Annotated in this window: 59 protein-coding genes, 1 tRNA gene and 1 rRNA gene (1 of these 61 cut by a window edge); 30 read left to right on the top strand and 31 right to left on the bottom strand. The window is 69.4% G+C overall.

The features are described 5' to 3' along the window. From rrf to der, 20 genes are all read left to right on the top strand, one after another. Positions 1–101, top strand: a 5S ribosomal RNA gene (gene rrf, locus J0I43_RS06115); the annotation flags it as partial. Between the two features lie 72 nt (positions 102–173). Next, the gene (locus tag J0I43_RS06120) at positions 174–1622 is read left to right on the top strand and encodes a primosomal protein (protein WP_292860643.1); all 1449 of its coding nucleotides are present in this window, start codon (positions 174–176) and stop codon (positions 1620–1622) included. Beyond that, the gene (locus J0I43_RS06125; RefSeq protein WP_292860646.1) at positions 1622–2662 is read left to right on the top strand and encodes an HAD-IIA family hydrolase; all 1041 of its coding nucleotides are present in this window, start codon (positions 1622–1624) and stop codon (positions 2660–2662) included. Before J0I43_RS06120 ends, J0I43_RS06125 begins: the two co-directional genes overlap by 1 nt. Positions 2663–2678: 16 nt before the next feature. Continuing rightward, positions 2679–2852 (top strand): hypothetical protein, encoded by a 174-nt coding sequence (locus J0I43_RS06130; RefSeq protein WP_292860649.1) that lies wholly within the window; start codon positions 2679–2681, stop codon positions 2850–2852. Then, the gene (locus J0I43_RS06135) at positions 2849–3673 is read left to right on the top strand and encodes a TlyA family RNA methyltransferase (RefSeq protein ID WP_292860652.1); all 825 of its coding nucleotides are present in this window, start codon (positions 2849–2851) and stop codon (positions 3671–3673) included. Before J0I43_RS06130 ends, J0I43_RS06135 begins: the two co-directional genes overlap by 4 nt. After that, entirely contained in the window at positions 3670–4644 is a 975-nt protein-coding gene (locus J0I43_RS06140; protein ID WP_292860655.1) for an NAD kinase, read from the top strand. Before J0I43_RS06135 ends, J0I43_RS06140 begins: the two co-directional genes overlap by 4 nt. Then, positions 4641–6344 carry a DNA repair protein RecN gene (recN, locus tag J0I43_RS06145; protein ID WP_292860658.1) on the top strand — a complete coding sequence of 568 codons (1704 nt, stop codon included), beginning with the start codon at positions 4641–4643 and terminating at the stop codon, positions 6342–6344. The genes J0I43_RS06140 and recN overlap by 4 nt, the downstream gene beginning before the upstream one ends. A 6-nt stretch (positions 6345–6350) precedes the next feature. Next, entirely contained in the window at positions 6351–8069 is a 1719-nt protein-coding gene (locus tag J0I43_RS06150) for a CTP synthase (protein WP_292860661.1), read from the top strand. Continuing rightward, positions 8062–8646, top strand: coding sequence for an NUDIX hydrolase (locus tag J0I43_RS06155; RefSeq protein WP_292860664.1), 585 nt, complete (start codon positions 8062–8064; stop codon positions 8644–8646). The genes J0I43_RS06150 and J0I43_RS06155 overlap by 8 nt, the downstream gene beginning before the upstream one ends. Positions 8647–8653: 7 nt before the next feature. Then, the gene (locus J0I43_RS06160) at positions 8654–9598 is read left to right on the top strand and encodes a site-specific tyrosine recombinase XerD (protein ID WP_292860667.1); all 945 of its coding nucleotides are present in this window, start codon (positions 8654–8656) and stop codon (positions 9596–9598) included. Between the two features lie 99 nt (positions 9599–9697). Further along, positions 9698–10351 (top strand): vitamin K epoxide reductase family protein, encoded by a 654-nt coding sequence (locus J0I43_RS06165; protein WP_292860670.1) that lies wholly within the window; start codon positions 9698–9700, stop codon positions 10349–10351. An 83-nt stretch (positions 10352–10434) separates the two neighbouring features. Then, complete coding sequence (locus J0I43_RS06170) at positions 10435–11613, top strand: aminotransferase class V-fold PLP-dependent enzyme (protein WP_292860673.1); 1179 nt, start codon at positions 10435–10437, stop codon at positions 11611–11613. 3 nt (positions 11614–11616) lie between these two features. Continuing rightward, positions 11617–12696: a hypothetical protein gene (locus tag J0I43_RS06175; RefSeq protein WP_292860676.1), complete on the top strand. Its 1080-nt coding sequence runs from the start codon at positions 11617–11619 to the stop codon at positions 12694–12696. 203 nt (positions 12697–12899) lie between these two features. Continuing rightward, on the top strand, positions 12900–13733 hold the full coding sequence (locus J0I43_RS06180) for a ParA family protein (RefSeq protein ID WP_292861923.1): 834 nt from the start codon (positions 12900–12902) through the stop codon (positions 13731–13733). Beyond that, on the top strand, positions 13717–14523 hold the full coding sequence (locus tag J0I43_RS06185; RefSeq protein ID WP_292860679.1) for a ScpA family protein: 807 nt from the start codon (positions 13717–13719) through the stop codon (positions 14521–14523). Before J0I43_RS06180 ends, J0I43_RS06185 begins: the two co-directional genes overlap by 17 nt. Then, positions 14513–15163: an SMC-Scp complex subunit ScpB gene (gene scpB, locus J0I43_RS06190; protein ID WP_292860682.1), complete on the top strand. Its 651-nt coding sequence runs from the start codon at positions 14513–14515 to the stop codon at positions 15161–15163. Before J0I43_RS06185 ends, scpB begins: the two co-directional genes overlap by 11 nt. Next, positions 15160–15942, top strand: a complete 783-nt coding sequence (locus J0I43_RS06195; protein WP_292860685.1) for a pseudouridine synthase — start codon at positions 15160–15162, stop codon at positions 15940–15942. Before scpB ends, J0I43_RS06195 begins: the two co-directional genes overlap by 4 nt. Positions 15943–15951: 9 nt before the next feature. Then, a complete protein-coding gene (locus J0I43_RS06200) occupies positions 15952–17082 on the top strand; it encodes a prephenate dehydrogenase (protein WP_292860688.1) in 1131 nt (376 codons plus the stop codon). After that, complete coding sequence (cmk, locus tag J0I43_RS06205; protein ID WP_292860692.1) at positions 17079–17795, top strand: (d)CMP kinase; 717 nt, start codon at positions 17079–17081, stop codon at positions 17793–17795. The genes J0I43_RS06200 and cmk overlap by 4 nt, the downstream gene beginning before the upstream one ends. Next, entirely contained in the window at positions 17785–19308 is a 1524-nt protein-coding gene (gene der, locus J0I43_RS06210) for a ribosome biogenesis GTPase Der (RefSeq protein ID WP_292860695.1), read from the top strand. The genes cmk and der overlap by 11 nt, the downstream gene beginning before the upstream one ends. A gap of 49 nt (positions 19309–19357) precedes the next feature. Here the strand turns inward: der and J0I43_RS06215 are convergent, their stop codons facing one another. Together J0I43_RS06215 and J0I43_RS06220 are read right to left on the bottom strand one after the other, a co-directional pair. After that, on the bottom strand, positions 19358–20092 hold the full coding sequence (locus J0I43_RS06215) for an anaerobic ribonucleoside-triphosphate reductase activating protein (RefSeq protein WP_292860698.1): 735 nt from the start codon (positions 20090–20092) through the stop codon (positions 19358–19360). Next, on the bottom strand, positions 20062–21900 hold the full coding sequence (locus J0I43_RS06220; protein WP_292860701.1) for a ribonucleoside triphosphate reductase: 1839 nt from the start codon (positions 21898–21900) through the stop codon (positions 20062–20064). Before J0I43_RS06220 ends, J0I43_RS06215 begins: the two co-directional genes overlap by 31 nt. A 147-nt stretch (positions 21901–22047) precedes the next feature. Between J0I43_RS06220 and J0I43_RS06225 the strand changes: the two genes are divergently transcribed. Beyond that, positions 22048–22944, top strand: a complete 897-nt coding sequence (locus J0I43_RS06225; protein WP_292860704.1) for an NUDIX hydrolase — start codon at positions 22048–22050, stop codon at positions 22942–22944. A gap of 15 nt (positions 22945–22959) precedes the next feature. Here J0I43_RS06225 and J0I43_RS06230 read toward each other — a convergent pair whose 3' ends face one another. The 3 genes from J0I43_RS06230 to J0I43_RS06240 form a co-directional block, all read right to left on the bottom strand. Continuing rightward, on the bottom strand, positions 22960–23328 hold the full coding sequence (locus tag J0I43_RS06230; protein ID WP_292860707.1) for a S4 domain-containing protein: 369 nt from the start codon (positions 23326–23328) through the stop codon (positions 22960–22962). Beyond that, positions 23325–24026, bottom strand: a complete 702-nt coding sequence (locus tag J0I43_RS06235) for a lysoplasmalogenase (RefSeq protein WP_292860710.1) — start codon at positions 24024–24026, stop codon at positions 23325–23327. The genes J0I43_RS06230 and J0I43_RS06235 overlap by 4 nt, the downstream gene beginning before the upstream one ends. Before the next feature lie 113 nt (positions 24027–24139). Further along, entirely contained in the window at positions 24140–24718 is a 579-nt protein-coding gene (locus J0I43_RS06240; RefSeq protein WP_292860713.1) for a GNAT family N-acetyltransferase, read from the bottom strand. A gap of 218 nt (positions 24719–24936) precedes the next feature. On the opposite strand from J0I43_RS06240, the gene J0I43_RS06245 reads away from it, so the two are divergent. Further along, a tRNA-Pro gene (locus J0I43_RS06245) sits at positions 24937–25010 on the top strand. A 233-nt stretch (positions 25011–25243) separates the two neighbouring features. Here the strand turns inward: J0I43_RS06245 and J0I43_RS06250 are convergent. The 11 genes from J0I43_RS06250 to J0I43_RS06300 are packed head-to-tail and all read right to left on the bottom strand — an operon-like array spanning position 25244 to position 36129. Next, positions 25244–26434, bottom strand: a complete 1191-nt coding sequence (locus J0I43_RS06250; protein ID WP_292860716.1) for a tyrosine-type recombinase/integrase — start codon at positions 26432–26434, stop codon at positions 25244–25246. After that, positions 26427–26642, bottom strand: a complete 216-nt coding sequence (locus J0I43_RS06255) for a helix-turn-helix domain-containing protein (RefSeq protein WP_292860719.1) — start codon at positions 26640–26642, stop codon at positions 26427–26429. Before J0I43_RS06255 ends, J0I43_RS06250 begins: the two co-directional genes overlap by 8 nt. Continuing rightward, positions 26623–27243, bottom strand: a complete 621-nt coding sequence (locus J0I43_RS06260) for a hypothetical protein (protein ID WP_292860722.1) — start codon at positions 27241–27243, stop codon at positions 26623–26625. The genes J0I43_RS06255 and J0I43_RS06260 overlap by 20 nt, the downstream gene beginning before the upstream one ends. Before the next feature lie 14 nt (positions 27244–27257). Further along, the gene (locus tag J0I43_RS06265) at positions 27258–27731 is read right to left on the bottom strand and encodes a single-stranded DNA-binding protein (RefSeq protein ID WP_292860725.1); all 474 of its coding nucleotides are present in this window, start codon (positions 27729–27731) and stop codon (positions 27258–27260) included. A gap of 50 nt (positions 27732–27781) precedes the next feature. Further along, a complete protein-coding gene (locus tag J0I43_RS06270) occupies positions 27782–29578 on the bottom strand; it encodes a type IV secretory system conjugative DNA transfer family protein (RefSeq protein WP_292860728.1) in 1797 nt (598 codons plus the stop codon). After that, positions 29575–30126 carry a hypothetical protein gene (locus tag J0I43_RS06275; RefSeq protein WP_292860731.1) on the bottom strand — a complete coding sequence of 184 codons (552 nt, stop codon included), beginning with the start codon at positions 30124–30126 and terminating at the stop codon, positions 29575–29577. Before J0I43_RS06275 ends, J0I43_RS06270 begins: the two co-directional genes overlap by 4 nt. Continuing rightward, positions 30126–31673: an ATP-binding protein gene (locus J0I43_RS06280; protein ID WP_292861926.1), complete on the bottom strand. Its 1548-nt coding sequence runs from the start codon at positions 31671–31673 to the stop codon at positions 30126–30128. The genes J0I43_RS06275 and J0I43_RS06280 overlap by 1 nt, the downstream gene beginning before the upstream one ends. Then, the gene (locus J0I43_RS16450; protein ID WP_367267544.1) at positions 31670–32836 is read right to left on the bottom strand and encodes a hypothetical protein; all 1167 of its coding nucleotides are present in this window, start codon (positions 32834–32836) and stop codon (positions 31670–31672) included. Before J0I43_RS16450 ends, J0I43_RS06280 begins: the two co-directional genes overlap by 4 nt. A 42-nt stretch (positions 32837–32878) precedes the next feature. Further along, positions 32879–34339, bottom strand: coding sequence for an SCO6880 family protein (locus tag J0I43_RS06290; RefSeq protein ID WP_292860734.1), 1461 nt, complete (start codon positions 34337–34339; stop codon positions 32879–32881). A 4-nt stretch (positions 34340–34343) separates the two neighbouring features. Beyond that, positions 34344–35819 (bottom strand): conjugal transfer protein TrbL, encoded by a 1476-nt coding sequence (locus tag J0I43_RS06295; protein ID WP_292860737.1) that lies wholly within the window; start codon positions 35817–35819, stop codon positions 34344–34346. Positions 35820–35859: 40 nt separating this feature from the next. After that, positions 35860–36129, bottom strand: a complete 270-nt coding sequence (locus J0I43_RS06300) for a DUF6112 family protein (RefSeq protein WP_022883069.1) — start codon at positions 36127–36129, stop codon at positions 35860–35862. Between the two features lie 117 nt (positions 36130–36246). Here J0I43_RS06300 and J0I43_RS06305 point away from each other — a divergent pair, with 117 nt between their 5' ends. Beyond that, positions 36247–36837 (top strand): class I SAM-dependent methyltransferase, encoded by a 591-nt coding sequence (locus J0I43_RS06305; RefSeq protein ID WP_292860739.1) that lies wholly within the window; start codon positions 36247–36249, stop codon positions 36835–36837. Between the two features lie 25 nt (positions 36838–36862). Here the strand turns inward: J0I43_RS06305 and J0I43_RS06310 are convergent, their stop codons facing one another. The 14 genes from J0I43_RS06310 to J0I43_RS06375 form a co-directional block, all read right to left on the bottom strand. Further along, positions 36863–37129, bottom strand: a complete 267-nt coding sequence (locus J0I43_RS06310) for a DUF6112 family protein (protein WP_292860741.1) — start codon at positions 37127–37129, stop codon at positions 36863–36865. Then, on the bottom strand, positions 37129–38310 hold the full coding sequence (locus J0I43_RS06315; protein ID WP_292860745.1) for a M23 family metallopeptidase: 1182 nt from the start codon (positions 38308–38310) through the stop codon (positions 37129–37131). The genes J0I43_RS06310 and J0I43_RS06315 overlap by 1 nt, the downstream gene beginning before the upstream one ends. Before the next feature lie 6 nt (positions 38311–38316). Continuing rightward, on the bottom strand, positions 38317–39015 hold the full coding sequence (locus J0I43_RS06320; RefSeq protein ID WP_292860748.1) for a hypothetical protein: 699 nt from the start codon (positions 39013–39015) through the stop codon (positions 38317–38319). A 71-nt stretch (positions 39016–39086) separates the two neighbouring features. Continuing rightward, positions 39087–40175, bottom strand: coding sequence for a ParB N-terminal domain-containing protein (locus J0I43_RS06325; RefSeq protein ID WP_292860751.1), 1089 nt, complete (start codon positions 40173–40175; stop codon positions 39087–39089). Beyond that, complete coding sequence (locus tag J0I43_RS06330; RefSeq protein WP_292860753.1) at positions 40172–41041, bottom strand: hypothetical protein; 870 nt, start codon at positions 41039–41041, stop codon at positions 40172–40174. Before J0I43_RS06330 ends, J0I43_RS06325 begins: the two co-directional genes overlap by 4 nt. A gap of 83 nt (positions 41042–41124) precedes the next feature. Further along, complete coding sequence (locus tag J0I43_RS06335) at positions 41125–41574, bottom strand: hypothetical protein (protein ID WP_292860756.1); 450 nt, start codon at positions 41572–41574, stop codon at positions 41125–41127. After that, positions 41571–42203, bottom strand: a complete 633-nt coding sequence (locus J0I43_RS06340; protein ID WP_292860759.1) for a DUF2637 domain-containing protein — start codon at positions 42201–42203, stop codon at positions 41571–41573. The genes J0I43_RS06335 and J0I43_RS06340 overlap by 4 nt, the downstream gene beginning before the upstream one ends. Further along, on the bottom strand, positions 42203–43123 hold the full coding sequence (locus J0I43_RS06345) for a bifunctional DNA primase/polymerase (RefSeq protein WP_292860764.1): 921 nt from the start codon (positions 43121–43123) through the stop codon (positions 42203–42205). Before J0I43_RS06345 ends, J0I43_RS06340 begins: the two co-directional genes overlap by 1 nt. Then, complete coding sequence (locus J0I43_RS06350) at positions 43123–44202, bottom strand: ArdC-like ssDNA-binding domain-containing protein (RefSeq protein ID WP_292860767.1); 1080 nt, start codon at positions 44200–44202, stop codon at positions 43123–43125. Before J0I43_RS06350 ends, J0I43_RS06345 begins: the two co-directional genes overlap by 1 nt. A gap of 359 nt (positions 44203–44561) precedes the next feature. Further along, positions 44562–45254, bottom strand: coding sequence for a helix-turn-helix transcriptional regulator (locus J0I43_RS06355; protein ID WP_367267545.1), 693 nt, complete (start codon positions 45252–45254; stop codon positions 44562–44564). A gap of 592 nt (positions 45255–45846) precedes the next feature. Further along, complete coding sequence (locus tag J0I43_RS06360) at positions 45847–46137, bottom strand: DUF1905 domain-containing protein (RefSeq protein WP_292860774.1); 291 nt, start codon at positions 46135–46137, stop codon at positions 45847–45849. A gap of 53 nt (positions 46138–46190) precedes the next feature. Beyond that, positions 46191–46556, bottom strand: coding sequence for a YciI family protein (locus J0I43_RS06365; RefSeq protein ID WP_292860777.1), 366 nt, complete (start codon positions 46554–46556; stop codon positions 46191–46193). A gap of 100 nt (positions 46557–46656) precedes the next feature. Next, on the bottom strand, positions 46657–47016 hold the full coding sequence (locus J0I43_RS06370) for a VOC family protein (RefSeq protein ID WP_292860780.1): 360 nt from the start codon (positions 47014–47016) through the stop codon (positions 46657–46659). 211 nt (positions 47017–47227) lie between these two features. Continuing rightward, positions 47228–48781 carry an MFS transporter gene (locus J0I43_RS06375; RefSeq protein ID WP_292860783.1) on the bottom strand — a complete coding sequence of 518 codons (1554 nt, stop codon included), beginning with the start codon at positions 48779–48781 and terminating at the stop codon, positions 47228–47230. A 153-nt stretch (positions 48782–48934) separates the two neighbouring features. Between J0I43_RS06375 and J0I43_RS06380 the strand changes: the two genes are divergently transcribed. After that, positions 48935–49969, top strand: a complete 1035-nt coding sequence (locus J0I43_RS06380) for a sigma-70 family RNA polymerase sigma factor (RefSeq protein ID WP_292860786.1) — start codon at positions 48935–48937, stop codon at positions 49967–49969. A 9-nt stretch (positions 49970–49978) separates the two neighbouring features. Here J0I43_RS06380 and J0I43_RS06385 read toward each other — a convergent pair whose 3' ends face one another. Further along, a complete protein-coding gene (locus J0I43_RS06385; protein ID WP_292860789.1) occupies positions 49979–50635 on the bottom strand; it encodes a class I SAM-dependent methyltransferase in 657 nt (218 codons plus the stop codon). A 268-nt stretch (positions 50636–50903) separates the two neighbouring features. Between J0I43_RS06385 and J0I43_RS06390 the strand changes: the two genes are divergently transcribed. The 6 genes from J0I43_RS06390 to J0I43_RS06415 all read left to right on the top strand — a co-directional run. Further along, positions 50904–51833: an ATP-binding cassette domain-containing protein gene (locus J0I43_RS06390; RefSeq protein WP_292861929.1), complete on the top strand. Its 930-nt coding sequence runs from the start codon at positions 50904–50906 to the stop codon at positions 51831–51833. After that, positions 51830–52666 carry an ABC transporter permease gene (locus J0I43_RS06395; RefSeq protein ID WP_292860792.1) on the top strand — a complete coding sequence of 279 codons (837 nt, stop codon included), beginning with the start codon at positions 51830–51832 and terminating at the stop codon, positions 52664–52666. Before J0I43_RS06390 ends, J0I43_RS06395 begins: the two co-directional genes overlap by 4 nt. A 23-nt stretch (positions 52667–52689) precedes the next feature. After that, a complete protein-coding gene (locus J0I43_RS06400; RefSeq protein ID WP_292860795.1) occupies positions 52690–53337 on the top strand; it encodes a LacI family DNA-binding transcriptional regulator in 648 nt (215 codons plus the stop codon). Then, positions 53334–54140, top strand: coding sequence for a metallophosphoesterase (locus J0I43_RS06405; RefSeq protein ID WP_292860797.1), 807 nt, complete (start codon positions 53334–53336; stop codon positions 54138–54140). The genes J0I43_RS06400 and J0I43_RS06405 overlap by 4 nt, the downstream gene beginning before the upstream one ends. A gap of 113 nt (positions 54141–54253) precedes the next feature. Then, positions 54254–55327, top strand: a complete 1074-nt coding sequence (locus J0I43_RS06410) for a DUF418 domain-containing protein (RefSeq protein ID WP_292860799.1) — start codon at positions 54254–54256, stop codon at positions 55325–55327. Between the two features lie 89 nt (positions 55328–55416). Then, a protein-coding gene (locus tag J0I43_RS06415; RefSeq protein ID WP_292860801.1) for a peptide deformylase crosses the window boundary here: on the top strand, positions 55417–55618 show its start. Its footprint extends 374 nt past the window's final position; the window shows 202 of its 576 coding nt (coding positions 1–202); the start codon lies at positions 55417–55419; the stop codon falls past the right edge of the window.

Genomic DNA, 55618 nt, shown 5'->3' on the forward strand with positions numbered 1-55618 from the left:
TGAGGGAAACGCCCGGTCACATTCCGAACCCGGAAGCTAAGCCTCACAGCGCCGATGGTACTGCAGGGGGGACCCTGTGGGAGAGTAGGACACCGCCGGACTCCTTTTCACGGAAAGGCCACCCCACACAGGGGTGGCCTTTCCGCGTTACACGCGCATGAAAGGATGCAGCCATGGCTGACGAACGACGACCGCAGAACGATGGTGCGCGACGGTCAGCGGGCGGACGTCCTCCAGCCCGTGATGGCGAGCGGAAGCCTTACGTCAAGCGCGATGGCGAACGGAAGCCGTACGAGAAGCGCGATGGTGAACGCAAGCCGTACGAGAAGCGTGACGGCGACCGTAAGCCGTATGAGAAGCGCGATGGTGAACGCAAGCCGTATGAGAAGCGCGATGGTGAACGCAAGCCGTACGAGAAGCGCGATGGCGAGCGCAAGCCGTATGAGAAGCGTGACGGCGACCGTAAGCCGTATGAGAAGCGTGACGGCGACCGTAAGCCGTATGAGAAGCGCGATGGCGAGCGGAAGCCGTACGAGAAGCGCGACGGCGAGCGGAAGCCCTACGTCAAGCGCGACGGCGAGCGGAAGCCGTACGAGAAGCGCGACGGCGAGCGGAAGCCGTACGAGAAGCGCGATGGCGAGCGGAAGCCGTACGAGAAGCGTGACGGCGAGCGGAAGCCCTACGTCAAGCGCGACGGCGAGCGGAAGCCGTACGAGAAGCGTGACGGCGACCGTCGCGCGTCCCGTCCGCCGCAGGGGTCGGAACGCCGTGTCTCGGCGCCCGCTGGGCCTGCACTGCCCGACGACATCACGCCCCATGACCTCAACGGCGCGGCGCGCAATGAGCTGAAGACCCTCAGCAAGGAGAACGCCGAGCAGGTCGCTCGTCACCTCGCGATGGCTGCGCGGCTGATCGATGTCGATCCCGCACTCGCTCACGAGCACGCGCTCGCGGCATCCCGCAGCGCGGGTCGTATCGCGATCGTTCGCGAGACGGTCGCGATCACCGCCTATGCGACAGGAGACTTCGCCTTGGCGGTGCGCGAAGTGCGCACGTTCCGCCGCATCTCCGGGCGCGACGACCAGATCGCGCTCCTCGTCGACAGCGAGCGGGGCCTCGGCCGCCCTGACCGTGCGCTCGAGGCCGGCCGCGCCGTAGACCGTGCGTCGCTTCCTGTCGACGTGCGCGTCGAGCTGGCGATCGCCATGTCCGGCGCACGCCTCGATCTCGGAGAGAACGAGCGCGCGCTCCAGGAACTCGACATTCCCGAACTCGACCCCGAGCGCGCGTTCCGTTGGAGCCCGGGGCTGTTCGCCGCGCGTGCGGCGGTGCTCGAGGAACTCGGACGCGTGGACGAAGCCGCCGAGTGGCAGCACCGCGCGGTCATCGCTGAAGAAGCGCTGGATGCCGTCGACGCCGACCTCGAGACGCTGGAGATCGACGAGATCGAAGAGCTCGACATCGACCTGGACGATGAGGACGACGACGCGCCTGTGTCCGATGCGACGGCGGTCGAGTCGGAGGATTCCGTCACTGCGCCGAGCGTGCAAGACGAGGTCGACGAGATTCTCGCGGATGCGGGTGTCGACGAAACGGACGCGAAGGCCGGAGCCGAGGACTGATGGCTCTGTTCTCGCGACGCCGGGCGGCATCCACGCCGCTCGACGGAGTCGACGCCGTGCTCGCGGATCTCGACGGCGTCGTGTACGCCGGAGCGGGAGCCCTGCCGTATGCCGTCGCGAGCCTCAACCACGCGGGCGAGACCCGACGGCTCGGCTACATCACCAACAACGCGTCCCGTCGGGACGAGACCGTCGCCGCGCATCTGAGGGAACTCGGTCTTGCCGCGACACGGGCGGAGGATGTCGTCACCAGCCCGCAGGCCGCCGTGCGACTGTTGCAGGAGCGGGTGCCGGAGGGCGCGACGGTGCTGGTCGTGGGCGGTGACGGACTCGTCTTCGAGTTGGAGAAGGCGGGCTACACCGTCACTCGCAGCGCCGACGATGCCCCCGCGGCCGTCGTGCAGGGCTTCGCGCCGGACGTCGGCTGGAGTCAGCTCGCCGAAGCGGCCTACGCGCTCGCGCTGCCGGAGGACGAGGGCGGGATCCCGTGGATCGCGACCAACACCGACTGGACCATCCCGCAGGCCCGCGGCATCGCGCCCGGCAACGGCACCCTGGTCTCGGCCGTGCACACGGCCGTGGGGCGGCTCGCGGTCGTCGCGGGAAAACCGGAACGGCCCATCTTCGACGAAGCCGTGAACCGTTTCGGTGCGCGCCATCCGCTCTTCATCGGTGACCGGCTCGACACCGACATCGCCGGCGCGCAGGCGGCGGGCATCGACTCCGTGCTGGTCCTGACCGGCGTCGATCGTCCGAAGCACGTCCTCGCCGCTCCGACGACGTCGCGGCCGACCTACATCGTCGGCGATCTGCGCGAGCTGCACGAGCCGTACCCGGAGACCCGCGTCGACGGCGACGTGACGACCGTCGGCGATGCGTCCGTGCGTATCGACGGCCCCGACGTACAGATCGTCAGCACGGGCGATCGTCCCATCGACCTCGTCCGCGCCGGCGCCGCCGCGATCTGGGCGACGGGTCGTGCGATCTACGGCTTCCGCGTGCCCGAACGCCTCTACGCAGACCCGTTCCACCGGCCCTGACGCGTATCGTGGACGCATGTCCTTCGATATTGCCGACGCCGCCGGCGCGGATGCCCGCCGGGAGGATCTCCTCTCCACGCTCGAGGTGATCGAGCAGCAGCCGCTCGCCGAACGCGCCGCCGCATACGCGGCGCTGCACGACGAGCTCGCGCGGCGCCTCGAAGCCGGCCCGCGGGACGGATCCGCGTGACGAAGCGCCTCGATGCCGTCGTCGCCGAACGGGGGCTCGCGCGCTCCCGCACGCACGCCGCCCAGCTGATCGATGCCGGCCTCGTGTCGGTCGACGGACGCCCCGTGGTCAAAGCGGCCACGCGCATCGGGGACGAGCAGGAGGTCGCCGTCGCGGCATCCGACCACTACGTCAGCCGTGCGGCGCACAAGCTCATCGCGGCGCTCGATGCCTTCGACGTCCGCGTGGCGGCTCGGCTGTGCCTCGACATGGGCGCCTCCACCGGCGGCTTCACCCAGGTGCTCCTCGAGCGCGGTGCGGCACGGGTGCTGGCCGTCGACGTCGGGCATGGACAGCTCGCACCGGAGCTCGCCGCCGCGGACGCCGTCTCCGCCGTCGAGGGCTTCAACGTGCGATACATGACGCCCGACTCGCTCGCCGCCGCGGTCGGGGGCGTCGCCGCGCCGCCGAGCCTCGTCACGGGTGACCTCTCCTTCATCTCCCTGACGCACGTGCTGCCTGCCGTCGCCGCCGTCGCGAGCACGGATGCGGACGTCGTCCTGCTCGTCAAGCCCCAGTTCGAGGTCGGGCGGTCCGGCGTGCGCGAAGGGCTGGTGACGGATGCCGCAGCACGTGCCGATGCCGTCATGGGCGTGCTGTGGGCGGCGTGGGATGCCGGGTTCGGCACCCGCGGCGTGATCGCTTCGCCGATCGCGGGAACGCACGGCAACCAAGAATTCCTCGTGCATCTGCGCCCTGCCGCGACCCTTCCTGCGGCGGGCGTCGACGGAAATCCGACAGAATACCTGGAAGCCGTGAACGAACTGGCGGGAGCGAAATGACCGACGGGAACACCTCCGCAGCAGGGGCGGAGCGGCGTGAGATCCTCGTCGTGGCGCATGCCCGCCGCGAGGACACCGTCGCTGCCGCTCGCCGAGTGATCTCGGCGGTGACCGCGGCCGGTGCGCAGCCCGTGCTCCCGGACGGAGACGACGAGTTGCGGACCGCGCTCGGCGACGTCGGCGCGATCGCGACGCTCGGGGTCGACGTGACCGTGGCGGCGATCGACCTCGCGATCGTCCTCGGCGGCGACGGCACGATCCTCCGCGCTGCGGAGCTCGTCCGAGAGGGCACGGCTCCGATCCTCGGCATCAACATGGGCCACGTCGGCTTCCTCGCCGAGATCGAAGCCGACGTCATCGACGAGGCAATGCGACGCGTCATCGCGCGTGAGTACGAAGTCGAGGAGCGCATGACCCTCGCCGTCGAGGTGATCGACGCCGCCGGTACGACGATCTACGACACCTGGGCGCTCAACGAAGCCACCGTCGAGAAGGCGTCGCGCGAGCGCATGATGGAGGTCGTCATCGAGATCGACGGCCGGCCGCTGTCCAGCTTCGGGTGCGACGGCGTCGTCATCTCCACACCGACCGGATCGACCGCGTACAACTTCTCCGCCGGCGGGCCCGTCATCTGGCCCACGGTGGAGGCGATCGCCGTCGTGCCGTTGTCGGCGCACGCCCTCTTCGCCCGCCCGCTCGTCGTGGGCCCCGAGGCCGCGGTCGCGATCGAGGTCCTCGCGCGCACCGACGGCATCGGCATCCTCTGGTGCGACGGTCGTCGTTCGCACGACCTGCCGCCGGGTGCGCGCGTCGTCGCGCGCCGCTCCCCGACGGCCGTGCGGCTCGCGCGCCTGCACCCCGCGCCGTTCACCGATCGGCTGGTGCGCAAGTTCCAGCTCCCGGTCGCCGGCTGGCGCGGCCCCGACACGCATCGTCTCGGCGTGCCGCCCGCCGGCGAGGGCACGGCATGATCGAGCAGATCACCCTGCGCGATCTCGGCGTCATCGCGCGCGCCACGCTGCCGATGGGCCCCGGATTCACGGCCATCACCGGCGAGACCGGAGCCGGCAAGACCATGGTCGTCACGGGCCTCGGGCTGCTCATGGGCGCGCGCTCCGACGCGGGCGCCGTCCGCGCAGGCGCCGACCAGGCCGCCGTCGAGGGCGTGTGGATCGTGCCGGAGACCGGTTCCGTCGCCGAACGCGTCGCGGATGCCGGGGGAGAGGTCGAGCCGATCGGAGACGGCCGCGCCGAACTGTATCTCGGTCGCACGGTCACGGGCGAGGGTCGCAGCCGCGCGAGTGTCGGCGGACGCGCCGCCCCGGCCGGTGTGCTCGCGGACCTCGCGGAGCAGCTCGTCGTCGTGCACGGCCAGTCCGATCAGCTGCGGCTGCGTTCGGCCGCCGCGCAGCGCGATGCGATCGACCGCTTCGGAGGAGACGAGATCGCGTCTCCGCTGGCCGAGTACCGCGCGGCGTACGAGCGGGCCCGGGCGATCGCCGCCGAGCTCGCCGACCTCACCGCGCGTCGGGAGGAACGGGCCCGCGAAGCGGAACAGCTACGCACCGACCTTGCCGAACTGGAACAGCTGGATCCGCAGCCCGGTGAGGACGCCGACCTCGCAGCCCGGGCCGAGCGTCTGGCGCACGCGGAGGACCTGCGGGTCGCTGCGACGCAGGCACACGCGGCCCTCTCGAGCGACGACGACGCGCCGGATGTCGTCAGCCTGCTCGCCGACGCCCGCCGCGCCCTCGAACGTGCCGCGGGCAGTGACGCCGCCCTGCAGGCGCATGCCGCGACGCTCGAGGACCTGGGCTACCGCGCCGCGGACCTCGCCACCGAACTCAGCGGCTACCTCGCCGACCTCGACGAGTCCGGACCGCACGAGCTCGCCGCCGTCGAGGAGCGCCGCGCGGCGATCGGTGCGCTCGTGCGTTCCCACGGCACGCTCGACGCAGCCCTCGCCCTGCGTGCGGACGGCGCGCTGCGCCTGGCCGACCTCGACGACGACGGCGACCGCGCTCTGCGGCTCGACGACGAGAGCGCGCAGGCGCAGGAGCGGCTGGATGCCGCGGCATCCCACCTCACCGATGTGCGCCGTCGAGCCGCCGAGCGCCTCTCGGCGGCCGTCACGGAAGAGCTGCGCGCGCTCGCCCTGCCGGATGCACGCGTCGTCGTCGCCGTCGAACCCGCCGCGCCGAGTGCCGCCGGCCGGGACGACGTCACGATCCTGCTCGCGCCGCACCCCGGCGCGGAGCCGCGGCCCGTCGCCAAGACCGCCTCGGGCGGCGAACTCAGCCGCGTCATGCTCGCGATCGAGGTGGTGATCGCCGGGGCCGACGCCGTGCCCACTTTCGTGTTCGACGAGATCGACGCCGGCATCGGCGGTGCGGCGGCCATCGAAGTCGGCCGCCGCCTCGCGGCTCTCGCACGGACGAGCCAGGTGATCGTGGTCACGCACCTCGCCCAGGTCGCGGCCTTCGCGAACAATCACCTGAGCGTCGTCAAATCGAGCGACGGGTCGGTCACGGCATCCAGCGTCCGCGCCCTCGACGGCGAAGAACGCGAGGCGGAGATGGCCAGGCTGCTCTCCGGCCTGCCCGATTCGCCCGCCGCTCTCGAACACGCTCGTGAGCTCCTGACCCTCGGCCGTTCCAGCCTGATAGGATGAAAGCCCGTGACGGACACTACTTCAGACGCGGGCAAAGCTTCGAGCAAGACTTCAGACGACACCACCAAGCACATCTTCGTGACGGGCGGTGTCGTCTCGTCGTTGGGGAAGGGCCTGACGGCCGCGTCGCTCGGTAATCTCCTCACCGCGCGGGGGCTGCGGGTCGTGATGCAGAAGCTCGATCCCTACCTCAACGTCGATCCGGGCACGATGAACCCGTTCCAGCACGGCGAGGTGTTCGTCACGGATGACGGTGCCGAGACCGACCTCGACATCGGTCACTACGAGCGCTTCCTCGACATCGAGCTGAGCCAGGCCGCGAACGTCACGACGGGGCAGATCTACTCGCAGGTGATCGCCAAGGAGCGTCGCGGCGAGTACCTCGGCGACACCGTGCAGGTGATCCCGCACATCACCGACGAGATCAAGCGTCGTATGCGGCTGCAGGCCGATGAGAGCCCGAAGCCCGACGTCATCATCACCGAGATCGGCGGCACCGTCGGCGACATCGAATCGCAGCCGTTCATCGAATCGGCCCGGCAGATCCGTCACGAGCTCGGCCGCAAGAACGTCTTCTTCGTGCACGTCTCGCTCGTTCCGTTCATGGGGGCCTCGGGGGAGCAGAAGACGAAGCCCACGCAGCACTCCGTCGCGGCCCTCCGCTCCATCGGCATCCAGCCCGATGCGCTGGTCCTGCGCAGCGACCGCCCCGTCACGGAATCGAACAAGCGCAAGATCGCGCTGATGTGCGACGTCGACGAGGACGCCGTCGTCAACGCGGTCGACGTGCCGTCGATCTACGACATCCCCTCGATGCTCAACGAACAGGGCCTCGACGCGTACATCGTCGATGCCCTCGGCCTCGGTCGCAAGGCGGACGAGGTCGACTGGACGCGGTGGAGCACGGTCCTCGGCGCCGTGCACAACCCGAAGCACGAGGTCACGATCGGTCTCGTCGGCAAGTACATCGACCTCCCCGACGCGTACCTGTCGGTCACCGAGGCGCTGAAGGCCGGCGGTTTCGCGCAGGAGACGAAGGTGCAGATCACCTGGATCCCGTCCGACCTGTGCGAGACGCCCGAAGGCGCGGAGAAGGCGCTCGGCGCCGTCGACGGGATCGTCGTTCCCGGCGGCTTCGGGATCCGCGGAATCGAGGGCAAGCTCGGGGCACTGCGGTTCGCGCGCGAGCAGGGCATCCCGACGCTCGGGATCTGCCTGGGCCTGCAGTGCATCGTCATCGAGTACGCGCGCAACGTCGCCGGCATCGTGGATGCCTCGTCGAGCGAGTTCGACCCCGACACCGCCCACCCGGTCATCGCGACGATGGCGGAGCAGGTCGACATCATCGACCACGGCGACATGGGCGGGACGATGCGCCTGGGCCTCTACGAGGCGGAGCTGGCGGAGGGATCGCTCGCCGCCGAGGTGTACGGAGCGAACCGCGCGAGCGAGCGGCATCGTCACCGCTACGAGGTCAACAACCGCTATCGTGACCAGATCGCGGAGGCGGGACTGTGGTTCTCGGGCCTTTCGCCCGACCACGGACTCGTCGAGTACGTCGAGCTGCCGCGGGACGTGCACCCGTACTACATCGCGACGCAGGCCCACCCCGAGCTGCGCTCCCGTCCGACGCAGGCGAACCCGCTGTTCCGGGGGCTCATCGCGGCGGCCCTCGAGCGCCACCGCGCGAGCGAGCTCTTCAAGGACGAGGTCGAGCGTGTCTGAGTCCATGACCCTCCACGACGAGCCGTTCGAGGCGGACATCGCCGCGAGCGAGCTCGTCTACGCGGGGCGGGTGTGGGACGTCCGCAGCGACACCCTCCGTTACGGCGACGGCGAGATCGTGCGGCAATACGTCGACCACCCCGGGGCGGCCGCCGTCGTCGCGATCGATGACGAGGAGCGCGTGCTGCTGATCCAGCAGTACCGTCACCCGATCCGGCACCGCGACTGGGAGATCCCCGCGGGGCTGCTCGACGTCGCGGGCGAGCCCCCGATCGAGACGGCGCGACGTGAGCTGGCCGAAGAGGTCGACCTCGTCGCGGCATCCATCGAACCGCTCGTCTCCGTCTTCACGACCCCCGGCGGCAACGACGAGGTCGTGCACATCTTCCTCGCGCGCGGTCTCGCCGCGGCATCCGAGACGTTCGCGCGCACCGACGAGGAGGCGGACATCCGCACGGAGTGGGTCGGCCTGCCCGACGTCGTCGACGCGATCCTCGCGGGGCGCATGCGCAACGGCATCCTCGTGGCGGGGATCCTCGCCGCCGCAGAGAAGCTGTCGCGCCTGCGCCGGAGCTGACGACCCGGTGGAGCTCGGTCGCGCGGTCGACGTCTACCTCCGGCACATCGCCCTGGAGCGGGGGCTCTCCGCGCACACCGTCGCCGCCTACCGTCGCGACCTCGCCGGTTACCTGGAGTGGCTCGCTGCGCACGACATCACCGACACGGACGACGTGACCGCCGCGCTCGTCACCTCCTTCGCCGCGGAACGCGCGTCCCTGCAACCGCCCCCCGCGGCGACCTCGCTCGCGCGCCTGCAATCGTCGGTGCGGGGCCTCCACCGCTTCCTCGTGCGCGAGGGCATCACGACGGCCGACCCGAGCGAGCGACTGCGCCCGCCGAAAGCGCCCCAACGACTGCCCAAGGCGCTGTCGATCGCGCAGATCGAGGCGCTGCTGGATGCCGCGGGCCCGGCGCCCGGGCCCGTGCCGGGCACGACGCCGGTCGCGGGGGAGGAAGCGCTCATCCCGCTCCGTGATCGCGCCCTGCTGGAGCTGCTCTACGCCACCGGGGCGCGCGTGTCGGAGATCATGCAGCTCGACGTCGACGACCTCGCCCACGGTGACGTGCTGCGCGTGCGCGGAAAGGGTGCGAAAGAGCGGATCGTTCCCGTCGGCTCCTACGCGCGCGCCGCGGTCGACGCCTACCTCGCCCGCGCCCGTCCGGAGCTCTCCCGTCGCGGACGCGCGAGCCCTCGCCTCTTCCTCGGCGCCCGCGGTGCGCCGCTGTCCCGGCAGGGCGCGTGGCTCGTCATCCAGGCCGCCGCCGATCGTGCGGGACTGTACGCCCACGTCTCGCCGCACACGTTCCGCCACTCGTTCGCGACGCACCTCCTCCAGGGCGGCGCCGACGTGCGCGTCGTGCAGGAGCTCCTCGGGCATGCGTCGGTCGCGACGACGCAGATCTACACGCACGTCACCGCCGACGCCCTGCGTGACGTGTACCTGACGTCGCACCCGCGCGCCCGCTGACCGTTCCCCCGTCAGCCGCGAGCGTCGCGTACGCACGCGGCGGGTTTCTCCCGGCGCGTGCGCTGAGGGCAGGCGTGGAGGCGGGGAGAGGATGACCGCATGAGTGCTGAGCCCGAGCCGGCCCCCGGGGCCGCTCCGAGCGACCCCTCCGCGGAGGTGCGGCTGCACCGTCCGGGGCGGGGGCTCGCTGCCTGGTGGATCGTGGCGGGCGCCGTCGGCGGCACCGTGGCGTTCCTGCTCTATCTGGAGTACGTCGGGCAGCTCACCGGGTCGACTCCGCTGATCTCATGCAGCATCAGCCCGATCGTCACGTGCGGACCGAACCTGCTCACGCCGGGTGGGAACCTGTTGGGCTTCAGCAACTCGATCCTCGGCATCATGCTCTTCTTCGGGCCCGTGTACGCCGGCGCCGCTGCGCTCGCCGCCCCCGCGGGGCTGCGGACCTGGTTCTGGCGGGTCTACGCCGTCTTCGTCGCCGGTGCCTTCGTGTTCGTGCACGTCCTCGCCTACCGCAGCGTATTCGAGTACGGCTCGCTGTGCCCGTGGTGCATGGTCGTCTGGCTCGTCACGATCCCGCTCTTCTGGACGGTGGCGGGATGGACTCTGCGGGCGGGCGTCTGGGGGGATGCCGACGGCGCCCGGAGGTGGGGTGCGGGCATCCTCTCGTGGCTGCCGCTTCTGGTCGTCCTCGACTATCTGCTGATCGGAGTGGCGGCGCAGCTGCGCCTCGACGTCATCGGAAGTCTGTTCTGACGGTGAGCAGACTCTTCGAGGGATGGCGCCGGCGACGGGATCCGGATGCGGAACACGGCCGCGGGGATGCCACGGAGTCCCGGATGGCCTCGACCGGCCTCCGGGCGGACTTCCCGTACCTCGACGCGGACGAGGTCTATCTCGACGCGGCGTGCCAGTCGCTGCGTCCGCTGCCGGTGCTGGATGCCATGACGGACTACTACACGACCTTCGGCGCCTGCGGGGAGCGCGGTCGTTATGCGTGGGGCCGGCGCGTCGACCAGGCGGTCGAGGCGGCCCGGGTATCCACACTCGCCGCGCTCAGGGCGTCGCCGCGCACCCACACGTGTGCCTTCACCCTCAACACCACGATGGGCCTGAACCTGCTGCTGCAGCAGCTGCCTCCCGGTCGCTACGCGCGTGTCATCACGACACACCACGAGCACAACTCGGTGTTCCTCTCGACGATGACCGCGGCGCGTCGCCTAGGCATCCCGCGCCACGTCGTCGAACGCTCCCTCCACGGCGACGTCGATCTGACCGCTGTCGATCTGACGGACGCTCTCGTCGTCCTGTCCGCGATGGACAACGTCACCGGCACAGTGACCCGTGATCTCCCCGCGATCGCGGCGGAGGTGCATCGGCGCGGGGGCGCCCTCCTGCTCGACGCCGCGCAGGCCGCACCGCACGCCTTCGCGAGCCTCCGCGGCCTCGACGCCGACGCGATCTGCTTCTCGGCGCACAAGCTCTACGGGCCGTCCCTCGGCGTCGTCGTCGCGACCGATGCGCTGCTGCGCAGTCTCGAGCTCACGTTCGTCGGGGGCGGCCAGGTCGACGCCGTCACGACGGACGGCTTCGTGCCCGCAGCCGCCGTGCACACGCGTCTCGAGCCCGGGCTGCAGGCGTGGGGGGAGATCATCGGGTACGGCGCGGCTCTCGCCTGGTTCCTGCCCCGAAGCGCCGAGATCGAGCGCCACGAGGACGCGCTCGGCGCGCGTCTGCGGGACGCGCTCGTCGAGATGCCGAACCTGCGCGTGTTCGGGCCCGTCGAGCGATCGGCGACGATCTCCGTCGTTCCGGAGCGCGTCGACGCGCATCGTCTCGCGGCATTCCTCTCCCAGGCGGGGATCATGGTCCGGAGCGGTCACTTCTGCGCCCACCACTGGCTCGACGAGCGCGCGCACCTCCCCACGCTCGTGCGCTTCAGCCTCGGCGCCCACACGACCGAGAGCGACATCGATCACTCGATCGTGGTCATGGACCGCCTGATGCGAGGGCTCTGACCCGTGGTCTGCATCGTCGCGTTCTTCGTCGTCCTCGTCCTCTCCGCCGTCTCGGCGAAGTACCGCAAGCTCCTCGGCAAGGCCTGGGGCTGCTTCTCCCGCCGCGTGACCTTCCGGGCCTGCGACACCTCGTTCCGCGACGATGTGAAGACCTCGATGCTCGCCCCCCTTGCGATCCGTGCGCCGCGGCTCGTGAAGCCCGCCTCGATCGCGATCGAGGTGCTGGCGTGGCTCATGGTGCTGTCCCTCGTGGTGAGCCTGTATCTGCTCGGTCGCAGCGGGCTCAACCTCTTCGTGTACGGCACCTGCGACAAGCAGGACACGCAGGCCTGCACGCTCGCGGCCCAGGCCTGCTCGATCGGCGGCAGCGAGCCGGGCTTCTGGGAGTCGGTGGGTCACGGCGACGTGCTCGGCGCGTTCGGTCGTGAGTTCGCCTCGGTCGGGGACACCATCTCCACGATCCCGAGCCGCCTGCGCGAGTGGGATGCCGCGGAGTTCGCGAGCCCCGACGCGACCTACCTCGGCGGCTACGTCGCGGGTCGGCCGGTCGCACTCGAGGTGCTCGACCCGGGCTGCCGCTTCTGCGCGGAGCTCTTCCGGAACATGCGGGCCTCCGGCTTCGACGAGACCCACAACGTCACGTACATCGCGTACCCGATCGACGGCGGGTTCGGGCCGAAATTCGCGAACTCCCCGCTCATCGCTTCGTATCTGACCGCGATCCGGGCCTGGGAGGCCGCGCACGGGACGACGACCGCGGAGACCGGGGACTGGTACATCCTCGAGCAGCTGTTCACGACCGTCGCCGACGACGGGCGCAGCACGCAGGAGTGGATGAACGCGGCGACGCCCGAGGAGGCGACGGCCCGGTTGCAGGAATGGCTCTCCGCCGACGGCTACGCCGCGGACGCCGTCGCCCAGATCGCGGTGCTCGCCGCATCACCCGAGACCGCCGCGACGCTCCGGGCCGGACGGACCGTCGTGGAAGACGACATCCGGACCGTCGCGATCCCGTCCCTCATCGCCGGCGGGCGGCTCCACTCCGGCCTCGTCGACGTGGATGCCCTCCGCGACATGCCCTGACCCGACGATGCGCGGGCGGCCATGGTGCGCGGGCGGACACGGTGCGCCGACGGCATCCGGCGACGCGTGGGCGCCCGACGGCCGCGTCTCACCGTTCCCGAGCGCGCGCTCGGTAGACTCGGGGGACGCAGTCGGAGAAGGCGGGAGTGTCGGTGACGGAGAAGACGCGGGGGACGAGGAAGGCCTCGGCCGAGGACATCCCCATGGGTCCGACGGGGCGCCCGTACCACGGCTTCCCGACCCCGGCGCCCCTCGATGCGCACGGCCCCGCTCGCATCATCTCGCTGTGCAACCAGAAGGGCGGCGTCGGCAAGACGACGACCACCATCAACCTCGCGGCATCCCTCGCCGAATACGGTCGCCGCGTGCTCGCGGTCGACTTCGACCCGCAGGGTGCGCTGTCGGCGGGCCTCGGCATCGCGACGCACGACGTCCCGACGATCTACGACCTGCTGCTGGACACGAAGCGCGACCCGCACGAGGCGATCGTGCACACCTCGACGCCGGGGCTCGACATCATCCCGGCGAACATCGACCTCTCCGCCGCCGAAGTGCACCTCGTGAACGAGGTCGCCCGAGAGACGATCCTCTCCCGCGTGCTGCGGAAGGTCGCCGGCGAATACGACGTCGTGCTCGTGGACTGTCAGCCCTCGCTCGGCCTCCTCACGGTGAATGCACTCACCGCGAGCCACGGCGTGCTGATCCCGCTCGAGTGCGAGTTCTTCGCGCTGCGGGGCGTCGCCCTGCTGATCGAGACGATCGACAAGGTGCGCGACCGTCTCAACCCCGCGATCGAGCTCGACGGAGTGCTCGCGACGATGTACGACCCGCGCACGCTGCACTCGCGCGAAGTGCTCGAGCGCGTCGTCGAAGCGTTCGGTGACGACGTGCTGGAGACCGTCATCGGGCGGACCGTGAAGTTCCCGGATGCCTCGGTGTCGGGCGTGCCGATCACCCAGTTCGCCCCCGAGCACGCGGCGGCCCAGGCCTACCTGCGCCTCGCGCGGGAGCTGGTCGCCCGTGGCGCCGTCGCCTGACGAGGCTTCCGCGGGGTTCCGCGTCTCGCTGTCCGGCTTCGACGGGCCGTTCGACCTGCTGCTGTCCCTCCTCGGTGCGCACGAGCTCGACATCACCGAGATCTCACTGTCGAAGGTCACGGACGAGTTCATCTCCTATCTGAAGGGCCTCGACGACGCGGAGGAGTTGGAGCAGGCATCCGAGTTCCTCGTCGTCGCCGCGACGCTGCTGGACATGAAGGTCGCCGGCCTCCTGCCGCAGGGCGAGCTCGTGGATGCCGAGTCGGTCGCCCTGCTCGAAGCTCGCGATCTGCTGTTCGCACGTCTGCTGCAGTACCGCGCGTTCAAGGAGGTGTCCGCGTGGTTCGAGCGGTCGCTCCGCCGCGAGGACCGGCGGCACGTGCGGGCCGTCCGGCTCGACGAGAAGTACCGCCGCGCGGTGCCGGAGCTCGTCTGGACGCTCACGGCCGCCGACTTCGCGGCGCTCGCGATGCTCGCCTTCGCGCCGAAGGAGATCCCGCACGTCGGGCTCGACCACCTGCACGCGCCGCTCGTGTCGATCCGCGAGCAGGCGGCGATCGTCGTCACTCTGCTGCGGGATGCCGGTGTGCTGAGCTTCCGCGAGCTCGTCGCAGGTACGGACCAGCCGGGCGTCGTCGTCGCGCGGTTCCTCGCGGTGCTCGAGCTGTACCGGCACGCCGCCCTGTCGTTCGAGCAGCTCGAGCCGCTCGGCGAACTGACCCTGCGCTGGACCGCGGAACGCTGGTCCGAAGAGAACCTCGCCACCCTGGGAGCCGATTATGACCGATGACCTCACCGGCGCCGCTGCGCCGGACGCCCTGGCGGGTGCGGACTCCGCCGAGTCCTTCGACTCGCCCGCCCGCTCGCAGGAGCCCGCCGACGTCGCCCGCCGACTCGAAGCGATCCTCCTGATCGTCGACGAGCCGCAGAGCCTCGTCGCGCTCGCCGCCGCGGTCGCCGCTCCCGTGCCGGCCGTCCGTCAGGCGATCGAGGGTCTCGTCGCCGACTACGACGGGGAGGCCGGAGGCCCGCGCCGCGGCTTCGAGCTGCGCGAGGTCGGCGGCGGGTGGCGGCTGTATGTGCGGGAGGAGCTCGACGACCTCGTCAGCGAGTTCGTCAGCGGTCAGGCGCCGAGCAGGCTCTCGCAGGCGGCGCTGGAGACCCTCGCCGTCATCGCCTACAAGCAGCCCGTGACCCGCAGCCAGGTCGCGGCGATCCGCGCCGTCAACGTCGACTCGGTCGTGCGCACGCTCGTCGCGCGCGGACTCATCACCGAGCTCTTCCACGACCCGGAGACGGGCGCCATCAACTACGGGACGACCGACGCCCTGCTCGTGAACCTCGGGATCAACTCCCTCGACGAGCTCCCGCACATCTCCCCGCTCCTCGACGACGGCGCCGAGGGCTTCGACAGCGAGGTCGTGCGATGACCGCCGCGGAGGAGGGCGTGCGCCTGCAGAAGGTCCTCGCGAACGCGGGCGTCGCCTCGCGGCGCGTCTCCGAGCAGTACATCGTCGAAGGCCGCGTGCGCGTCAACGGGCAGGTCGTCACGGAGCTGGGCTCGCGCATCGACCCGGCATCCGACCTCGTCGACGTCGACGGGACGGCGATCCAGCTCGATCCGACCAAGCGCTACGTGATGCTGAACAAGCCGACCGGCGTCGTCTCGTCGATGAAGGACGAGCACGGCCGCCCCGACCTGCGGCGCTTCACGACGGAGTGGGAAGAGCGTCTGTACAACGTGGGACGCCTGGACGCCGAGACGAGCGGACTGCTCGTCCTGACCAATGACGGCGAGCTCGCGCACGTGCTCGCGCATCCCTCGTTCGGCGTCGCGAAGGTCTACATCGCGAAGGTCGAGGGGCGCGTCGCCCCGCAGACGATCGCGCGGCTCACGAAGGGCGTCGACCTCGAGGACGGCCCGATCGCCGCCGACAAGGCGCGCCTGCTGGATGCCTCCGCCGGCAGCTCCCTCGTCGAGCTGACCCTGCACTCCGGCCGCAACCGGATCGTGCGTCGGATGCTGGCCGAGGTCGGCCACCCCGTCACGGAGCTCGTCCGGCGCCAGTTCGGCCCCCTCCACCTGGGCACCCTCCCAGCGGGGCGGGCGCGGGAGTTGACTACAGTGGAACGCGGCGCGCTGCTCACCGTCGCGCGCCAGGCGGATGCTCCCTCGAGCCCCTCCGCCGATGACGAGGCTGACTCCTAGGCGGAAACCGTGACCGACTCCACCGTCGCTGCGGCGCGTGCACGCGACGTGCGCGCCCCGCGCACGTCGGGCTGCGTGCGCATCGTCGGCGCAGGTCTCCTCGGTTCGAGCATCGGGCATGCGTTGACGGGGCTCGGCGTCGATGTCGTACTCGCCGACGCCTCGCCCGCGCAGCTGCGCCTCGCGATCGACTACGGCGCCGGCCGCGCCGAGGCATCCGGAGACGACCCCGCCCTCATCGTCGTGGCGACGCCGCCCGATGTCGTCGCCGACGTCATCGAGCGGGAACTGCACGCCTACCCGCGCGCCGTCGTCACCGACGTCGCGAGCGTCAAGCTCGAGCCGCTGCAGCAGCTGCGCTCGCGCGGCGTCGACCTCACGCACTACATCGGTTCGCACCCGCTGGCCGGTCGGGAACGCGGGGGAGCGATCGCCGCCCGCGCCGACATCTTCGTGGGCCGCCCGTGGGTCGTCTGCCGCGACGGCGAGACCCCGGCATCCGATCTCGCCCTCGTCGAAGGCCTCGCGCTCGATCTCGGCGCGACCCCGATCGAGATGACCCCCGAGGAGCACGACCGGTCGGTCGCGCTCGTCTCGCACGTGCCGCAGCTCGTGGCATCCCTCCTCGCGGGCCGCTTCATCGATGCGCCCGACGATGCGCTCGGACTCGCCGGCCAGGGCGTGCGCGACACGACCCGCATCGCCGCCTCGGCGCCGGAGCTGTGGGTGCAGATCCTCGGCGCGAACGCGGCGCCCGTCGTCGACGTGCTCGACGCGCTCGCGCACGATCTCCGCGACGTCGCGGACGCCCTGCGCGCCCCCGAGCGTCCGGGCGCACGCCGCACGGTCGCCGACACGATCCGCCGCGGCAACGACGGCGTCGCGCGGCTGCCCGGCAAGCACGGCCAGCGCCGCCGGTTCGAGAGCCTCGTCGTCATGGTCGATGACACTCCGGGTCAGTTGGGACGTCTGTTCGGCGAGCTCGGTGAGCTCGAGGTGAACGTCGAGGACCTGCGGCTCGAGCATTCGCCCGGCGCGCAGTTCGGGCTGGCGGAGATCAGCGTCGTGCCGACCGTGCTGCACCGCGCCGTCCAGGGGCTGGAAGAGCGCGGCTGGAAGATTGCGAGCCTGCCCTCATGAGCGATTCTTCGTCCGCGCCCGTCACGATCGCGATCGACGGACCCGCCGGATCCGGCAAGTCGAGCGTCTCGAGGGAGGCCGCTCGACGACTCGGCTACGGGTATCTCGACACGGGAGCGGCCTATCGCGCGCTCGCCTGGCACGTGCTCGACCGTGAGAGCGGCGCCGACACGACCGACGAGCAGACGGTGCAGGATGCCGCGGCCGCCTTCCCCTACGCCATCTCGCTCGATCCGGACGACTACTGGGTGCGGGTCGGTGATGTCGACGTCACCGCCGCCATCCGCGAACCCCGCGTCTCCGCTGCCGTGAGCGGCGTCGCGCGCATCCCCGCGGTGCGCGAGAACGTGAACACGCTCTTCCGCGCCCTCGTGCGCGACTCCGGCCGCCCCGGCGTCGTCGTGGAGGGCCGCGACATCACAACAGTCGTCGCCCCCGACGCGCCGGTCCGCATCCTCCTCACGGCGTCGCCCGAGGTGCGTGCCGCCCGCCGCAGCGCGGAGCTGAGCGGCGAGGATGCCGCCGCCGTCGCGAGCGCACTGCACCGCCGCGACGCGGCCGACAGCAAGGTCGTGGACTTCCTGAGCGCCGCCGACGGCGTGACGGTGGTCGATTCGACCGATCTCGATTTCGCACAGACCGTGGCCGCCGTCCTGGACGTCGTCGCCGCGGAGATGAACACGCAGACACAGGAGACGAACGATGGCCGCTGAGGACGAGTACGAGGGCGGTCCCGACCAGCTCGAAGAGAAGATGGCAGAACTCGACGAGGGGCTCGCCGAGCAGCGGGCCGCGACGCTGCGCGACTCGCTCAGCGACTACGACCTCGACGAGGACGACACCGAGCTGCTCGCGGGATTCACCGCGGGCGGTGAGATCGTCGAGGCGTTGCCGGCTCTGCCCGTCGTCGCGATCGTCGGGCGCCCGAACGTCGGCAAGTCGGCGCTCGTCAACCGCATCCTCGGGCGCCGCGAAGCCGTCGTCGAGGACACGCCCGGCGTGACACGCGACCGCGTCACCTACAAGGCCGAGTGGATGGACCGCCGCTTCTCCCTCGTCGACACGGGCGGATGGGAGCCCGACGCCCGCGGCATCGATCGCTCGGTCGCCGCCCAGGCGGAGGTCGCAATCGACCTCTCCGACGTCGTGCTCTTCGTGGTGGATGCCATGGTCGGCGCGACCGCGACGGACGAAGCCGTCGTGCGGCTGCTCCGCAAGACCTCGAAGCCCGTCTTCCTCGTCGCGAACAAGATCGACGACGCGCGGCAGGAGCCGGAGGCGGCGGCGCTGTGGAACCTCGGCCTCGGTGAGCCGCACCCCGTCTCGGCGATCCACGGGCGCGGCGTCGCCGACCTCCTCGACGAGGTCATGAAGGTGCTGCCCGACGTCTCCGCCGTCGCGAAGGCCGAGCTGGGCGGCCCGCGTCGCGTCGCGATCCTCGGGCGCCCCAACGTCGGCAAGTCGTCGCTGCTCAACAAGGCGGCGGGCGAGGAACGCGTCGTTGTGAACGAGCTCGCCGGCACGACGCGCGACCCGGTCGACGAGATCGTGGAGCTCGGCGGCAAGCTGTGGCGCTTCGTCGACACCGCTGGCATCCGACGTCGCGTGCACCTGCAGCAGGGTGCCGACTTCTACGCGTCGCTGCGCACCTCGGCCGCCCTCGAGAAGGCGGAGGTCGCCGTCGTCGTCCTCGACGTGTCGCAGTCGATCAGCGTGCAGGACCTCAACATCATCGACCTCGTGCTGGAGTCCGGCCGTGCGCTCGTGCTGGCGTTCAACAAGTGGGATCGCCTCAACGACGATGACATGGAGAACGCAGACCGCCGCCGCTACCTCGAGCGCGAGATCGAGCAGGACCTCGCGCACGTCGCGTGGGCTCCGCGCGTCAACATCTCGGCGCGGACCGGGCGTCATCTCGACAAGCTCGTGCCGGCGCTGGAGACCGCGCTCGCCTCGTGGGACCAGCGCATCTCGACGGGCAAGTTCAACGCCTTCCTCACCGAGCTCGTCGCCGAGCACCCGCATCCGCTCCGCGGAGGCAAGCAGCCGCGCATCCTGTTCGGCACACAGGCGGCGACGCGCCCGCCGACGTTCGTGCTGTTCACGACCGGGTTCCTCGACCCGGGCTACCGCCGGTTCATCCAGCGGCGCCTGCGCGAGATCTTCGGCTTCGAGGGCACGCCGATCGTCACGAACATGCGGGTCCGCGAGCGCCGACAGCGCTGACCGCGGCGTTCGTGGTTTCTCAGCGCGCCGCTCCTCAGCGCACGGCTTCTCAGCGCACGGTGAGGCTCGCGAACAGCTCGGTCGGAAGGTCGTCGAGGGCGAGGGATGCCGCGGCATCCGCCGCGACCCGCGGCAGCGGGCTGCGCGCGCCCGCCCCGCGGAACCGCTGCACGGCCCAGTGGTCGACGCCCGCGTCGGCGAGGCGGCAGCCGAGCGTGCGCAGGCGCGCGTCGTCGATCGCCGCCGGATGGACGGTGGTGCGCACCTCGACCTCGAGCGGCCGGTCTGTCCCCGCGCGCAGCTCTCGGTTGCCGAGCACGAGCTGGAGGGAGCGCCACGCGGTGGCGGCGCTGTTCGGCCGGCCGGTCACGAGATCGTAGTCGTCCGGTGCGGCCTTGATGTCGAGCCCGACCCAGTCGGCCTCCGGCAGCGCCTGCGCCAGGAGGCCCGGGTAGGCGCCCCCTGTGTGCAGTCCCACGCCGAAGCCGAGGCTCCGGACGGTGCGCATCGCGGGCAGGAGCGCCCGTTGGAGCGTCGGCTCGCCGCCGGAGAACACCACGGCATCCAGGAGCCCCATGCGCTCGCACAGGAGGTCCAGCACGTCGCTCCAGGAGAACTCGCCCTCTGCGCGCGGGTCGATGAGCGCCGGGTTGTGGCAGTAGAAGCAGTTCCACGGGCATCCCTGCAGGAAGATCGTGGCCGCGAGGCGGTCGGGCCAATCGACCGTCGAGAACGCGGTGATCCCGGCGATGTTCAGCTCACAGGCTGCGGCGGCACGGACCATGGCCCCTCCTGCGGGGTGAGCGCGGGTGCGACGAAATACGTCCTCTCCGAAGCTTCGCCCTTCTTGCCGATGTTGAACCCGGAGATGGGCCGGAAATACCCCATGACGCGCGTCCACACCTCGCATTCGGCCCGGCACGTCGGGCACGTCTCGTGGTGGCCGGAGACGTAGCCGTGACGCGGGCAGATCGAGAACGTCGGCGTGATCGTCAGGTACGGCAGCCGGAAGCGCTCGAGCGAGCGGCGGACGAGGTCCCGGCACGCGCGGGCGGACTCCATCGCCTCGCCGAGGTAGAGGTGGAGGACGGTTCCGCCGGTGTACTTCTGCTGCAGCGGCTCCTGGAGCGTCATCGCCAGGAACGGGTCGGCGGTGAACCCCACGGGAAGCTGCGACGAGTTCGTGTAGTAGGGGTTCTCCGCGGTGCCGGCGTGCCGGATGCCGGCGTCGCCGAAGCGGGCGATGTCCTCCTTCGCGAACCGGTAGGTCGTCCCCTCTGCGGGGGTCGCTTCGAGGTTGTACATGCGGCCCGTCTCCTCCTGGAACCGCGTGATGCGCTCGCGCACGCGATCCAGGAGCCGCAGCGCAGCTGCCGCACCGGTGTCATCGGTGAGGTCGTGCTCGTCGCGGGTCAGGTTCCGCACGTACTCGTTGACGCCGTTGACGCCGATCGTGGAGAAGTGGTTGTCGAGGGTGCCGAGGTAGCGCTGCGTGTAGGGGAAGAGCCCGGCATCCAGGTGGTGCGTGATGACGGCGCGTTTGGCCTCGAGGCTGCCCTTCGCGATGTCGAGCAGTTCGTCCAGGCGTGCGAGCGCGCCCTCCTCATCGCCGGAGTGGAGGAACCCCAGACGCGCGCAGTTGATCGTGACGACGCCGATCGAACCGGTCTGCTCCGCCGAGCCGAACAGGCCGTTGCCGCGCTTGAGGAGCTCGGTGAGGTCGAGCTGCAGTCGACAGCACATCGAGCGGATCATGCCCGGGTCGAGGTCGGAGTTCACGAAGTTCTGGAAGTACGGCAGGCCGTATCGCGCGGTCATCGCGAAGAGCGCCTCGACGTTCTCGCCCTCCCAGTCGAAGTCCTTCGTGATGTTGTACGTGGGGATCGGGAAGGTGAAGGCGCGCCCCTCGGCATCCCCTTCCGTCATCACCTCGATGAACGCGCGGTTGATGAGCCCCATCTCATCGGCGAGGTCGCCGTAGGCGAAGTCCTGCACCTCACCCGCGATCAGAGGTCGCTGCGCGCGGAGGTCGTCGGGGCAGACCCAGTCGAACGTGAGATTCGTGAACGGGGTCTGCGTGCCCCAGCGACTCGGCACGTTGAGGTTGAAGACGAACTCCTGCAGCGCCTGCCGGACCTGCGGGTAGCTCAGGGCGTCGCGGCGGACGTACGGGGCGAGGTAGGTGTCGAACGAGGAGAACGCCTGCGCGCCGGCCCACTCGTTCTGGAGCGTGCCGAGGAAGTTGACGAGCTGACCGAGAGCGCTCGAGAAGTGCCGCGGGGGAGCGCTCGACACGCGCCCGGGGACACCGCCCATGCCCTGTTCGAGCACCATCCGCAGCGACCACCCGGCGCAGTACCCGGCGAGGACGTCGAGGTCGTGGATGTGCAGATCGCCCTCGCGATGGGCGCGCCCCGCCTCGGCTGAGTAGACCTCGTCGAGCCAGTAGTTCGCGATGAGCTTGCCCGAGGCGTTGAGCACGAGTCCGCCCAACGAGTAGCCCTGGTTCGCGTTCGCGTTGACGCGCCAGTCGGCGCGCGCGAGGTACTCGTCGACCGTGTCTTTGACCGAGATCGTGCGGGAGGATGCCATGCTGCGACCTTCTTCCGAAAGGGGAGGAGTTGTGGTCTGACCACCATATGTTGTGGTCAGACCTCGCGACGACAGCACATGTGGCGTGTCGTGCGCGAATGTGACTTCGCGCGCGCCCCAACGAGCTCCGTGTGACAGGCTGGAGGCGTGACGATCGTGCCGCCTGCGCCCGGTGAGCCGCGTCGGCCGGACGGCCCGCGCGACCCCGGTGATGCCTGGGTCGTCGCCGACGACGGCACCCGGTACTGGGGGCGGTTCGGGGCCGCTGGCCTCCTCGCGTTCGATCCCGACCGCGGCATCCTGCTGCAGCATCGCGTCTCCTGGAGTCACCACGGGGATACGTGGGCACTCCCCGGAGGCGCACGACACGAGCACGAGTCCGCGTGCGATGCGGCCCTGCGCGAATCGGCCGAGGAGGCGGGTGTGCCGGCATCCGCCGTGCGCCCGCGCCTGATCAGCGTCCACGACGCCGCCATCTGGACCTATTCGACGCTCGTCGCCGATGTCATCGCCCCGTTCGAACCCGTCATCAGCGATCCGGAGAGCCGCGAGCTGGCGTGGGTGCCGATCGACGGTGTCGACGCGCACCCGCTGCACCCCGGCTTCGCCGCCGCGTGGCCGCTCCTGCGGTCGCTGCTGACGGTCCGGCCGGCGATCATCGTGGATGCCGCGAATGTCGTCGGGTCCGTCCCGGACGGCTGGTGGCGCGATCGCGCCGGGGCGACATCGCGGCTCGTCGAACGCCTCACGCTGCTCGCCATCGACGGCGTGGACGCCGCGCTGCTCGATCTGCCGGGAGACGTATGGTTCCCCGAGATCGTCGTGATCGTCGAAGGGCAGGCACGTGACATCGCGGATGCCGTGGAGAGCCCGGTGCGCGTCGTCCGTGCGCGCGGGGCGGGCGACGACGAGATCGTCGCCGAGGCGCGCGCGCTCCGGGACGCGGGGAGGGCCGTCACGGTCGTGACGAGCGACCGCGAGTTGCGTGTGCGCGTCGAGACTCTCGGCGCGAAGGTGCACGGGCCCCGGTGGCTGCCGGCCTGAACCGCGCCGCTCGGACTACAGCTCGTCGTCGCGGCCGCGCAGCCGGTCGATCTCGCGTCGCTCCCGCTTGGTCGGCCGGCCGGCTCCGCGATCGCGCACCGCGAGCTGGGCGACGGGCTCCCGCGGTGGCGTGCGGTCCTCTGCGGCGAGGGCGGCGAGCGGGGCGCCGACCCGCTTCGCGATCAGCTGCCGAACGACGAGGATGCGGTCGAAGCCGGCGATCCGCACGCGCAGCTCATCGCCGATGCGGAGGGGCTGCGCGGCCTTCGCCTTCTCGCCGCCCACGCGAACATGCCCCGCGCGGCATGCGGTCGTCGCCGCGGACCGGGTCTTGTAGATGCGCACGGCCCAGAGCCAGGCATCCACCCGGACCGAGCCGGTCATCGCTCTCCTCGTGTCAGCAGCCGAACCGCGCCGAAGACGAGGAGACCCTGTCCGATCGTGTACGTCAGCATGACCCACGGGCCTGTGAGCGCGTCGGAGACGCCCGGCAGGAACAGCAGGAGCGCGAGGAGGGTGTCGGAGGCCAGGAAGAACGCACCGCCCGCCGCGGTGATGCGGGAGCCGCGGGCGGCGGAGGCCGCCGTGCCACCGAGAACGACGCCGTAGATCGCGACGCCGATCGCGAGCGCGCCGAGGTGCGGCCACAGCAGGGCGATCATCGTCACCCACCAGGCGACATAGACGAGAGCCCAGCGCGGAAGCGGCCGACGGGCGAGGGCGCGCAGGAACAGAGCGATGTAGGCGAGATGCGCGAGCCCGAAGCATGCGAGCATCGCGGGCAGCTCGTCGTCGAGGAACGGGAAGAAGATGCCCGCGCCGTCGCCGAGCCACGAGAAGGCGATCGCGAGGAGGAGCAACGCTCCGACGCGGGAGCGCGCGCGGATGCCGAGCGCGACGAGTGCGGCCAGGGTGAGCGCGGGCATGAGGAGCAGCTTCGTCGGGTACACGAGAGCGTCGAGCCCGAACACCATGGCTGCGACGTGGACCACCGAGGCGGCGACGTAGAGGCCGAAACCCCACCACCGGGTGTCGTGGGATGTGCGGTCGGCGCTCGTGGGCGTCGAGGTCGGTGCGGCCACGGGGCTCCTTCGCGCGAGCGGTCTCGGGTGCGCGCTGCGCACCTCGGACCCATCGTAGGCGCGGGGCGCGGGGCGCGGGGCGCGGGGCGCGGGGCGCGGAGTGCGAAGCGCGGTCAGCTGATCGCGAGCGCCACGATCGGCCGCGCGGGCTTCGGACGAGCGACCTCGTGGAAGCCCGCGTCGAAGAAGGTCGACAGTGCGCCGTGGAAGAGTTCGTTCGACGTCGTCTTCTTGACCGCGGCATCCACCGGATACCCCTCGATCACGCGGGCGCCGTGGCGGTGCGCGTGCTCCACCGCTGCGGCGAGGAGGCGGGCACCGAGGCCGGCGCCGCGGTGCTCTCGCCGCACGACGAAGCACGTCACGGCCCAGACCGAGGGGTCGTCGAAGGGTTCGGGGGACTGCTGGAAATCGCGGGTGCGCGCGAGCCGCGGCTGGTCGGGGCGAGGCGACACCTTGACCCAACCCGCTGCGGCGCCGTCGACGTAGGCGATGAGCGCGGATGCGGGCGTCGCGGTGAGGTCGGCCCGCAACAGCTCGCGCCGCTCGTCGCGGGACGTGGCGTTGAAGTCCTTGTTCGGCAGCATCCACCACTGGCACCAGCAGGACGCGCCGTCGCCGCCACCGGTGAGCGCGTGTTCGGCGTCGGCGAAGCGGTCGGTGGATGCCACGCGGATCTCGATCTCGCTCATGCCGACACGCTACGCGCCCGGTCAGACATCGCGCTCGGGTCGGGCGGCCGGGCCGGTGGGCTCTCGGTCCTGCTCGGTTCGCGACGGCCTCGCGGACAGGCTACGATAGGGGAGTTGTCCGCGTGCGGGCGATGGACCGGGATGTGGCGCAGCTTGGTAGCGCACTTGACTGGGGGTCAGGTGAGTTAGAGCGGCGTGACTGCACGAAAACTAAACAACGGGATGTGGCGCAGCTTGGTAGCGCACTTGACTGGGGGTCAAGGGGTCGCAGGTTCAAATCCTGTCATCCCGACAAAAAGCCCTGGTGAGAGGCAACTTTCACCAGGGCTTCGTCGTATCTGGACGTGGTCACTGCCTGGTCCACTCGCCCGATCTGCTCGATCCGGTCGCCGCCGAAGTGGACCACTCCCGTTCAGTGTCCTCGCCCGCGAAGTGCACCAGAAGGTGCCCGTCGAGTGGACCAGAATCCGCGCAGGACGGTGCTCCGGCCCCTTCTGGAGGGGTCGGAGCGGGGTTCGGAGGCGGTCACAGGCGGGGTCCGTCGCGGCGGGTGGTGTCCCTTCTGGTGGGTGCTGCGGACAGGAACTGGTTGGCCTGTCGGGCCGCTTCGGCGAGGTGCCGATGGTCGGGGTGCAGATAGCCCTTGGTGGTCTCGATCGACTGGTGTCCGAGAATCTCTTGGAGCACGTGCAGGGCGATGCCGGCGTCAGCCATCCACGTCGCTCCGGTGTGGCGCAGCCCGTGCCGGGTGAGGTTGCCGAAGCCGAGTTTTGCCACGAGGTCGTCCCAGTGGGTGGCGTCGCGGACGGTGGCGGTGGTGAGGACGCCACCGCGGGGCCCGCGCAGGAGCGGATCGTCGGGCTCCTTGCCGTCGGTGAGGCGTTCGAGGATGGGTTCGAGGGCGTCGAGCATTGGGACGGGGCGGTCGCTGCGGCCTTTGGTCTGCTTGACGACGAGGCCACCCTTGCCGGGATAGTGCTGGCGTCTGATCCACACGATGCGGTTGCCCCAGTCCACGTCCCCGGCCCGTAGCCCTGCGACCTCTGAGCCGCGGGCGGCGAGGAGAGCGGCGAGCATGATGTGATCGGAATACGACTGGTGCACCTTCCCGCACGCGGTCGCGAGCTTCTGCAACGTGGGAAGGTCTGGGAGGGCGTACTGGCGGAGCGCTCCGGTGGTGTGGGTGACGTGTTTGCCGAGGTTGCGTCGGGCACGGTGCTTGGCCGGGTTGATCGAGATGATGTCGTCACGGACGGCCTCATCCAGGACCCGGACCAGCGGGGCGATGGAGTTCTTGATAGTCGAGGCGGAGTGCTCAGCCTCCCAGCCGTCGATGGTGCGGTCGATCATCCCGGCGGTGATCTTCGCGACCCGGATGTGCCCGAGCGCGGGCAGCACGCGGAGCCGAAGCCCGGTGTCATAGAGCTCAGCCGTGGACGTGGGATCGAGGCCCCGCTGCCACCTGTCACCGATCGACGCTGCGTAGGCGGCGAGCGTGATGGTGGTGTCGTTGCCGGTCTCGGTCGCGGCACGCATCTGCTCGAAGAACTCCTCGACCTCCTCCGCGGTGCGGACGTGACTGACTCGGCCGACGCGCTTCTTGGTCGAGGGGTCGGTCCAGCGCACGCGGGCGCGGAAGCCTTCGGTGCGGCGTTCGACGTCGGTGGTGAGCTTGACGCCGACCGGCGGCATGCGACGGTTGCGGGGGTCAGCCATGCGCTGTCTCCTGCTCGCGCACCCAGGCGCGCATGGTGACGGGGTTGTAGCGGTAAACGCCACCGACCTGCACGAACGGTGGCCCGACCTTCTCGCGCCGCCACCGGGACAGTGTGGCCTGGGAGACGGTCAGGAACTCCGACGCCTCCCTGGGGCACCACAGCGGCTCGACGGTGCCGATGCCGCGGTCACTGAGTGGGCTCGTCATCGTCGGACACCTCGCCGGTTTCTGGGTCGGCGCCGAGGCTCGCGTAGAAGGCATCCTCAGCGGCCTGGCGGCGTGCGACATCGGCCTTGACGAACGCTCGGAAGTCCGCCGCCCGGTCGGGGATCACGATGTCCTCGATCGTCTCCGTGGGCGTCTCGCCGGGCCATGCGGTCTGCCGGGTGGCGCGGTCGCGGTCCAGGCGGGTGCCGCAGGCGGCGACCCAGTCGCGCAGGCGTTGGCGGGCGTCGGCGAAGTCGCGGTGCCAGCCGTTGGGTGCTGACCCGTTCTCCTCTGGGTCGTAGGCGCACAGCCAGTGCAGGTGCAGGGCGCTGAGCTCCCACACCAGCTCCGGGTGGCGGTGCCAGAACGGCGGGACCACGGACGCGGGGAGCCCGTAGGTGTGGCGCAACCAGGTCACCCACTTGTCGAGCTCGACCCATTCGCCGGCGGCCTCCTCGGCGGTGAGGAGGTTCCAGTTGACCGGATGCGGCGGTTCCGCGAGCAGACCAGCGTCCTCCTCCGGCACTTCTGTGTCGTCGGTGTCGTCCAAGGGAGCGGGCTCTGGCTCGTCCTGCTCGGGGATGTCATCGACCTCGGCCATCATCGTCTCCTCGGTCACAGCCCGAGCGCCGGTGCGGTCGACGGGGAGGAGCGGCGGGGCTCCTCGTTGCGCGTGGCCTCCCTGGCTGCGGTGGATGCCGGGGCTTCTCCCTCCGCTACACGAGTGGTGCGCGGGTTGCGGTCGACTTCGTAGCTGGTGCGGGCGAGGTCGTGGCCGATCTTCTTGGCGACGAACTCCTCTCCCTGCACGGTCTGCCGGTCCCTCTCGTACTCGTACGGGTGCGTGTAACCCTCGGCGACGAAGCTGTCGCCCTTCGCGAACCGCTCATGCGCCCGCTCAGCGGTCGTCCGATACGCCACGAGGTCGTGAAACGTGGTCTCCAGCTCCGTGAACGACCCGTCCGGCTCCCTGCGGTAGTGCTCCTGCCCGACACGGGCATAGAACCTCGCTTCGCCCTTAGCGGTGTGGCTGAGCTGCGGGTCCGAGGCGATGAACCCTGTGAACGACTCCTGCGTGTGGATCGCCATGACGACCGTCCCTTCCTGGCATCGGCGGCCCCATGACAGAACCGCTCTTGTCAGGCAGGTGCGTCAGGGCTCCCCAGTGGGCGGCGTTGCAGCAGTTCCTCGATGTCGGTCCGGTCGGCGCGTAGCGTCTTGGCGTCGGGCCGGTCGGTCCATAGGCGCAGTCGCGTGACGATGGGCGGTGCGGCGCGCAGTAGGACGAGCGCGGTGCCGAACGGGAGGGTGCGGATGGTGTCGGGCGGCATGATCGGCACGCGGCGGATGGAGCGTTGCGCGGAGCGGGAGCCGTGGTCGCCGATCGTGGTGGAGTCGGTCACCTCGTCCCGCTCTCCGATGAGCGTGGTCAGGTCGTGCAGGTCCTTCGAGTTCGACGCGCCACCGAGAATGATCTTGACGATGGAAGCGTCCCAGATCGCGCCCGCCGCGTTCTCCGACCACTTCTCCCGCGCCTGCGCGAGCGACTGGAGCACCGGCATGGTGGTGATCCCGGTGCCACCGCCCTCAGCCATGAGCGTCGGCAGGGACGGCAAGGGTGCGAGGTTGCCGACCTCATCGAGCGCCAGCAGCAAGGGCGGGTCGAGGCGGGCGCCGGAGCTGGTTGCGGCGATGCGGCGGGCGGCTTCCACGAGGTCTTCCACGAACGCCGCCACCAGCGCCGCGCTGTTGTTGGCGCCGGCGCCGGTGGCGAGCAGGTAGAGGGTGCCTTTGGCGCGGAGGAACGCTTCGGGGTCGAAGTCCTCGCCTTCCCGCGGTGACACGGCGTCGAGCACGCGCGGGTCTGCGAGGGCGGCGAGGGCGAGGGAGACGCCTTGCCAGATGGAGTCGCGGGTGCGGGGGTCGGAGTCGATCATCGCCTGCAACGACTCCGCCCACCCGACCGCGGCTCGTGGGTTCGCGGTGAGGATCGCCACCGCGTCCGCGGCAGCGGATGGGTCGAGGGTCCACCGGAACAGCTCGCCGGGCGGCCGGTGGTCGAGAGCTGCGGCGTGCAGGAGCGCTTGGAGTGCGGTGCGGGTCTTGCCCTCCCAGAAACCGCCGCCCTCGACACCGCCTGCCGAGAGGCCGGTGCCGGCGGCGAGCCCGGTGGCGCGGATCATCGCGGTCAGCGGGTCCTCGCACCCGCGGATGGGTGACCATCTGAGCCCGGCGGGGACGCCTTCGGCGAGGTGCTGGGGGTCGAACACGGCGACAGGGCCGATCTTCTGCCGGGCGCGGAGGGTGGCGGTAAGGTTGTCCGGCCGGGTGCTCGTGGTGACGACCGCGCCAGGGGCGTCGAGGATCATGTTGATGACGATCCCTGCGCCCTTCCCGGATCGGGGCGGCCCGAGCAGCAGGATCGAGTCTTCGACCGAGGCCCAGACGCCGTGCCCGCGTGAGACGCCGATGCGGTAGCCGACATCCTCCGGGGTCGGCTTGTCGAGGGACGGGCGCAGGTGTCCGGCCCGGCGCAGCAGCGCGGTCTCGGAGGCAGCCCGGGCGACCTCGGTTCGGGTGGCGATCCCCGCGATCCGGTACGGGTCGGTCTTGATCTGCCGGCCATGATCGCGCAGCAGCCGCCACCCCCACCAGCCGAGCGCCCCAGCTGCGAGGATGAGGACAGCGGCGGTGATCCAGTACGCGACGGCGTGCAGCCCTTCTGCGTCGAGCGCGGTTGCCGGGTCTGTGGGGTTCAGCAGCACCCCCAGGCCCGCTTCGATCCCGCCTGCGGGCTGGGCGGCGCCGGTGATCCACGCGGCGACCGACCCGGCCGCGCGCAGGAGACCGGCCAGGACCGCGGCGGCGATGAGGACGCCGATGCCGAGGTTGCTGAGCTCGTCACCGAGTGATCTGGCGGGTGTGGGGGTGCTCATGCGGGGTGTCCGATGGTGAGGGTTCCCGAGACGCGGCCGAGCAGGACGACCTCGCGGGTCGGGCTCGCCGCGGCTTGCTCGGCAGTGAGGAGGGCACGCATAGTGCCGTCCGGGCCGGCGTCGCCGTGCGCGATCACGATCGCGATCCCCACGTCCTCGCCGGGCACGAACCCCTCCCCGTGGAGCGTGACGAGCTCCGGCATCACCCGTCGCGACGGTGGCGGGGCCGGTGCGGGCTCAGGTTGGGGGCGGCGGCGTGTGCTGGGGGTGATGATGTCGGTGAACGTCGTCCCGTTCGCCTCGCGCACCTCGACTCGCAGTGGCGAACGGTGCTGGGAGGTGAGCTGGTCCAGGATGCGGGCGAAGTCTTCCCTTCGCCACGCCGGGGCGAACGGCTCCGGCTCGTAGGGTGTCCCGTCGACGGTGACGGTCATCCGCCCGTCCGGGGCGATGTCCATGACGACGTGCGGGAGCACGACAGGGATGGGTGCGTCTCGGGGTTCGGGTTCGGGTTCGGAGCCGGTGCGCTTGTAATGCGGGCGGGCCATCAGGATTCCTGCCGATCGTTCACGATTCCCGAAGCGGCGTCGGGATTGCTGAACCCGCGACTTTTTGATGTCATGCGGGTGGTGGTGTCGAACGCGGTCAGCTCGGCGGGGTGGAGCTGGTGCTGGACAACGAAGGAGCGGTCCTTGATCCGCCACAACCCTTGCCCGGTGCCCAGACCCGGGAGGAGCTTCTGTTCGGTGCCGGTGAGGCCGAGGGCTGTGGCGGTGGAGCCGAGCTGGTCGGCTTCCTGCCGGTAGACGATCCGGGTCTCCGCGTTCGCCAACAGCGACGACGCGAGGGCTCTCATCGCGGAACCCTGGTCGCCGACGTTGTCCAGGTCGGAGAGCTTGTGGAAGATCAGCATGTTCGCGATCCCGAAGTGGCGAGCGAGCCTCCATTGGGCATCCATGCGTCGCAGCAGGGCGGGGTATTGCATGAGGCGCCAGGCTTCGTCGTAGATCACCCACCGTTGCCCGCCGTTCGGGTCCGACAGAGCCGATTCCATCCACGCGGAGGAACAGGTCATCAGCACGGAGATGAGCGTGGAGTTCTCGGCGACGCGAGACAGGTCCAGCGACACCATCGGCAGGGACGGGTCGAACCTCACCGTTGAGGGACCGTCGAACAGCCCTTGCAAGTCGCCCGCCACCAGCCTCCGCAGGGCGTGGCCGACCAGCCGGCCGTCTTCGGCAAGTCGCCGGTCCTCATCATCTGCGGGGTTGGGCGCCAGGATGCGGTCGACGACCATCGGCAGGATCGGCACCTCCGCGCTCCTCACAGCGTCTTGGAGGGCGAGGTCGATCGCGGTGTGCTCCAACGGCGACAGCACACGATCCAGCACCGTCTCCGCCAGCGCGCCGATGAGGTCGCGGCGGCGGGAAGCAACTTGCATCGCCCACTCCGCATCCGACACGGCCGAGGGGCGGTGGCCCTCATCGAGCGGATTCAACCGGTTCGACAGCCCGTGGCCGAGGACGATCGCTTTCCCGCCGACCGCTTCGGCGACGGCGGTGTGCTCGCCCTTGGGATCGCCGGGGACGTAGACGCGCCGGCCGAAAGGGAGCGAGCGGGTGTAGAGGGACTTCGCCAGGGAGGACTTGCCGGAGCCGACAATCCCGGCGAGGACGACGTTGGGGGCGGTGATGAGGCCTTGCTGGTAGAGCACCCACGGGTCGTAGACGAACGACCCACCGGAGTAGAGGTCCTGGCCGACGAACACGCCTGCCGAGCCGAGGCCGCCTTCGGCGAGGAATGGATATTGCCCGGCGAGGGTGGCGGAGGTGTCCTGGTGCTTCGGAAGCCGCAGCCGCCCCGGTGTCCGCAACGCGGCAGGACCGGACTCGCCGGCGGCCGGCAGGTACGTCGTTGCGCGCTTTTCTGCTTGCTCGGCTTCCCATCTGGCTTTCGCCTCCGCCTTCCGTGTGTCGCGGGCGGTTGTCTCGATCCGGGTGGCGGCCTGCTGGCGAGCTTTGCGGTTCCGTCGGCGCTCACCTTCCGGGCCGACCAGCACCGCCGTGTGCAGACGGCCCTCATCCTTTTCGGTCACAGTGCCAACCCCCGCCCGTGCGAGGCGGATGCGCCCGGCCGGCGGGCGAACCAATCCGTCGCCTTCGCACGTCCCGCCCGCACCGGCGCCCGTTCGACCGTCCGCCGTGCGGGAGCCGGAGTGGGCGCGGTCGTGTCGCTGTTCAGTAGCGCTGGGTCCGGTACGGCGTCGTGGGTGCGAAGCAGGGAGACGTGGCCGAGGAAGGGACTGTAGGTGAGGGTGTAGACGTCCCCGGTCGCGGTGCGGTCGAGGGCGCCGGTCGGGGGCTGGTCGTAGACGTAGCCGTTCTCGAGCGCCGCCTGGGTCGTCTCCTCCCCGAAGTCGTACCCGGACAGGTGCTCGATCGCCGCATCAGCGCCGTCGCGGTCGATGATGTCGAGCACCTGATCGGCTTCGTCGCCTTGGAGGAACACGACACTGACCCACCGCCTGCTCGTCCTCTCCGCGATGTCTGGGTCGTGATCGATCAGCTCGATCAGGGTGTCGGGGTGCTGGCGGGCGGCATCGGCCACCCAATCGGGGAACGCCCCGTCGTTGTCGGTGTGCTGGCCGGGATTCTCGATCGCGAACTGGCGTGCGTCGCCTGCGGCGGAGAGGAACACCGCGAGCTCGCGCAGCGCTCGCTCCGGTGAGACGGGGGCGCCCGTGCCGGTGAACAGGTCCCGTCCGTCGACCGACTGCCCGGTGGCCGGGTTCTCGATGTGGTAGGCGTACCGCTGGTGCTCACCCAGCGGCACGTCCGGCCACACCGTCAACCTCAGCTCCCCAGCCTGCACCGTGGTGCGCGTCGCGCCTGTCGTGTCGAGGGGTTCGGGGGCGGGGTGCCAGGCGATTCGCCCGGACTGCGACATCGCCGCATCGACCCGGTCATGGACCGTGTCCAGCAGGGTGCCGGCCTGGTGCAGCTCGTCTGCCGCCGCCAGCGCCGCCGTCGCCCCGGCGGGCTGGCTGCCCGCGTCGGTGTGCGCGCGGGACCGGGCGTTGATGTGGGCGGCGGCGAGCTGGTCGAGCACCTGCCGCAGCGACCGCACCCCGGCCAGCAGTTCCCCGAGCACCGGGTAGGTCTCGGCGGGGTTGTCGAAGGTGCGGGTGGCGTGGGCGAGGCCGCGGAGCGCGGCGGATGCCTCCATCGCGTCCTCCACGGGGTTGTCGAAGGTTGGCATGGTCGGGACTCCTCACGAGGGAACGGTTGATGGTGGGATGGGTCAGACCGGGCGGCACAGCGGCAGCGCGGTCGCGGTGAATGCCTGGGCTTGCTGGCCGACGAGGCGGCGGGTCTCGCAGGAGGCTTGGATCGCGGCCTGCTCGACTGCGGCCACCGCGGCGTCGAGCTCGTCCGCGGTCGGGGCGGAGACGGAGACGAGGCCGGAGACACGGAGGACGCCGTGCCCGGCGGTCAGGTCCGCTTCCTGTTGCAGCACGTCATCGAGCTCCGCGCTGGAGGCGGCGTCCTCGATTTGCCCGATCTTGCGGCGTTGGGCGGCGTCGGAGATGAGTTCGGTCTTCTTCTTCCGCAGGTCCCTCGCGGCCTGGTCGGCACGGACCGGCGTGTAGTGCAGCGCGAGGGTGCGGAGGATGCCGTTGGACAGCACGAGCGGAGCAAGGAACCCTGGGTAGACCTGGGAGCGGGGCCATTCGGTGATCCACAGCACCGCATGGAAGGCGCTGTCGGATCGCAGGCGGTCCCAGGTCTCGGTGACCGCCACTGGACCGGCGGTGGCGAGGTCGCGGCCGAGGTCGCCGTGGCGTTCCAGGGCGGGGGCTGCGGCGGGGTCGTACGCTCCGCGGAGGATGACGGCGACCTCGCCAGGGGTGAGCCACCCGGTCGAGGTGAGCTCTGCCGCGCGGAGCGCCGTGCTCAGGGTGGTCATCTCTTGCCGCAGCACTGCCGCAGCGCCGCGTATCCCGCCGCCTGCGGTTCTGATCTGCCGGGCGCTGTTCTTCATGTCCAGGGCGAGGCTGATTGTGGTCGCGTGGCGTTCCCCGGCGGGGCCGGCGCGGTCGATGAGTTCGGCGTAGGTGGTGGCGGCCCAGGAGCCGTCGTCGGTGCCGTGGGTGCGCCACCACTCCGCCAGCCCCGTCCCCGAGTCCGGCAGGGTCCGCTCACTGACTTGGATGCGGGCGATCCGCCCTGACCGGCAGGCGGCGGCGAGCACGCGGCCCCACCCTGCGACGCGGCGTTGCTGCTCGCCGGGGTCCAGGAGCACGAACGCCGGGTGGGAGACGCCGAGGATGACGGTGAGGGTCTGCCCGTGGGGGTCGTGGATCATCGCCGCCCCCGTCTCTGGGTCTTCCCATTCGCGCAGCGGCGCGGCGTCTCCTGGCAGGGCGAGGGTGCCGGCCGGGCGCGGGCGGATGACCCGGCGCCGGTAGATGAGCTGGCCCAGACAGGTGCGGGCGGCCCAGCGGGTCAGGATCGGCACCCACTCGATCAGCTTCCTGCCCCCTGCCGGGATCACGGCGAGGAGGGCGGCGCCGGCCCAGACCGGGGACGTCCAGGCCAGTCCCATGCCGCCGCTGGTGTAGAGGGAGGCGACGATGGTGAGGATCGCGATGCCGAGGACGATCAGCTGCGGCAATGACAGGCCGAGCATGATCCCGCGGCGGGTGAGGCGGGAGAACTGCACCGCCCCCAGCGGGTACCCGGTGTGCGTGGTGGCGGCCATTGGCTCATTCCTTCCCGGAGGACTTCGAGGACGGAGGCGGCGGCGGGTCGGACTTTCGTGACGACCACGGGGACTCCTGCGATGGCGGCGCAGGCGAGGCGGTCGGCGGCGTGGAGGGTACCGGACCTGACGATGGCGGCGGCGTGCCTTGCGCGGGCGGGACCGGCGGCGGAGTGCTCTGTTCGGCCGCAGCCCCGGCATGGCTCTCCGCGGCACCGCCGACAGCGGCACCGGCTTTCGGTCCGGCGGTCGCGGCGCCCTTGACCACTGCACCGCCGACGACCACCGCCGCACCGACAGGCCCCGCGGCCGTACCAGCGCCCGCGCTGGCACCCGCCCCCGCACCGGCTCCGGCTCCGGCTCCGGCGCCCGCTCCGCCGGATGACGCCGCAGCGCCCCCGGCAGTTCCGGTCGCTCCGGCACCGCCCGATGCCGCCGGGCCACCCGCAGGCGGCGTCGGCCCACCCCCTCCGCCGCTTCCGCCGCTGGGCTTGCCGCCGGTATCACTGCCGCCGTCGAGGACCTTCTTCGCGCTGTCGCCCTTGGGTGCGGACGGCACCGGAACCGGGCGGTTCAGTGCGGACTTCGCCTCCTGCTCGCTGGACATCGCGTGGTACATGTCGAAGCCAACGAAGGACAGGAACTTGTAGGTGATGTACGGGGCGAACGCGGCGATGAACATCAGCACCACCCCGGCGATCGGGTCGCTGATGGAGGCGAGGTCCGCTTCGATGGGGGCGGAGACTTGCCCGATCGCGACGAGGAAGATGACGACGAGGACGAGCTTGGAGAAGATGAGGGCGATCACGAACGCCGCCCACTTGGCGAACCAGCCCTTGGTGGCATCCCAGGTCGCCCCGGCCAGGGCGATGGGGCCGAAGACGATCGCGACCAGCAGCAGCGCCTTGCGGATGAGGAGGCTGAACCAGACGATCGCGGCGGCGGAGATGGCGAGGCCGGCGAGGAAGATGGTCAGGATCGCGCCGACGCCGGGGGCGGCGATGTTGATCCCGGCAAGTCCGGTGGCGAGGAGCCCGATCTGGGTTCCCATTCCTTCCATCGTGTTGCCGGTGGCCTGCACGATCCCGACCGCGAGCTGGTCGGTGACTTCCAGCAGCAGCGCGGTGAGGGTGATGACGAGGAACGATCCGAGGATGCTCTTGGCAAGTCCCAGGGCGGCGCGGGACAGGGCGGTGGGGTCGCGGTGGATGAGCCCGGTGATGAGCTGTAGGCAGAAGAACACGAGCATCACGAAGACCGCGACCCCGAACAGGACGTTGTAGACCCCGATGTACTCCGGAGAAGTGACGTCGACGAGGGTGGTGGTGTCGAACACAGTCCAGACCGCCTCGAACAGCCAGGCAGCCGCCCCGGCCATCGCCTGGCCGAGCCAGTCGAACGGCGCCGCGATCAACGATGCCGTGCCCTCGCCCACGGCGTCGCAGACGGCGGAGATGACTGGGACATCGCACACGCTCACCGCACCCACCCCCGCGGGAGGCGCGTTGCTGGGGTGGTCATCAGACGGCCTGCCCGACGCCCCAGAAGAAGTTGATGAGCGTGACCGCGGCACCGCAGATGATCGCCGCACCGCAGGAGACGAGCACGCCGACTTTGCCGCGGCTGGCGAGGTGCGGGTTGGAGGAGTTCGCGCCGAACCCCCATACGATCGCGCTGATGATGAGGGCGAGGACGGAGAGGATGAGGCCGACGGTCATGACGGCGCCGACGATGATGCGCAGTTGCTCGATGCCGGGAAGGCCTGAGCTGTTGGGGTCGATGTCGATCACGGGGATGCTCCTGACTGTTCGCGAGACGTGTTCTCGACGGTCAGGTGCACCGCGTCACTCCACGAGGCCGCTCACGCGGACGGTGCCTCGTATCGTGGAGGGGTGTCGGTAAGTGAGGTGAGCGATGCGTACGCGGAGCGTGCGGCTGAGTACATCGACGCCCTGGGGTTCATCGAGGCGACGGCCGAGCAGGACCGGACGCTGATCGGCACTTGGGCCGGCGGGGTCGCCGGCCGCATTCTTGATGTCGGCTGCGGGCCGGGACACTGGACGGCGTGGCTCCATGCCCAGGGGCACGACGTGGAGGGTGTCGATCCTGTGCCGGTCTTCATCGACCACGCCAGGACCAGCTACCCCGGTGTCCCGTTCCGTGTCGGATGGGCCGAACATCTCGACGCGGAGGATGCGAGCGTCGGCGGCGTCCTGGCCTGGTACTCGCTCATCCACACCGACCCGGCCCATGTGCCGCTGGTGCTCGGCGAGTTCGCCCGCGCGCTCACACCGGACGGGTCGCTCGCGCTCGGGTTCTTCGAGGGGTCCGAGGTGGCGCCGTTCGATCACGCGGTGACCACCGCGTACTTCTGGCCCACCGATGTACTGGCGCGGCTGGTCGAGGAGGCGGGGTTCACCGTGACCGGTCGGCACACTCGCACGGACCCCAGCGCCCGGCCTCACGGGGCGATCATCGCCCGCCGGACACGACCCTGACGCGGACTGACCGCGCTCACTCCGGTCAGAGTTGTTCGCCGACGCCGAGGAGGAAGTTCACCCAGGAGACCCCGGCACCGGCGAGCGCTGCGGCGCCGAGGGCGACGAGCAGGCCGGTGCGGGCTTTGGTCGCGGCCTGGTAGTTGCCGCTGGAGGAGGCGACCGCCCACACGATCGCGCAGACGATGAGCATGAGCACGGCGATGATGAGGACGAACATCAGCAGCGCCCCGACGATGGAGCGCAGCTCGGCGGCACCGCCGACGCCGCCGAAGTCGGGAAACACGTCCATCAGGCCCCACTCTCAGCGGTGCAGGTCGCGAGGGTCATGTCCCCGCCGGTGACGCCTTCCGCATTGTGGTCGGCGAGCCAGGCGGTGCCGTCGACGGCAGGCTGCCCTTGCCCGCCGGGGTGGATTTCCAGGTGCAGATGGGGTCCGGTGGAACGGCCGGACGAACCCACATCTCCGATGTGCTGCCCCGCAGTCACGGTCTGCCCTTCGGTGACGTGGATGCCGGTCTCCCACATATGCGCGTAGTACGACGCGACCCGCTCGCCCCGGACGGAGTGCTCGATGATGACGAGCCCGCCGAAGCCGCCGCTGGGCCCGGCGTGCACGACCACCCCGTCCGCGATGGCGAGGATCGGGGTACCGTCCGCGGCGGCAAGATCGGACCCTGCGTGGAACGCGCGTTCCCCGGTGAACGGGTCGGTGCGCCACCCGAAACTGTCGGTGTCCACCCACGTCCCTTCGGGGAGAGGGAACACGATGCGCGTCGTCTCCGGCACGATCGGCGCCCCGCCGCCTCCTCCGCCCGTGGCGGGCGGGCGGGTCAGGGCGGCGAGGATCGCTTCGGCGACCGGCTGGTAGTTCTGATACCTGTCCGGGTAGGCGGATACCTCGACGGCCTGGGCGGCTTCGCCGGGGTCCATCTGCTGCCAGCCGGGAATGTCCAGCAGCCCACGCGGGGACGGGTGGTTCGGGCCGGTCTCGCCGCCGTAGAACGCACGCGCCTGATAGGTCGAGTCCATGAGCTCGGCGACGGTGCCCCACCCGGCGGCGGGCCGCATCTGGAACAGGCCCAGGGAGTCGTGATCGGACCCGTTGCCATCGTTCGGGAAGTCGCCGGACTCGGGGTAGGTGCCGGTGTTGGCGAGCATCCGCAGCGTGGACTCCGTGAGGGCGGCCATGAGCGCGATCACCACTCCGGGACGGCCGACACCGCTGGTCTGCCCGCCGACAATGATGATTGTGGCGGCGTGGGTGAGCTGGGTACGGCTCAGGGTGACGGTCTGCCCGTTGCGGGTGGTGGCGGTGAGCGATTCCGGGATCGGCCCCACTGCGAGGGAGCCCGGTGCGCATGCGGTCATCGCAGGATTGACCACGGCCGCCACCCCCACCAACACGACCGAAGGGGCGAAGAACAGCACGGCGACCGCGAACGCGGCGAGCTTCTTCCACACAACAACCACCTGCTCTCAGCGGAGGGGGTTGTCGAGTTGGGACAGCCGCAGCAGCTCACAGGTCGTGCCGGTGACGCCGCGGCCTGTGACTGCCGGGGTGCAGACGATGAACATCGTGAACGACACCGGCCGGGACGCCTCCACCGGCTTGGTGCCCCAGATGCCGTCCCGGTGCCGGGTGCCCTCGATGGTGTACGCGAGGGTGCCTGCGGGAATCTGGCCCGGTGCGGCCTGCGCGACCGCGGTCTGCCACGCCTCCGGGATGACCGCGGTATCGATGATGAGCCATTGGCGGGTCTGGTACTGACGGAGCTGCCCCCACGCCTCCGATGTCGGCAGATACGCCCGCACATCCCCAGCCAGCGCGGCCGCCTCCTCATCTGCGGCGACATCCGCGAGCATCTGCGCGTAGTCCATCGGGCCGTCACCGGTGGTGGTGTCCCAGGTGAACAGTGCGCTGGCGACCGCACGAGCGAACGCCTCCGGGCCGCCGACCTGCGGCACCGCCACCGGCCCCTCCCTGGACGGCCCGGCCGGCGGGGCGGTCACGGTGGAGCTCGGTGGGTCGGCGGGAGTGGTGTCGGTGCGGGGTGCGGGGCCGCGCAGCAGCCCGTAGATGCCGACACCGACCAGCAGGAGCAGCACGAGCCCGCCCGCGATCGTGGCGATCAGCAGACGACGACGGCGGCGATCAGCGCGGGTGGCGGGGTCCATGCGGGTCCTCCCAGGAGGCGACAGGTAGGTGGTCGCCTGGAAGGTGCACACACGCCCCCACGAAGCGGTGGTTAGGCGATGTGCTCGCTGCGTTCCTGCGCCCGGCGGGCAGCGCGGGCGGTATCGGCGAACGCGATCGTGCCGGTGACGGTCTGCTCGAACCGGGACCATTGCTCCTCGGTCAACGCCGGGCCAACCTCGTCCGGGTCATGGTGCAGCCACCATCCGGCCATGTCGTCCCAGATCGCGACGAACACGGTCAGCGGGAACGGCACCGGCTCACCCTGGTTCTCGACCGCGGTCAGCGGGCGGCGCGGGGGTTTCCGTCCGGTCTTCTTGGCGGCCTTCACGCGGGCGAGCGCGGCCTGCGCCAACTCCTCCAGCTCCACCGCCCGCGCCTCACGCTCCGCCGCCCGCACCTGCACGGCCTCGGTGCGTGCCTGCTCGCGTACATCAGCGGGCAGGGTGGGGTCGGCGGCGATCTGGTCGAGTTCGGCGAGGGTGAGTTCGGCGTTGACGCGCAGGTGGGAGGGGTAGACGCCTCCGCCGGCCTTGATCCGCTCGACCTCCTCCGCCGCGCGAGTGCGCACGGACTCGGGTTGGGTTCGGTCGGCGGCGAGGTGTTCGAGGCGGCCGATGCGCTCCAATGTGGTGTGGGAGTCGCGGCCGGTGACCATCTGCGCGGCCTGCACCGCGGCCTCACCGGGGGTGGTGTCCCACGGTGCCGTTAACTTAACGGGACCGTCTTCTCCCGCATCGTCGGCGGCGTGGAACCGGGTGGCCTCTTGGCGGCGTGCCGCATCTTCGGCGAGCAGGGTCTTGAGTTCACGGTAAAGGGCGGCGGCCTCGAACTGGGTCAGCGGCTTGTGCAGCAGGTTGTCGTCCTGCTCCGCGAGGAGCTGCCCGAGCCGATCCGAAACACCGCTACGGACCCATACCTTGACGGTCTTCCACCCGAGCAGCTTGATCGCCGCCAGCCGTCTCGCTCCGCAGATGAGGTTCCCGTCGAGGGTGATCGTGATCGGTTGCAGCAGGCCGTTGCGGCGGATCGACTCGACCATCGGAGCCAGGTCGCCGTAGTCCTGCCGGTGCCGGCGTCCGACGCTGATGGAGTCCACCGCACGCTCCAGTTCGATGTGCCCATCCTGCGGGGAACTCACGGGCGATCATCCCCGGTATCGGGGGCGGCAAGGCCCGCGGTGAGCACGAGGTCGTCGTCACGCCACAGCGCCCGCAACGGTTCCCCGATGAGCAGCCGTACGAGCATCCCGCGCCCGGCGTTGGTGTGTGCGAGGGCGGGGTCGGGGTTGCCGAGCACGACTCGCAGCAGGGTCGTCCAGGAGGTGCCGGGCAGGTCCAGGAGGGCGCGGGCTTGCCGGTCGCGGCGCAGGACCTCGAATGCCGACGCCCGCGACACGGATTCGGCAAGCCGTCCGGTGATGTACTCGACCGCGGCCCGCGCGGTCTCCGGCGCCCAACCGACGCGGCTGAGGAACGCGATCGTGTCCTCCACCGCCGAACCCACGTTCATCGTCCGCTCCAGCAGCAAATCCTCGTCCCGGCCGGAGTCGTCGGAATCGTCGTCCGCGAAGGGGTCGACGTGGAAGGCGGGGTGGTAGTCGGTCAGCGGGTTCTCTCGGTCGCTGAACCGCTCCGCGTCATGGAACACCGAGTACCTTGGCCGGCGGGCCTGGTGGACGGAGCACAGCAGGCCGTTGCCGCGCTCCTCCCCGATGCAGGTCACCTGCACCGCACGGGTCACCACCGCCCAAGGATCATCCGCCCGCCGGGTGGCGGCTCCCCGCATCGCCTCGAACGCCGCGCTGGCGGCCTCCCACGGGTCCAGGCCGTGCTTGCGGGCAAGGGCGGCGTACTTGTCGGCGGCGTGCCGCATCAGCGCGGCAGCCTCCGGGTCGTTCCGCCACGCACCCTTCCCGGCCGCATGGAGCCTGTTGAGGAGGGCGCGCAGCGCCTCCGAGTCCTCGAACCGATCCCGCTCCTCGGTGCGGGTGCGTGCCTGTGTCATTACGGCACCTCCTGAACAGCAGGTGCGCGCGCATCCCCCAGCCGTGGCGCTCGCAGGTGCAGGAGGGACGCGCATGGACTACGTCACCCCAACCCGATCCCGGACCGCGACACCCACGAGTGCCGCTCCCCGCCTCCGCGGCCGAAGGCGGTCACCGGGGGCAGCTTCCGTGCCCGCTCGCTCACAACCTGCACACCCGCGCGGGCGACTCTGCGGGTGCCGCGGTATGCCTTGCCGGGTGCTCGGCGGGCGCGGCGAGCGAGCTCGGCTTGGAAGTCGATGCCTTGCCCGGCAACCCTGCCCACCCGCGACGCCAGCAGATCGGACGGACGCACCCACTCCACCCCCGACCGCCGCTTCCCTGTCTCCGCCGCATCGGACTTCTTCTTCGCCGCCGACGGGTCGCCGTGCCGCGCCAGCTCCGACACCTCCCCGTCCCCGGTACGGCGTGCCTCGTCTGGCGGCTCGGACTCCTCTCGATGTCGTGCGGGGTGCTCTCCGAGGCGGGCGGTGCGCTGGTCGTGCTCGTTCATGTCGTCTCCTTCGTGTCGGGGACGTTCAGGGCGGGGCGGGCGAACCAGCGTCCGACCGTGGACGGGTGCACACCGAGATGGCGGGCGATCTGCTTGTTCGACCAGCCCTCCTCCTCCCGCAGCAGCACCGCCACCTCACGCCCCACCGGCACGGGCGGCTGAGCAACCGTCGCCGTCTCCTCGCCTGGTTCTCGTGATGCCTCGGGCACGGGTGCGGGTATGGGGTGCGTGAGGATGACGGTGAGGTGGGTGATCGCCAGCAGCACCAGGGGTGGCACCGCCGCCACCGACGCGGCGAGCACACCCGGCACGTCGGCGTCGGCGGCGACGACGGCGTGGATCGCGTTCGCGGTCACCGACACCACGGCACCAGCGGCCAGCAGCGCCCACGGGTACCAGGCCGAGCGTTGCCCCGCGAGCGCGACGACGGCGACGGTGGCGACGACGATGATGCCGTCCACGATCAGCGGCCACGCCCACGCCTGCCCCGCATCCACCCCCGAGCGGCGGGCAAGATCAGCCAGGGCGGTGAAGGAGAGCCAGAACGCGCCTGCGGCGATGAACACAGTTCCGGCCACCGCGGTTGCCACCGCGACCCGGCCACCGCGCGTTCTCGTCGCCGGGGTCATCACAGCCGCTGCCCTCTCGGTGACAAGCCAGTGGTGGGGTGACGGCCAAACCATCTCTCGCCCGAGTCGCCCCGCACCGACGACGGCTCCCGGCGGGCAGGCTCGGGGCGGACGGTGCGGTACGCGGAGCGGACGGTCGCGGCGATCTCTCGTGGCCCGAAGTCCGACTTCGCCGCCGCCAGTACCGCATCGAGAGCGTCCGCCATTGGGACGCCGCCCTCGGCGAGACGGCAGGACGCCCAGAACAGTTTGAGGTTGCGGTCGGTGTCCTGCCTGTCCAGCCAGCGCGACAGCCGCTCGGCATCATCCCGTCCCACCGGCTGCCAGGTTCCGGGGCGAGGGCGAGGCTCGGGGCGGGGGTCGAGGAAGTCCCGCAACCGCCCGGCATCCAGGCTTCTCGCGGGACCGGTCCCGACCTCCTCCACCCGGTAGAGGGCAGTGGTGCCCTCGATCGTGCGTGCGGAGGGCGGGACGATGATGTAGCCGCCGTCGCCACGGAAATCGACGCCGGCCCGTCCCGCCTGCCACGACCGCTGCTCGCTCCCCGGCAACGCCGGATAGTAGGCGTGCATCCCGCCCGTGGGCGTGCGCACCAACAGCGCCCACCCACTGGTCAGCCCTGCCGCGGTCGCTCGGTCGAAACTGGCCTGACCATCGGCGGGGCCGTGGACATCCACGTCCACCACCACCAGCCCGGACGAGGCGCCGGTGGGGACGCCAATGTTCGCCGCCGGCCACCGCCGCCACCACGCTGTCGCCTGGCCGACATCGGTGGTCGCAGCGTGGAAGCCGCGCTCGATGAGGGGCCGCTTACCGCCCGGCACACACGGGAACACCAGCACCCCCGCGTCCGCGAACCGTGCCGCCGCCACCGGCAATGGCAGCCCGGACACCTGGGCGAACAGCTCGGACGGGCGCATTACAGTCCCCTCACCACGGCGTCCGCTGCACGCGAGCGTGACGGCTCCACGGGCGGTGCGACGCGGGCAGCGTGCGGGGCGCATTCGGCTCGGGCCGCGTCACGGGTAAGACCCGGCGGGTCGCCGCCGCCGAGCTGCACCGTCGGAAGGGCGTCGAGGATCGCCCGGGCCGTCTTGCGGACACGCTCGCCGGTGGCCTGCACCACCTCGGCCGGGTCCTTGTCCTTCACTGTGCCTGCCCACCCGGAGACATAGGGGATCGTGTACGCGCTGGTGTCCATACCGTGCGCGGCGCCGATCATCAACGCCACCGACTCCGCCTCGACCTCACCAATCCCGCGATGCCCCGTCGCATCCGGGTTTTCCGGGCCATGCAGTTTCACGTGCGTGAGCTCGTGCGCGAGGGTCTTCACCTGCGCGGCCTCGTCCATGTTCGTCCGCACCGCGACCGTCCGGTTCCGATAGTCGGTGAGGCCGTTCGCGCCGTGGATCATTCCGGCGTGCTCGACCCGCAGCACCGCGAACCCCTCCGCCTCCACCAGCCCCGCAAGCCCCTCCCACAAGCCCTCCGGGGCCCCGCCCACCAGCAGCGCCGGCGAGGAACGCTCCGGGATCGGGTCACCGGCAGTCTGGGAAACGTCCCACACGTAGGCGGGTTTCGCGCCGACCATCCGGGAGCGCACCGCCTCACCTGGCTGCGGCTTCTCGAACTTGCCGAGTCTGCGCCACGAGGCGGAGTCCTGCGGGGTCGAGGATGCGAACCGGCCGGTGACTGGGGCGAAGATCATGTAGCCGGGCTGGCCCTTCTCGACCTGCCTTCCGAGCCCCTGCCATTGCTTGTACCCCGCAACATAGGAGGGCTCCGGGTCGGGCACCCGGCCTGCCTCGTAGGCAGCGAAGTGCTGGACGGCGATCAGGATGCCGTTTCCGAAACTGCGCGACCGGAACCGGGCGGTGAATTCCAACGCCCGCCTCCAGTCGTCGCCTATGACGAGCTTTTCGACAGCGCTGACTAGACGCTCGTGAAGCTCGTCGAGCTTCGCATCCCACGCCTCGCGGGCCTCATCTCTCGCCCTCATCGTCGACCTCCTCCCGGCGGGCGCCGCTCCGGCTGGAATGGCGTGTACCTATGAGGTGCGCCGGGAGCGCCAGTGAGACGAGACGGTCAGCGGACAGGAATGGATCGGTCGGAAGGCCGTCAGGTCATCCGAGGTGTGCCCGACGTGGCCCCTGGCCTACATGACGAGGAGGCACCGTGACGAGATGGAGTGGAATCGCCAGAGAATCGCCCGGATTCGTGAGCGAATCGTCCGGGTTCCCGGCGGTCGATTCGGGGTGAAAAGCGCATCGTAGTTCACAGGGGGCGGCGGCGGACGCTGTGCCTCGTGATAGCAAGCACGGAGAGAACGGTCATCCGCCGTGCGAGCATCCTACGGGTTTATGTCCGTGCCGACATGTGAGCCATCGAACGGTACTGCCGCGGAGTCACGCCCACCGAACGCCGGAACTGACGGCCAGCATAATCCGGGTCGGTCCATCCGACCCGCCTCCCGGCTTCTGCGACCGTCAGCTCAGTCAAGCGGAGGAGGCGTGCGAGTTCTTGGGCGCGGAGCATCGTCAGATAGGCCAAGGGCGACTTCCCGAACGCTTCGACGAACACCCTGCTCAGGTGCGACGTGGAGAGGTGAACGCATGAGGCGAGTTCGTCGATCGTCCACCGGTGGGCGAGCGACTCGCGCAGCAGCTCCTCCGCCAGTCGGGCTTCGGTGCGCACCGGAGCGAATGTGCGATGCCTCGGCACGACAGGTCGAGTGGTCGGCCGTTGAGTCGGCGAGGTTCGTGTGTCGGTGACGGCGATGTACGGGCTGATGACGTCGAAGATCGCGAAGAGGAGCGATTGCATCCGGTAGAAGCGCTCGGGTCGGGGGCCGTCAATGCTCAGTGTCACGAGCTCATCCAGGCGTGGCGCGAAATGTCCGGCCCATTCTTCGCCGAGTCGAAGCAGCTGTGTTGGCTCGGCGTATCGCGTGCTGGCGAAGTCCTGCGCGGAGAGCCGGTCGGGGAGCATGAAGGCGTACTGCCAGAACACCTGGTCGATGAGGAAGTCGCTGTCAAGATAGACCGTCGTCATGGAAGCCCAGCCATCGGGCTCGCACCCGCACAGTGTGTTCGCCGCTAGCATCGCCACATCGCCCGGCTTGACCGGCCTGGTGCCGAACTCGCTGAACAGGATCGCCGTCCCCGTGCGGATGAAGCACAGCCGGAGGCAGTCGTAAGCGACCGGCTCAATCGGGTGGTCAACGGGTGTGGTCCGTGCAACGATTGGGGCGAACTGAGGAAGATGTCGCATGGTGCTCCGGGCCTCGCGCGCTGCTTCGCCTTCAGGCGGCTGCCAATCCGAGTCGCGGGGACGGCAGATCGTGGCCGCAAGCCGAATCAGATCTAGTCCGTGGAAGCGACATCAGACCGGTTGGTGCGTGGCGCGGCAAGACAGCGACCCCTGATATCACCTGGTGCAGTTGTTGTTGCCTGTGACAATCGCCTCTATTTCCATGCCTGACGGATCGCGTGATCCGCGGCGATCTGTCGAACGATGCGGTGTTCGGGAACCTCGTAGGCCCTGTCTCGCACATCGCCTCGGGCGACCGCGATAAGCCACAACATGCGTTGAAAGAGACCCCCGGCATCAGGTGGATTCTTGGCGTCGGGGGCATGAGGCGTGCTCACGTCGGTCGGCTCTGCAGGCGAACCGTCACAACATCGCCGACGCCTTTGTTGAGCTGCTTTCGTAGCTTGGCATTGAGGGACAGCATGAGTTCGCCGGTACCTGTGGGCATCAGCCCCGCGTTGAGTAGGGGGATGCCGTCGATTGTGGCGTCTACGCGGATTGACTTCATGGAGCCGAAGAGTGCGGCCGAGCCTGGAATTTCGACGCAGGTCCAGATTTCTCCCTTGACGTCCACGCCGATGGCTGCGTCGAAGGTGTGATCGATTTGTGCTGATTCGTTGGGCATACGTGGCCCTCCTGTCTTTCTCGGGGGATGGGTTACAGCTGCGGGAGCAGCCGCTATGAAGTCGTCGGCTCGACCACCTGGCGTATCTCAACACCGGCCGAATATGGCGCGTTTGTCTCTGGCAGTAGCTCCGCCAGCCGCGTCGCCATATCGAGGTCTTCCGCTTCAATCACGTAGTAGCCGCCGATGACTTCGTCCACCGCTGCGAAGGGACCTCGTGTGATCTGGGGGCGCTCACTGCCGCGTGATCGAAGGCTCATCGCCGTATCGGCGGGGGCGAGTTCGTAGCCTGCGAGGATCGCCTTTCCGAGGGTTGCGGCGAATGCCTGATGCCCCGCACTGATCCGCTGTTGCTCCTCGGGAGCTGTATCGGCCCACGTGTGACGATCCCCGAGGATTAAGAGCATGTACTTGGCCATGAGCCATTCCTTTCGATGTACAGCCGATCGGTTCGGCATGGTTGGGTTTGATGGCTGGAGACGCCACTGCGTGTCTGGTCGGCGATCACGTCTTGCTGGTTCATGCTCCGACGACACCGATCCTGTTGCCATCTGGATCGAGGAAGGCTCCGATGTGTCCCATCGGGGTCTGAACCGGCCCGAAGAGGCTCGTGCCGCCGAGCGAGCGAGCCTGTTCCAGGGTTGCGGTGACGTCGGCGACCGAGAAGTAGGTTGTCGCGCCTACATAGGGACTCTCGGAACCTGCCTTCCCCATGCCGCCGATCTGTCGCCCACCGGCGTCCGTGACAAGCGCATACGTGTCGTCCACTTGCGTGATCTGCCAGTCGAAGAGCGAGCGGTAGAAGCGCTGGGTCCGGTCGGGGTTGGGGGTCGAAACGTCGAACCAAGCTGGCTCGTGGCGGGTACGGTCGTTGGTCATGGGTCCTCCTGAACTCCTCGTTGTTGGCCGCTCAAGAGGTAAGACTTGCTGGCGATTCCGGAATCGTCGGCGCTGATGGATCGGTTTGGTCAGAATCGAGAGGCAGCACGCTGAGCAGGGTCCGTTGTGGCGCGCGGAAGGCGGTGTCGGCGTGATGCGAGTTGACGGTGCTGGCGCGTATGGTTCGTGGGGCGCTGCGCGATCGGCCTGTTTATTTGGCGCGTGCAAGGAACATCCCGAAGAGAGCTGCCGCGAGCGCGACGAGTGCCGCTGCGATACCCGCGTACACCTGGAGACCCTCCGCGGTCGCGTAATGCACAGCGTCCAAGAGGGCTGCACCACCTGGTCCGAAGGTCTCGGCTGTGCTGATTCCTTGGTGGACTGTGGACACTGCCGCCTCCTGCGAGGCCTCGGGGATGCTAGGTGGCATCGTGGCGGTGAGGGTGGCGCGGTAGACGACGACGCCGGTGGCGCCTCCGGCTGCGATGCCGAGGACGGTGCCCAGTTCTCCGCTGACTTGTTGGGCGGCGGCCGCGGAGCCGGTTCTCTCGGCGGGTGCGCTGGAGATGATGAGGTCGCTGATCAACGCCATGGCTGCGCCGTGGCCGACGCCGATGACAGCGATCGCGGCTGCCAGCAACGGCAGGGGCGTCGCCACATCGGTGAGCGCCGCGAGAAGCACTGAGCCGGCAGTGGCGATCGTCAGGCCGATGGTGATCACGACAGCCGGGCGGACACGTGTGGCGGCACGTGGGGCGAGCATCGCTCCGGCGACGTTCACGACGACGTAGGGCAGGGTCCAGAGCCCTGCGTGCAGGGGCGAGAGTCCCACTACCAGTTGGAGGTACTGGGTGAAGAGGTAGAAAGCGCCGACCACGCCGATGCCCACGAGTAGCAGCGTCGCCAGCGAGACAGTGATGCGTCTGCTAGTCAGGAGAGCGAGGTCGAACAGTGGATCCTTCAGCCGACGCTGGCGACGTACGAACAGGGCCAGGAGCGAGATCCCGGCGGCAATCACGATGAGGTAGGGCCACTGCGCTCCGGTGCCGGTCTCCTGTCCGGCTGCGAGGTCTTGGAGTCCGTAGACCACAGCGAGTGTGCCGGTCACGGACAGGGCAACGCTGGGCCAATCCAGGTGGGCGGAGTTTCGTTCGGCGCGCTCGGGGATCAGGCGGGGTCCGGCGAGCAGGAGTAGGACCATCGCGGGAACGTTGATGAGGAAGACCGATCCCCACCAGAAGAACTCCAGCAGCACTCCACCCAGGAGGGGGCCGGTTGCGCCTCCGATGGAGAAGGCGCTGAACATGATCGCGATAGCCACCCGCCGTTGGGTGTCATCCCGGAACATGATACGCAACAGCGAGAACAGCGAAGGCGTCAAGGTCGCCCCGGCCACGCCCAGCAAGGCACGAGCTGCGATGAGCATCTCGGCGTTGACGGAGAACGCGGCCACGACGGAAAACGCCGCGAATGTTGCGGCACCGATGAACAGCAGGCGCCGCGGTCCGATGCGATCGGCCAAGCGCCCCATCGTGACCAGGAACCCGGCGACGAGGAACCCGTAGACGTGCACGATCCACAGTGACTGCGAGGCTGTCGCTTCCAAGTCCTGACTCAGTGTCGGCAGCGCCAGGAACAGCACCGTCAAGTCCGTGGATAGCATCAGCATGGGTAACACCAGCAGCACCAGACCCGCCCACTGCCGCCCGGTGGCCCGATCGTCGACCTGTCCCTGCGCGCGTTCCGTTCTGCCCTCACCGGCCATGGCACACCCTTCGTCCTCGGATCACCTCGTACACAGACGCACCAGGCGAGTTCGGCCAACACCAAACGGCTCTCGGTTTGCAGCCGCGGTAAGCACCCAGCCAGGGCGACGGTTCAGTGGATAAGACCTTGAAGCGGTGAGAGAATCGTCGGTATGGTTGCGGTTTTCTCTACGTCGAACGCCGACTTGGGTCTGTCGTCGGATGCCGAGGCAGACCTCGCGGCGTCGCGCACCGGCGACGAAGCGGCCTTCGCGCGGCTTGCCGCGCCGCTTCGCCGGGAACTGCATGCGCACTGCTACAGGATGCTGGGGTCATTCCACGATGCTGAGGACGCTGTCCAAGAGAGCCTGATGCGGGCGTGGAGGGGGCTCGCGCGATTCGAGGGCCGCAGTTCCCTGCGTTCGTGGTTCTACACCGTCGCGACCCGCGTCTGCCTGGACGCTGTCAACTCCCGCAAGCGGCGGGCGCTGCCGATGGACCTGGGGCCGGCCGCCGATCACACCGTACTCGATTCTGCGCCCTTGACCGACGTGGACTGGCTGACCCCCTACGCCGACGCACAACCGGAGGATCGGACCGAGCGGAGAGACACGCTGGAACTGGCGTTCGTCGCCGCTCTCCAGCATCTTCCCGGCAACCAGCGCGCCGCTCTGCTGCTGTTCGACGTGCTCGATTTTTCGGCCGCAGAGATCGCCGAGATCATGGCCACCAGCACGACCTCGGTGAACTCGGCCTTGGCCAGGGCGCGCCGTACCATTGCCGCGAGCGCACCGACGCCCGGATCGACGTCGATGACGCACACGGTGGACGATAGCGAGGCACGCAGCATCGCCGCGCGCTTCGCCACGGCCCTCGAGCAGGGCGACATCGATACGTTCGTTTCGCTGCTTACAGCCGACGTCACGTGGGCGATGCCGCCGTTGCCACACTGGTACCGAGGCCTCGAAGCGGTCGCAGACTTTGCTCTTCAGGTGCCCATGACGCGCTGCCCGAGTTGGAAGTACCGGGTCATCCAGGCGAACGGCGCGCCTGCTGTCGCCTTCTACGTCGGCCTCGATACGGGAAGCACCCACGAGGCATGGTCGATCACAGTGCTCGGTCTGCGCGACGATCGTGTCGCTGCCATCACCTCGTTCCTCGGCGCAGACTGCTTCGACATCTTCCAGCTACCGCTGTCGGTTCAGTAGGCGGGCTGGTCACGGGTCTACTGGGCATCTTCCGGCAGCGAAGCGGAAGGCATTTCTCAGAACGTAGCCGTCAGCGACGATGAACGGCCGCGCCGCGCGCACGATCGCCGCGTCGCTCCTGGTGCTTCGGGAGCCAGGCTGACCTGAGAGCACACCCCGGATGAGCGACTCATCGTCTGGAACATGCCAGTCAACCGTGACCACGCCAGCGTCGATGAGCGTAACCCCGGCACTGGCGAAGAGCCGCTCCAAGCCTCCTTCGCATCGGTAGTCCTCATCGGTGTCGGCGACCCCTCCGAGGGCTGCTTCCACGACCTCGATGTCGTTATGACGTGCTTCGGCCCAGTTCGCGATACCGATCCGCCCGCCGGGACGAACCACGCGCACCGCCTCGTGCAGCCCGCCGACCATATTTCCAGCGAACTGAAGCGCGTTCACGGCCACCACGACATCGAAAGTCGCGTCAGGCCACGGGAGTAAGCCGAAGCCGCCCTGCCGAACGTCAGCCTCTGGGTTGACGCGCCGAGCGAGATCGAGCATCCCCGCAGAGGGGTCCACACCCGCGACCTTCGCCTCGGCGCGGGTGAGCTGCCGCAGGAACGCGCCACTCCCACATCCGATGTCCAGAACATGCTCACCAGCGACGAGCGAGACGGCATCGATCAATGCGGTTCCAGGCCGCTCCGTGAGCCTACCCAATGTCACCGCCCAGTCGGACGCCGCTGCGGACCAGCGTTCAGCACTCGACATGTTCTGCCTTCGAACCCGCAAGCGTCATGAGACCACCAGCGCAGGATCACGCTGCCCCGACAGCGCCGCTCTGGCGAAAACGTGATCCATACCGACGATTCTTGCACCGTCTCGAAGTCCTACCTCGTGAACCGATGAGAAGGAGACGTACATGCCAGAGCTAGCAATCGAGACCACGGGGTTGGTGAAGTCCTTCGGGAAAACCGTCGCGGTAGACGGCATCGATCTGTCCATCGCACGCGGCGGCGTCCACGCCGTGCTCGGACCCAACGGCGCCGGGAAGACGACAACAATCCGCATCCTGTCAACGCTCATGCCACCCGATGCCGGATCTGCACGCGTCCTCGGCCGAGACGTCGTCACGGACGCGACCCAGGTGCGCCGCCGGGTGAGCCTCACCGGCCAATTCGCCTCAGTTGATGAAGACCTGACCGGCAGCGAGAATCTGCGACTGATCGGGCGACTCTTCGGCTACACGGGGACACGAGCCAGGCAACGCGCGGCGGAACTGCTGGAGGCATTCAACCTGAGCGACGTTGCCGATCGTCAAGTGAAGAAATACTCCGGCGGCATGCGACGGCGCCTCGACATCGCGGCATCCATCACAGTCACTCCGGAACTCCTCTTCCTCGATGAGCCGACCACCGGACTCGACCCTCGCAGTCGCGGTGAGGTCTGGGACATCGTCCGCGCTATGGTGACCAGCGGAACCACCGTCCTCCTGACGACCCAGTATCTGGAGGAGGCCGATCAACTCGCCGACCGCATCAGCGTCATTGACCACGGCAAGGTCGTCGCAGGAGGAACGAGCACCGAGCTCAAGACATCGATCGGTACCGCAACCCTGAACGTCCGCCTCCAGCACCCTGACGACCACACCAGAGCAACCAACACGCTCAGTCGAGTGCTGACGGCCGACGCGCGCACCGGCGACGACCTCGGGACGGTCACGGCGACGATCGATGATCCCTCCCGCGTCGGGTACGCGCTGACCGCGCTCCACGAGGCTGGTGTCATGGTTTCTCAGGTCACGCTCGGCCAACCCAGCCTGGACGAGGTATTCCTGGCTATCACCGGTCACAAAACCGAAACCGATGCGGAGGTCGCAGCATGACCGCGTCCACGGCTCCCGCTCCGATCCGCAACAGCGCGATCCAGGAGGCCATCGCCAGCAGTATCCGGCCGCCGGCCCCAGGACCACTGAGCACATCGCTCACGTTCGGGTGGCGAGCCATGCTGAAGATCAAGCACATCCCGGAACAGCTCCTCGACGTCACCCTGTTCCCGGTCATGTTCACGCTGCTGTTCACCTTTCTGTTCGGCGGCGCGATAGCCGGAAGCACGACCGACTACGTGCAATTCCTCGTGCCCGGCATGATCGTGCAATCCGTGCTCCTGATCACGATGTACACGGGCATGACGCTCCGCACCGATGTCGAACGCGGCGTCTTCGACCGTTTCCGGTCGCTCCCTGTCTGGCGCCCGTCACCCATCGTCGGCATGCTCCTCGGCGACGCCGTTCGCTTCGCTACGGCAGCAACCGCCACCGGACTTCTCGGCCTCGCGCTCGGATGGAGACCGCAAGGAGGACTTTCAGGGGTCGCACTCGGAGTGCTCCTGCTACTGGTCTTCGCATTCAGCCTCGGGTGGGTCTGGACATTCCTCGGGCTCGTCCTTCGCAGTTCGAGCGCGGTCATGAGCGCCAGCATGATGGTCATGATGCCGCTCACCTTCGCGAGCAACATCTTCGTTGACCCCGCCACCATGCCGACCTGGCTGCGCGCCTTCGTGGAACTCAACCCCGTCAGCCAGGTGGTAACGAGCGTCCGGGACCTCGTGAACGGCATCGGCATCGGACCAGAGGTCGGATACAGCCTGACCTGGGCGGTACTCCTGGTCGCGGCCTTTGGATCGCTCACCATGTGGCGCTACCGGCGCACACGATAGCGAACCTGAACGAGTGAGCAGCAATGGTTCTGAACGAGAGCCAAATCAGCCAGACCTGGGTGTCGGAGAGCGAGGCCCTTGGCCTGGCAATGCTCTGGTTCCTGGAGACGGCCCGTCGCCGAGGTATCGCGGGTCCTCCGACCCCGATTCTGTTGTCCTACCGACCGGAAACCGCAGCGCGATCCGCGCGTATCCTCGCTGTATTGCGCAGCGCCGGACTCGTCGTGATCCGCGACGAACGGTGGCAGCTCTCGCGGCCCGGCGACTGCATCACGGTGGGCGAGGCTCGCCGAGCGACGGGCGAGGGAAAATCTCGCCCCGATCCTCTTCCCTCTGCCGACATGGCTTCCGTGCACGCACTCCTGGGGGCTGCCGTGGACATGCTGATCGACCGGCTCACGATTGGCGAACTCACCGATCTTGGCGACCCGGCGGAGACCTCCGCGGGCGGTGAGGTACCGGAGACAACAATCGACCATGTTGCGGATAGAGCGGGCGTCTCCCGGTCCACCGTTTCGCGAGTGCTCTCGGGCTCATCCAAAGTCGATGCCCGCACTCGCGCAAAAGTCGAGGGCGCGATCGTCTCACTGGGATACCGCCCCAGCGTTCACGCGCGGGAACTTGCTCGAACCGCCCATCGGCAGGACAGCGCCAGGAGCCCAAGAACATGACGACAGACAACCACCCTCGCGTCAGGATCACGGAGGACGAGGACATAGACGCACACCGTCCGCAGTGGACGATCGCACACCTCTCGGACCTCCACCTCGACGGCTCAGCACGCGCCGAAGAGCGCGCCGAGCAGGTGATACTCCACCTCGAACGGCGGCGAGAGAGCATCGATCTGATCGTGTTGACGGGAGACATCACGGAGAGCGAAGTCACACTTCCCGAAGGTGTGATCGCGAAAACTGCGGCCCGCCTTGATGCGATCGCACCGACACTAACCTGCGTAGGCAATAGCGATCGCCCACGATCAGATCCAGGGACTGCTGCCCGACACCGCACATCACGGCGAGTGGGATCGCTCCTCGCACTCGGGCTGGACTCGACCGTGCCGGGCGAGCTGCACGGCCGGATCGATGCCGACGACATCGCATGGCTGACCGAGCAAGCGGATGCTGCCTCGATCGAGTCCGTGGTCATCGCCATGCATCATCCCCCCGCTCGGCTGGGTCATCCCATCATCGACCGGTGGCGAGCATTCGGAGCGGTGCAAGCATTCGAGGAGTTCGTGGCTTCCAGCCGTGTCGTCATCATTCTCGCTGGACACACACATGCTGCAACCTGGACGACCTTCGGCGGGAAGCCTCTGCTCATCGCTCCCGGCGTGCACTCGGCCGGACGACATCGCGCTGACCTCACAGCAGGCCTGACCTCGCTCATCGATGAATCTGCTCCGCCCAGCTACCTGTTGCACACACTGCGTGATCGATCGTCGGTATCGCAGCACGTGTTCGTCGGTGCGCCGTGAACGGCGCAAAGCCCGCCGCGCCAGTCGCCGGCATCCAAGGTCCGGCGGGTCGCGTACCAATGCCCGATATAGCGAGGGGTTGGGCGCTTTGCCTGATCAGTATCGCGAACATCATGCTCTACCTGCACGGCCGCGAGTACGGCCTGCGGCAGAGAATCCTCCCGGACTCCGCCGCCGACCAGTTCGTCACCTTCTTCACCGTCGCGTTGGTCGACGCACGCGTGTACCCACTCTTCGCACTCCTCCTCGGGTACGGAGTCGCGCGGCAGGTTGCAACGAGAAGCCCCGGTGTTGTGCGGTGGAGAGGCATCGGGCTCATTCTCTTCGGCGCCGTCCACGGCCTGCTGCTCTTTGCCGGCGATGTCCTCGCGCTCTACGGCGTACTGACGCTGATCCTCCTGGGCATCCGAAGAGCATCAGACCGCGGCCTCATCGTCGCAGCAGCCCTTCTCATCCTTCCGACCGCGATGATTCAAGGCCTGGCGCTCGCCGAAGTAGGGCCGACCCTGCAACGCTCGATTCTCTGGTCGATCGGAATCGCTGACCCTTGGGAAGCCCTCGCGTGGCGTCCCCTGGAGTGGGTGATGGGTTTCGCCGGAATGTCGGGGGTCGTCCCCGCTGCACTTCTCGGACTTTGGGCAGGGCGGCGCAACCTGCTTGCCGCCCGGGACATCTCCACTCCTCGATGCTGGGTGCTCGGAATCGCAGGTGTCGCAGTCGGATTCGTTGGGGGTACTCCCGCCGCCGCAGTCGCCGCCAATCTGGATTCCACAACCACCTGGCCTGGTGGCGTCATCATTTCGGTCATCCACGTGGCGACCGGCATCTTCGCCGGAATCGGATACGCCCTGCTCACCCTCGCGCTGTGCCGCTCACAACGCTTCATCACTTCCCGAGTTGCGAACGTGCTATCTGCCGTTGGACAGCGGTCGCTCACGTGCTATCTGCTCCAGAGCATCATCATGGTTCCGCTTTTTCCAGCCTGGACAATCGCTCTCGGTGCGCAGCTTGACACCGTGAGCGCGTTTTCCGCGGCAATACTGGCCTACGTCATCACTGCGCTGGTCGCCGTGGTGCTGCAGATGAACGGGAACATCAAGCCGGCTGAGCAACTGTTGAGACACTTCGCCTACCGTGCGCCGACCGCCGGCGAGAAATCCCGCAAATCGGAGGGCTCACAGACATAGACCCCGGGAGCTCTCGCCAGAAACAGTCGAACGCCTCGAGGAAGCGACCTACGCGCACATTCCTCGCGGCGGGATCATCAGTTCCCACAATGAAGGAGTTGCAGTACATGCCACTGGATCAGTTGATGACGCTGGGTAGCCCGGTGCCTATCGCTCGATGGGGTGAACCGGTGCTTCATCGCCCCTGCGCTCAGGTCACCGATTTCGGACCCGACCTATGGAATCTGCTCTGCACGATGTTTGCGACGAATACGGCGGCGAGCGGCGCAGGTCTAGCTGCACCACAGATCG

Source organism: Microbacterium sp. (genome assembly GCF_017305435.1).
Taxonomy (GTDB): domain Bacteria; phylum Actinomycetota; class Actinomycetes; order Actinomycetales; family Microbacteriaceae; genus Microbacterium.

Excerpts from the sequence above, each read along its gene's own strand:
- J0I43_RS06120 (WP_292860643.1), top strand. The coding sequence starts at position 174 with ATGGCTGACGAACGACGACCGCAGAACGATGGTGCGCGACGGTCAGCG.
- J0I43_RS06125 (WP_292860646.1), top strand. The coding sequence starts at position 1,622 with ATGGCTCTGTTCTCGCGACGCCGGGCGGCATCCACGCCGCTCGACGGA.
- J0I43_RS06130 (WP_292860649.1), top strand. The coding sequence starts at position 2,679 with ATGTCCTTCGATATTGCCGACGCCGCCGGCGCGGATGCCCGCCGGGAG.
- J0I43_RS06140 (WP_292860655.1), top strand. The coding sequence starts at position 3,670 with ATGACCGACGGGAACACCTCCGCAGCAGGGGCGGAGCGGCGTGAGATC.
- recN (WP_292860658.1), top strand. The coding sequence starts at position 4,641 with ATGATCGAGCAGATCACCCTGCGCGATCTCGGCGTCATCGCGCGCGCC.
- J0I43_RS06165 (WP_292860670.1), top strand. The coding sequence starts at position 9,698 with ATGAGTGCTGAGCCCGAGCCGGCCCCCGGGGCCGCTCCGAGCGACCCC.
- J0I43_RS06170 (WP_292860673.1), top strand. The coding sequence starts at position 10,435 with ATGGCCTCGACCGGCCTCCGGGCGGACTTCCCGTACCTCGACGCGGAC.
- J0I43_RS06180 (WP_292861923.1), top strand. The coding sequence starts at position 12,900 with ATGGGTCCGACGGGGCGCCCGTACCACGGCTTCCCGACCCCGGCGCCC.
- scpB (WP_292860682.1), top strand. The coding sequence starts at position 14,513 with ATGACCGATGACCTCACCGGCGCCGCTGCGCCGGACGCCCTGGCGGGT.
- J0I43_RS06195 (WP_292860685.1), top strand. The coding sequence starts at position 15,160 with ATGACCGCCGCGGAGGAGGGCGTGCGCCTGCAGAAGGTCCTCGCGAAC.
- cmk (WP_292860692.1), top strand. The coding sequence starts at position 17,079 with ATGAGCGATTCTTCGTCCGCGCCCGTCACGATCGCGATCGACGGACCC.
- der (WP_292860695.1), top strand. The coding sequence starts at position 17,785 with ATGGCCGCTGAGGACGAGTACGAGGGCGGTCCCGACCAGCTCGAAGAG.
- J0I43_RS06215 (WP_292860698.1), bottom strand. The coding sequence starts at position 20,092 with ATGGTCCGTGCCGCCGCAGCCTGTGAGCTGAACATCGCCGGGATCACC.
- J0I43_RS06220 (WP_292860701.1), bottom strand. The coding sequence starts at position 21,900 with ATGGCATCCTCCCGCACGATCTCGGTCAAAGACACGGTCGACGAGTAC.
- J0I43_RS06230 (WP_292860707.1), bottom strand. The coding sequence starts at position 23,328 with ATGACCGGCTCGGTCCGGGTGGATGCCTGGCTCTGGGCCGTGCGCATC.
- J0I43_RS06240 (WP_292860713.1), bottom strand. The coding sequence starts at position 24,718 with ATGAGCGAGATCGAGATCCGCGTGGCATCCACCGACCGCTTCGCCGAC.
- J0I43_RS06250 (WP_292860716.1), bottom strand. The coding sequence starts at position 26,434 with ATGGCTGACCCCCGCAACCGTCGCATGCCGCCGGTCGGCGTCAAGCTC.
- J0I43_RS06255 (WP_292860719.1), bottom strand. The coding sequence starts at position 26,642 with ATGACGAGCCCACTCAGTGACCGCGGCATCGGCACCGTCGAGCCGCTG.
- J0I43_RS06260 (WP_292860722.1), bottom strand. The coding sequence starts at position 27,243 with ATGGCCGAGGTCGATGACATCCCCGAGCAGGACGAGCCAGAGCCCGCT.
- J0I43_RS06265 (WP_292860725.1), bottom strand. The coding sequence starts at position 27,731 with ATGGCGATCCACACGCAGGAGTCGTTCACAGGGTTCATCGCCTCGGAC.
- J0I43_RS06270 (WP_292860728.1), bottom strand. The coding sequence starts at position 29,578 with ATGAGCACCCCCACACCCGCCAGATCACTCGGTGACGAGCTCAGCAAC.
- J0I43_RS06275 (WP_292860731.1), bottom strand. The coding sequence starts at position 30,126 with ATGGCCCGCCCGCATTACAAGCGCACCGGCTCCGAACCCGAACCCGAA.
- J0I43_RS16450 (WP_367267544.1), bottom strand. The coding sequence starts at position 32,836 with ATGCCAACCTTCGACAACCCCGTGGAGGACGCGATGGAGGCATCCGCC.
- J0I43_RS06290 (WP_292860734.1), bottom strand. The coding sequence starts at position 34,339 with ATGGCCGCCACCACGCACACCGGGTACCCGCTGGGGGCGGTGCAGTTC.
- J0I43_RS06310 (WP_292860741.1), bottom strand. The coding sequence starts at position 37,129 with ATGGACGTGTTTCCCGACTTCGGCGGCGTCGGCGGTGCCGCCGAGCTG.
- J0I43_RS06320 (WP_292860748.1), bottom strand. The coding sequence starts at position 39,015 with ATGGACCCCGCCACCCGCGCTGATCGCCGCCGTCGTCGTCTGCTGATC.
- J0I43_RS06330 (WP_292860753.1), bottom strand. The coding sequence starts at position 41,041 with ATGACACAGGCACGCACCCGCACCGAGGAGCGGGATCGGTTCGAGGAC.
- J0I43_RS06335 (WP_292860756.1), bottom strand. The coding sequence starts at position 41,574 with ATGAACGAGCACGACCAGCGCACCGCCCGCCTCGGAGAGCACCCCGCA.
- J0I43_RS06340 (WP_292860759.1), bottom strand. The coding sequence starts at position 42,203 with ATGACCCCGGCGACGAGAACGCGCGGTGGCCGGGTCGCGGTGGCAACC.
- J0I43_RS06345 (WP_292860764.1), bottom strand. The coding sequence starts at position 43,123 with ATGCGCCCGTCCGAGCTGTTCGCCCAGGTGTCCGGGCTGCCATTGCCG.
- J0I43_RS06350 (WP_292860767.1), bottom strand. The coding sequence starts at position 44,202 with ATGAGGGCGAGAGATGAGGCCCGCGAGGCGTGGGATGCGAAGCTCGAC.
- J0I43_RS06355 (WP_367267545.1), bottom strand. The coding sequence starts at position 45,254 with ATGACGACGGTCTATCTTGACAGCGACTTCCTCATCGACCAGGTGTTC.
- J0I43_RS06360 (WP_292860774.1), bottom strand. The coding sequence starts at position 46,137 with ATGCCCAACGAATCAGCACAAATCGATCACACCTTCGACGCAGCCATC.
- J0I43_RS06365 (WP_292860777.1), bottom strand. The coding sequence starts at position 46,556 with ATGGCCAAGTACATGCTCTTAATCCTCGGGGATCGTCACACGTGGGCC.
- J0I43_RS06370 (WP_292860780.1), bottom strand. The coding sequence starts at position 47,016 with ATGACCAACGACCGTACCCGCCACGAGCCAGCTTGGTTCGACGTTTCG.
- J0I43_RS06375 (WP_292860783.1), bottom strand. The coding sequence starts at position 48,781 with ATGGCCGGTGAGGGCAGAACGGAACGCGCGCAGGGACAGGTCGACGAT.
- J0I43_RS06380 (WP_292860786.1), top strand. The coding sequence starts at position 48,935 with ATGGTTGCGGTTTTCTCTACGTCGAACGCCGACTTGGGTCTGTCGTCG.
- J0I43_RS06395 (WP_292860792.1), top strand. The coding sequence starts at position 51,830 with ATGACCGCGTCCACGGCTCCCGCTCCGATCCGCAACAGCGCGATCCAG.
- J0I43_RS06400 (WP_292860795.1), top strand. The coding sequence starts at position 52,690 with ATGGTTCTGAACGAGAGCCAAATCAGCCAGACCTGGGTGTCGGAGAGC.
- J0I43_RS06405 (WP_292860797.1), top strand. The coding sequence starts at position 53,334 with ATGACGACAGACAACCACCCTCGCGTCAGGATCACGGAGGACGAGGAC.
- J0I43_RS06410 (WP_292860799.1), top strand. The coding sequence starts at position 54,254 with ATGCTCTACCTGCACGGCCGCGAGTACGGCCTGCGGCAGAGAATCCTC.